The organism is Clostridium homopropionicum DSM 5847, assembly GCF_001263795.1.
Lineage (GTDB): Bacteria > Bacillota > Clostridia > Clostridiales > Clostridiaceae > Clostridium_H > Clostridium_H homopropionicum.
In genome coordinates, this window is the sequence record NZ_LHUR01000020.1 from 1 (window position 1) to 48,553 (window position 48,553).

The window sequence follows — 48,553 nt, forward strand, 5'->3', positions numbered from 1 at the left end:
AGTAAGACCCCTGAAAGACCATCAGGTTGATAGGTTAGAGGTGTAAGTGCAGTAATGTACTCAGCTGACTAATACTAATAGGTCGAGGACTTGATCAATATTAATTCACTGTGCAATTTTGAGAGAACAAAGTTCTTTCAAAGGAAACTCACTGAGCAGAGCTGAGGAGTACTGATTAATGACACTCTTGAACAGAAGCTCATGAGTAGCCGACCATCACAAAATCGAAGATTTTGGATGTCTGGCTATCTGGTGGTTATGGCTTGAAGGTAACACCCGTTCCCATTCCGAACACGAAGGTTAAGCTTCAAAGCGCCGATGGTACTGCACTGGTGACGGTGTGGAAGAGTAGGTCACCGCCGGGTTATATGGCTCCTTGGTCAAGCGGTCAAGACACCACCCTTTCACGGTGGTAACAGGGGTTCGATTCCCCTAGGAGTCACCATTAAATTTAAATTAAAATGCAGGTGTGGCGGAATTGGCAGACGCACTAGACTTAGGATCTAGCGCCTTTGGCGTGGGGGTTCGACTCCCTTCACCTGCACCAAATTTAAATTATAATTTATAAATATGCGGGTATGGTTCAATGGTAGAACGTCAGCCTTCCAAGCTGAACACAAGGGTTCGATTCCCTTTACCCGCTCCATTTTGCGTCTTTAGCTCAGCTGGATAGAGCAACGCCCTTCTAAGGCGTGGGCCAGGAGTTCGAATCTCTTAAGACGCACCAAACATTGGGATGTCGCCAAGCGGTAAGGCATAGCACTTTGACTGCTACATGCGTAGGTTCAAATCCTGCCATCCCAGCCATATTTTAAGAGTTATTTATTAAAAATAACTCTTAAAAAACTTTAAAAAATTATTAATATGGCTCCTTGGTCAAGTGGTTAAGACATCGCCCTCTCAAGGCGGGGTCAGGGGTTCAATTCCCCTAGGAGCTGCCAAAAGCATTTCGTTTTATAGCGAAATGCTTTTTTATTTTGTTAAAAATAAACATTGTGTATAAAACTATAATAATGTTATGATTAAAGACAAAATAATACACAGTGTTAATAAAAACTGTCCACATATGTGGAAAACATAAGGGATAATCTAATAGGAAGATTAATATAGAAACTTTTATACTTAAGAATCGGGGGAAAGATATGATATACAATAATAATATTATAACAGCAGAATTTATAAAAAGACCAAATAGGTTTGTAGCTTACGTTAAAATAAATGATAAAGAAGAGATAGTTCACGTACCTAATACAGGAAGATGCAGAGAAATACTGACTGTAGGCTCCACCGTAGTATTATCTGAAGGAAAAAATAAAGATAGAAAAACAAAGTACGATTTGATAGCGGGATACAAAGATAGTATGTTAATAAATATTGATTCACAGGTGCCTAATGCAGTAGTAGAAGAAGCTTTAAAAAATAGAAAGATTAGAACATTAATGAAATATCCAATAATACAAAGGGAAAAGTTTTTTGGAAATAGCAGATTCGATTTTAAGCTTTCCAATGGTGCAGGTGAAGAATATTATCTTGAGGTAAAAGGAGTAACTCTTGAAAATGAAGGTCATTGTATGTTTCCGGATGCTCCAACAGATAGGGGAAGGAAACACTTATTAGAATTAGTAGAGGTATGTAAAACTGGCAGGGGAGCAGGAGTATTATTTTTAATTCAGCTTAAAAGTGCAAAGACTTTTTCACCCCATAGAGATATGGATAAGGATTTTGCGGAGGCTCTTAGATTTGCAAAAGAGAATGGTGTAGATGTTTGGGCTTATGATTGTAATGTTGGGGAAAATTTCATAGAGTTAAATAAGAAAGTAAAGGTTATATTTTAAAGGTAGCATAAGAATTTAAAAATATATACTAAAAAATATATTTAGAATATAATATTATTATACTGTTGAGTTTGGGGGTAAGCTAATGAAATATAAGTTTTGTCCAAAATGCGGCGCTAAACTAAAAATGAGAAATAGCTTTGATGAAGGGGAAGTTCCTTATTGTGAAGTTGATAATATTATGTATTTTGATTTGCCTAAACCTTGTGTAGTAGTAGCAGTTATAAGAGATCATGAAATTCTTTTAATGAAGCAAAGTTATATTTATAAAGATTCTAAGGTCTTAGTATCAGGATATGTGACAGTAGGAGAGAATGTAGAAGAAACTGTTATAAGAGAAGTTAAAGAAGAGACAGGGATCACAATAAGTAATTTAAAGTATCTAGGAAGCGATGTTATTCCACCAGCAGAATTATTAATGCTTACTTTTATGGCAGAGTACGTTGAGGGAGAATTAGCTAAATCAGATGAAGTAGAATGGGTAGATTGGAGTAACCTAGAAGATGCACTAGATGAAATGAAAGAGGATGAAGTGGGTAAAAGAGTTGTTAGAAAAGTCCTAAAAGAAATAGGATATATTGGAGATAAATAATATAGTTGCGAATTAGAATTTAAAGATAAGTAATCTTGGAGGAATAAGAGTGTTAGATATTAAGAGTAATTGTAGTAAATGTATCGAGTTTAAAAATAATGAATGCGATGGTAAGGCAGAAGATTGTATTTGCAGAAAGTGTCCTAGAAATTTAGGACAATGTCTTACTGTAAAATATTGCAGAGAAACAGAATCTATAATTTATTAGTAGTAGAGCTATAAGTGAATGATAAAGCGTAGGATTAACAGTCTTACGTTTTTTTATTTAATAATGTTATTTAGTGGATTATATTATGATAACTTTGGGCAGAATATATTATAAAATATTATAAGGTCGGTGTAAAATAATGTTTTCTAATATGGATAATATGCTAGTAGCTCAAAATTGTATAGAATACAATCCAATGCATATAATAAGTTTGCTCAGTGTTTCTGCGCCATTAGAGAGTTGTACAAATTGTAAAAATTTCATAAAAGGAAAATGTTCTAAGGAATTACATAATGAAATTAAGGAAATGATAAATAGGAACTAGTTATTAAAAGGAGGAGATTTAATATGAAAAAAGAAAAAACTGATTTAAATCGCGTCGAAGCTAGTATGAATGGTACTAGTATATATAATCCTAAGGTGAGCAGCAGTATTTCTCAATGTCCTGAAGCTACTAGCCAGGTAAATATGACAATTGCAGTAAATTGTCCAGGATATGAACCATTTTTAAAAGATGGCATGGTAAATGGAGTTTGTTCAGTTAGCTGTGATAGTTGTAGAAACTTTCAAGATAATAAATGCGTAGTAAATTTATATGATAAGGTATTAGCAAGAATAGATGATAGTAAATAATATAATAACTTAACTGTGAAATAATTTTCACAGTTTTTTATTTTAATTGTAATAATTATATTTTAAAGGTCAGTTATAGTGTATAATATTTTGGATGAAGCTAAATAATTATTTAAGAATAATTCTTATACGATTAAAATATATAAAAGTTGAGGAGAAAAGAAATGGCACATTTTTTAGATAGAACTAAAAGAATAATAGGAGAAGATAATATAAAAAAATTAGAAAAAAGCAAGGTTGTAATTTTAGGAGTAGGTGGAGTAGGTGGATTTGCCGCTGAAGCTATTGCTAGAAGTGGAATAGGAAAAATAATAATAGTAGATAAAGACGAAATTGATGTAACAAATATTAATAGACAAATAATAGCCACTAATAGCACTATTGGAAGAGCAAAAGTTGAAGTAATGAGGGATAGAATTTTAGACATTAATCCTAATTGTGAGGTTATAGTACATAAAGTTTTTATTGATGAAAATAATATAGAAGAAATTATTCATAAGGATATAGATTATGTAATTGATGCAATAGATACTATATCATCAAAAATTTCTGTAGCAGTATGGTGTGAAAAAAATGATATGAAACTAATTAGCAGTATGGGAATGGGAAACAAACTAGACCCAACTAAGATTAAGGTATCAGAAATATACAAGACAAATGTATGTCCACTAGCTAAGGTTATGAGACAAGAGCTTAAAAAGAGAAATGTTAAAAAGTTAAAGGTAATATATTCTGAGGAACAGCCAATAAAGCCTATAATTAAAGAAGAAGAGATTAACATGAGAAAGAAGGCTCCAGGAAGCACTGCTTTTGTTCCATCTGTAGGAGGATTAATTATAGCTAGCCAAGTGATAAGAGATATAATTAATGAATAATATTATAGATTTCAAAGAGGAGCTAAGCTTATGGTTAAGATCAAAAACAAAATAGTTATTATATATATTTTTTTTATGATGATTTTATCAGCTATGTGCGATAATGTAAGAGGACCTTTTGTACCCATAATAAAACAGGAGTTCTCTGTAAATAATACGGGAATTGCTACTGCCATTATGGTGTGCTCTCTAGGTTATATGCTATTTACTTTTATTGGAGGAATTCTTTGCGAGAAGGTAGGGCAAAAGAGAGTATTTGATTATGGATTTATATTTATAATATTTGCATCAACAGTATTGTATTTTTCTAAATCCTTTGTTGTATACTTAATAGCTTTATTTTTACTGAATTCAGGACAAGCACTAGTATGCATAGGTACTAATACTTTAATTCCAATAATATCAATAGGCTTCCAGGCAATACTTATGAATTTGACGCATTTTTCATATGGCATTGGTGCAACCTTTACTCAAAGATTTACAGGAATATTGTTATACAATGGTGTAACCTGGAGACAAATTTATCTCCTTATAGCTATAATATCCGTTATTATTTTTATAGGATTTCTATTTGTTAAAATTCCTGAAGCTCATATATCAAAGAAAAATAGTATTAATCATAAAGAAGTATTTAAGAATAAATTAGTATATATGTACATGCTTGCAATGGGGTTCTATGTAGCTGCAGAAATGAATACAGGTAGTTGGTTTGTAAATTTTATGCATGACGTATATAAATATGATGAAAGAATGAGTTCTGCATATGCAGCCCTATTTTTTGGAGCCTTTACCCTAGGGAGATTGCTAGGAGGATTAGTTGTAGAAAAGATAGGACTCATAAAAAGTGTACTATACTCTGTAACATTGGGCACAATCCTTCAATTTATAGGGGTAATTTTTGGAGAAAGTTCAATGATAATAGTTTCTATTTCAGGGTTGTTCTTTTCAATAACTTTTCCAACTTTAGTTTTAAGCATAAGTAAGGTATTTAAACAAAATATATCCTATATTACAGGAATAGTAATAACCGCTGGTTCCTTAATGAGTATGTTAGTTAATCTGCTTATAGGAGTTATGAATGATTTAATAGGTGTTTATAAAACTTATTACGTAATACCTATATGCTTAGGATTATGTACTATATTTGTTTGTGTAATATATAAAAATACTACTGGAAATGGTATGTTAAATTTTAGGAGGAAGCAATGCTTAGAGAGATAAATGAAAAAGTAAAGTTTACTAATGTTAAAGGCAAAGAATATTTAATTCAGGATAAGTTCGGAATTAGCTTAGGAAGAATATACATAGTTGAACTAAACGAAGAAAATAAATATTGCCTTCTAAGAATAAGGTTTTATAAAAACAGCGATGAATACAAATTAGAATTAAAAAGTTCCTTAGATGCTATAATTAAATCATTAATATTAAATAAAAGATTACACAAGTTAAATATAATTGTAGATGAAGATGTGTTATCAAGTCCTTTTATTGAAATGGGATTTGCACTAGAAGGTGTATTATGGGATAGCTGTATTCACAATAATACCTTAAAAAACGAGTTTATATTTGGAATTGATTCTGATAAACTTAATCAAGCAAATAATATTAATATCTTAAGATTAACAGGAAAGAACCTAGATCTAAAAGTTTTAACACCAGAAGATGCTGTTAGCCTACTAGATTATTACAATAGAAATAAAAAATATCTAGAACCATATGAACCAAGCAGAAATAAAGATTTTTATACATTAGAAATACAAACAAAGGGACTAGAGGAATCTTATAAGCAGTACTTAAATGGAAGCAGTGCAAATTTTGGAATATATAAGGACAAAGCTTTAATTGGAAAAATCCAATTAAGTAATATTGTAAGAGGGGTATTTAAAAATGCCTTTGTAGGATATTCTATAGATGAAAAAGAACAAAATAAAGGATATATGAAAGAAGCCTTAGATCTAGTTTTGGATTACGCGTTTAATGATTTAGAGTTGCATAGAATAGAAGCAACTACCTTAGTAGATAATGAAAAATCTCAAAATGTGTTATTGGGTTGTGGTTTTAGGGAAATAGGTATTAGTAAAGAATATCTTTTTATAAACAATAAATGGAGAGATCACAAAATCTTTTACAGACTAAATCAGTAGAAGGAAACTTTTGTAAAATTTCCTTCTACTGATTTAAATGATATTAAGGGTTTATGAAAAAATACTCTGGATTATTTCAGGTCTGGCTGTTCGAAGCATCATATAGCCTATACCTGAAATTCCTTGAAAAAAGGAAGGATTCCAAAGCATAGTTTTATTTTTACCAAGGATTTCATAGTAGCCTTTTTCATTCTTACTATTAATTATATTTTGTAGAATTTCAAGGGCCTTATCCGAAATAGATGGATTGCAGGTAGCAAAAGAGGCTTGTAATAAAAATTCAACTCTACCTAATTTTCCGCAGCATAGGTGATCTTCTAATTCTAAACTCTTATTAGAAAGAGTGCTTAGAACTAATTTTATAGTTTCTAAGGAACTTTCTCTTTCCTTATAATCAGGTAGCCCAAGAAGAAGTGCCTGTACTATACCCATACCAGAAAGACCACCGCAAAGGCTTGTTGCTACTGAATTATTTTGATCAGCCACTGCATGAATCAACTCTATCTCACTATTAAGTCCATCCTTAAGTATAGTTTCTATTTCATTGTTACTACTTAACTCTAGCCATTTTGCAAGTGGATAGAGTATTCCGCTTTGGTCTGCGAGGCCAGTAGTTTTTTCAAAGCTTTTATCTATAGAAACGTGTTTAACCATATGGCCATGATGGAGAAGCTTTGTTGCTTTTCGGTTAATTAATTCTTTGCCGCACAAATCTGCAATTCTCAATGCAGTAGAATTCTTTGTTCTTTTGTAAATATTCACAGAGGCGTGTAGTAATCCAGCAATACCATTGAACCAATCCACCTTATCCTCATTTTTTATGATTTCCGGCGTAAGCTTTTCCAATAGAAAAAGAGCATCTTGAAGCAACTCGGGTTCTTCTAAATAATCTTCCATTAATGAAAGCACTTGTACTATGCCTGCCACACCATGACCCATACCAAGGGGAAGTCTTCCCACTGGAAGAGGATATTCTTTATTTTTCAAGCTTTCTCTCAATAAAAAGACTCCTTTAAGGGCAGACTCCTTTATCTCTTGCTTTTTAGTGATTTTATAAAGTGCAGAAAAGAAAAGAGAAATACCTAGGAATCCATCATAGAAATATAAATTCAAAGGTGCAATATTTATAACTTGGTTTCTTAAATTATGATGATAGCTTAATCCAATGTTATTTTCAAGGTTCTCACTGATAGCCTTTAGTAGAAAATCATTGTATAGTGCTTCTGCTTCTTCTATAAGATTTTCTTTTGAAATAGATGAAGCAGTTAAAGGATTGAAAGTTTCCTCCTTGCTATATGAATCTTCCAATCTGTGAGTTGTTCTATAGCGTATATACAAACTCTCCTCTATTAATTCTGTCTGAAGTAGCATATCCTTTTCGCTGAGGGAGGTTATTCTATCAAGAACGCGTTCAATAGCACTTGATTCAAAAAACTCCTCTGCAAGGAGACCATCATTATGATCCCAAATACCTGTTTCTTGAACATTTCCGAAAAACATAGGAATGTCTCTTTCCTCCATGGCTTTTCTTTCGGATAAAAATATAGGCCAAAGGTATTTTGATTTTTCTTCTTTAACGCCTAAAAAGTATGGGGCAGCAAAACGTTCGATTTCTGTGGAGTATAAAAATCCATCCTTTAAAAATCTTGGACTTGTAAGCTTATGTAGCATAAGTGCATAGACACGAGTTCCACGCATAAGGAACCTTACCTGAGCCTTATTAATAAATATTGTTTCCAGCCATTCTTTTGAAAACTGTTCTCTATTTTTTAGAAAGAATTTATAGGTATTTTTAAAACCTTCTAGCAGCTCACAGCTGTATTCCTTGGCTGGTACTTTTTTACCATCCATTACGGGAACACTCTGATGATGTTCACCTGTTAATGCACCAAGGTCAAGCCATACATCCTTCGATACAGGATACCAAACTGGGAGAATTCCTTGGGACAAAACTGAGCCTATAACCTTTCCGTTTGTTTTAAGTGATTGTGCAAGTTCACGAATTTCTTCATTAAAAAGTGTAACTTGATAAGAGAAGATAGTTTCTAAGTCTATTAAAATAGGATCCGCTCCTGAGGTTATAAGATTTTCTGCATGAAAGTCATTTCCACCAAGAACATATACCAAAGCAAACGATGCTCCTATATTTTTATAATATTCTCTTGCTTCTTCAAGGCTGTTTAAAGGTATATGAGTAATAAATTCTGACCAACCATGGTCATCAAAGCTTATTGTATTAGGGGCTTTTAATTTATATGGAAAGCCTTCTTCATAAAGTTTTTTAATCAATCGAATAAATAGTACATCTACTTCAAGTGATCTTGGCTTATATACAAGAGAAAGACCAGAGGAAAAGCCTATTAGAATTACACTTCTTCCCTTGTTATGAGCATCTCCCATATTTCCTTTTAAGCTTTGAATTTTTCCTGTTTCTACACCATTATTAAAAGAGGCCGCTATTTGTTCCTTATCTTGATAAAAATGCATGATAAGGGCATTCATATTTTCTAACCAATAATTAAGGTAAACAGTCATCAATCTTCCAAGCAGTGGATATTCCGTAAATACTTCAAGCCATCCACCACCAAGGAGATGATCTGCAAAAATGCCACGATAACGGCTGGCATTTTCAGCATTCATAGCCATGAGAAAACTCATGGATTCTTGTCGAAGAACAAAGAGCCTAAATCGCTCTTCCCAAACCTGTGAGAAAATCTGTATAAGAACATTTTCCAGTATTGAAGTCATATTTGCCAATGCTTCTTCAGTAAATAAAGCTGCATTATCACCTAGTTTTTCTAGTAAATGCTTCTCTGCATACTTAAGAAAGGGCATTAAGGAAACAAGCACTTCATTTTCTATAACCTTATCTCCAACTATGTTATTTCGAACACATGGAAAGCTTTCAAGCATTTCATCAAGGGTTGAAATATAGTATGGCAATTTTCCAAGGTATCTTCCATCAGAATCGCTTGCAGCTATTAGTGCCTGTTCCATAGAGATCTCCTCCATTTTTAAGCGCTGTAGAAAGCTCTTCTCTCCGCCCCGACCACTAGCATTTTTTTGCCACTGTAAAAGACGCTGTTCCTGCTTTTTTGAGATTTCCTTTTGAAAGTATTCTACCTTTCCGGCAAGTCTTTCATCTAAAAATGCAGCCTGAAATGCAATTTTATTCTTTTGTTCCTCTGTAAGTCTCATAAATCATCATCCTTTACAAATTAAATTTTGTATTTCAACCTCTCTCTATTTTTTTCTTATCTATCAACTCTTGAAAGCTATTACATTTGAAGTATGCATTATCTACCCAGAAATCATATTCTCCAGGCTTATGGATACGATTTGAGTAAATCATTTTCTTCATTTGCTGAAAGGTTTCCTCAAGATTGATATTGGATTTCAAATTTTTTCTGCCAGAAATATAGTCAGAAAGTGTTTGGGCTGCTTTTTCAACTCTTCTATTTAATTCATCCTCATTTAAAAACTTTCCCTGCATAAAGACATGTGTACTATAAGCTCCAACAGGTTTAAGACCCAAGGGATACATTATTTTAATAAGGAAATTTAAAACCTCCATCTCCCCTGTAGATGCAGTGGTAGTAAGAGCTATTCCAGGTTTCCCTGCAAGAGGCATCAAGTGCAGCCAATAACTTAACCTGTCTATAACTGTTTTCATTTGTCCTGAAACCTGATGAGCATATACAGGGCTGCCTAATATTATAAAATCTGCATCCAATAGTTTTTGCTTTAATGTTGGCATTTCATCTAATTTATCTGTAGGACAAATGCATTTGCGAAAACAGAGACAACAACCTTGGCAGTAGTCTAGTTTGATGTTATTAGAGGTAAGGATTTCATATTCAAAAGGTACATCACTCAATTCACTGGCTTTTTCAAATATTTTATGAGCAAACTGAGCTGTACAGGAAATTTTCCCTTGATTACTGCCGATAAAGGCAAATGCTTTTTTCATAAGCTCCTCCTTGTGGAAAATTTTACAACAGTTAAGCAGGATTATTGGTAATAAATCCTGCTTAACCAGCTTTTATATACTATTTAAATAATTTTTCAAGATAATGATCTATTACTAAAATATTTTACATAAGATTTAATTTAAATCAGTTTATTTGATAATTTGAGGGTCATTTAAGGTTAGTGTTATCGGTTGAGGAAATTGTGGTGACATTATTGGTGGGTTAAAGGTTGTAATATATGGTGGTGGTGCAGTTATGGTAATTGTTATAGTGATTGGCAATTGTAGTGATATTGCTGAACTGAGGAATAAATTACCACCTGCAACCTGCTCTAAGTCTTCTTCAGAAAGCTCTACGGAGCTGTTCTGTGATGGTGACTTACCTTTCATAGCTTTATTAATTTCATTTAAGTCTTCAGATGTTATGGCAATGCCTGCTTCTCCTGCAATACGAATTATTTCTTCTACATCAGTTTGTGACATAACAAGCTCAGCAAAAGACTTGTTCTCAATTAATTTGCTGATGAACTGACCAACAGGGGTATCTTTAGGAATATTCTTAAGGCTTTCTTCTCTAAGGGCTTCATTTACAGCATCAATATCCTCAACAGTTAATTGAATACCTTCAGCCTTTGCAGCTTCAACAACTTCCTCACGAGTTTTCATAGCTGAAATTTTTTGTATAAAAGATCCATCCTCTTTAGCTTTAAGTAAAAATTGTTCTACTTGACTATTCATTATTGTACCCTCCTTGTATAGTTTATTTTTTTATTTGATCTAGTGAGTAAGCAATTGAAATTAGTATTTTAGCTATTAACTTGGGATATTACATTATCTATTGACTTGGCTACTGAGGCAATAGCTGTAGCAAGTGTAGCTCCTACTGAGGCTGCAGTTGCCGCTGTTATTGCTGCAGAAGATACAGTTGCAGCTGACATTATAGAGAATGTAACTGCAGATGTTACAATTTCAGTAATGCTAGTGCCTAAAAAGCCACCTGCAACTTGTTCTAAGTCTTCTTCTGAAAGTTCACCATAGCTTGGTTGAACTGGTGCAGCACCTGACATGGTACCTATGATCTTGTTAATTTCACTTAGGTCTTCAGCTGTAATGTCAATGCCTGATTTTTTTGAAACGCGAAGAACTTCCTCTACATCAGTTTGTGACATAACAAGTTCTGCAAAAGACTTGTCTTCAATCAATTTACTTATGAACTTACCAACAGGGGTATCTTTAGGAATATTCTTAAGCCTTTCTTCTCTTAAGGCTTCATTTACTGTATCAATATCCTCAACAGATAATTCTATACCTTCAGCCTTTGCAGCCTCAACGATTTCTTTACGGGTTTTTAAAGCAGCAATCTTTTGTATAAAAGCAGGATTTTCTTTTGACTTAAGTATAAATTGTTCTACTGGATTACTCATAGTAACTTCCTCCTCGTAATATATAAATAAATTATCAGGAATAGGGTTGCTAGATAATTTATTATTGATTTTAATCAATTTGTTTAGTTATTTGCTATTATATGATACTAAGGTTGAGGTTAAGGTTGAAGCAGCACTAAAATCTACTGAAGCAGTTATTGACAATGAAGACAAAGCTGTAACTGATGTGATAGAGAAAGTAGCAGAAGGAACTATAGATTCTGTTATACTATAATTTAAAAAACCACCTGCAACTTGTTCAAGGTCTTCTTCTGAAAGCTGACCGTAGCTTGGGTGTGTTGGTGAAGCTACGGACAATGCAGCAATGGTTTTATTGACTTCGAAAAGGTCTTCTACTGTAATGGAAATTCCTACTTCATTTGCGATACGCAATACTTCCTCTATTTCAGTTTGTAGCATTACTAGCTCAGCAAAATTTTTATTCTCAATCATTTTGCTTATAAATTTAATAGCTGGTGTCATCTTAGTAACAGTATTAAGGTTTTCTTTCCTAAGGGCTTCATTTATAGCATCAATATCTTCAACAGTCAATTGTATTCCCTCAGTTTTTGCAGCACAAATAACTTCTTCGCGAGTTTTCATCCTTGAAACTTTCTCAAGGAAGGCAGGATCCTCTTTTGATTTAGTTACAAATTGTTCTACTGGATCACTCATGGTAATTTCCATGCTATTTTAGATTGTCTTCTAAAGTATTAACTACAAAGTTAGTGATTGGATTTACAATTGGATCTACTACATGTTGAACAGACACCATGGTAACGGCTGATAATGATAGCATAGATACAGTTGCTGATGTTATTGTATATGCCACAGACTTAGTTATAACGTTTGATATAGTACCACCTGCAACTTGTTCTAAGTCTTCTTCTGAAAGCTCACCGTAGTTTTGTTGTGCTGGAGCAACACCTGCTAGAGCAGCGATGGTTTTATTGGCCTCAGCTAGGTCTTCAGCTGTTAGTGAAATGCCTGATTCCTTAGCAATGCGGATTACCTCTTCTGATTCAGTTTGTGCCATGATTTTTTCAGCAAAAGACTTGTCTTCAATCATCTTATTGATGAACTGACCAGCTGGTGTATCCTTTAGAATACTCTTAAGGGTTTCCTGTTTAAGAGTTTCATTTACAGCATCTATATCCTCAACAGTCAATTGAATGTCTTCAGTCTTTGCTGCCTCAATAATCTCCTCACGAGTTTTCATAGCTGCAATCTTCTGCATAAAAGCTGCGTCCTCTTTACATTTAAGTACAAATTTTTCTACAGGATTACTCATAATAATTTCCCCCTTATAACTTATATTTATATTATTTAAATTTTAAACATAACTAATTATTTTTAGGATTATTGCAAACCATCAATATGCCATCGTATCCCTTATAACTGCAAAAACAGCAGTATTTGGATCTAGTCATTTCACCATCGAGACCATCTTTTGCAGTGAATTCATGACAGGTAGAGTAAGCAGAGATAACCCATTTACCACTCCAAGTTGCAACTCCACCCAGGATATTATCCAGTATATCCTCAGATAGAGGACTATTTTCTTCCAGATGCAGTATTTTTTTTGGGGATTCCTCTGACATTTTAAATCCTCCTGATACTTTTAATTATTACTAATTCATTATTTAATAAAACAATAACATGATAATATTACAAATCTAAGGAGTTTTGTTACGGCAGTGTAAAAATATAAAAAACAAAAAATGATGTAAAAATACAAGTTTTTCTTTGTTAAGACTTAATTTCTTGAAAATTCTTTAATTATAAAATATAATTGTCATATAAAGTAAGTTTTTGAAAGGGGAGGTGTCCCATTGGGAAAAACAATAATGATAGTTGATGATGATTCATCTGTAAGCAGATTGATAAAAGCTGCGTTAGAGGGTAATGGGTATAAGACCATGGCTTTTGCTTCAGGAGAGGATGCTCTTGAGGAGCTTTCATTAAAACAGGTGGATGGTATCATATTAGACATTATCCTTCCAGGAATAGATGGACTTGAGGTTTTAAAAAAGATAAGAGCAAATTCTTGTTATAAAAAAATTCCTGTTATCATGTTGACAACTAAGAGTGGAGAAATTGAAACCGTATTGGGGCTTGAATTAGGAGCAGATGATTATTTAAGCAAACCGGTAAGGTATCATGAATTGTTGACAAGAATGAAAAAGATATTTATGAAAATGGACATGCAACCTAAGACAGAGGAAAATTTCGTTGAAATTCATGGCATCAAAATTGATTTAGACTCTAGAGAAGCTTATTGTAACAATATATTTGTTCCAATGACATATATGGAATATGAGCTCTTGCAGCTTCTTGTTAGAAACCCAGGTAAAGTTTTTACTCGGGAACAGCTACTGGATTTATTATGGTCTGATAGCTTCTGCATAGAAACTCGTACGGTGGATGTGCATATTAGAAGAATTAGACAAAAGCTGGAGGAAAGCGGAATAAACCCACATATAATTGAATCCGTTAGAAGTGTGGGATACCGCCTTTCTTCCAAAGCAATATAAGATTACTAATATAATTTTTTAGACAATTGATTTTTAATGTTTTCAAGTTCATGGGAGAGAGGAACTATATTTTCAACTACTAAAGCATAAGATGAAATCAGATTTTCTAAGTTCTGATTTCTGGCGTAAGTTTCCATTTGCCTAAGTGTATCAACGAAGCTTTTGCATTGAAATATAGATACTGTACTTGCAAACCTATGAATTTCTTTTTCAGCATCCGAGAAATTGGAATTCTCTATATGATTTTTTATTCTTTGAAGAGTTAGAGCATATCCTTGCAAGAATTCATCAAGAATTTCACTCATTATATCTTCACCATAGAGGGATGCTTCCTCTAAAAATATATCTTTTTCAATCCATTGGCTTGTTGATGGATTCTTTATTGCTTTTTTTGTTTTTTTCAAAACAAAACTTTTTTTTGCTGACTTTAGGGTATAAATCAACTCTTTTTCATTCACTGGTTTTGAAAGATAATAGTCCATTCCAGATGAGAGCAGTTTTTCACGTTCACCAACAATGGCAGAAGCGGTAAGAGCTATAATAGGTATATGTGCTCCAGTTATATATTCATCTCTTCGAATTATTCTAGTAGTTTCTATACCGTCTAAATTTGGCATATTTTTATCCATCAGGATACAGTCAAATTTATGTAGCTTTAACTCTTCTAGAACTCCAATTCCATCTGAAACTATGGTAACTTCGCAGCTAAGATATTTTAAAATTGAATTGATATATTTGCGGCTAATTTCATCATCTTCAGCTACAAGGATACGATAACCTGTAAGTTTTTCAATTGACTGATATTCTTCTTCCCCTGAGCTTGTATCATGAACTACAATAGCTTCTGGTAATTTTAGATATACCTTGCAGGTAAAGGTGCTTCCTATATCAAGTTTACTTTTTACTTTAATAGTGCCATTCATCATCTCTACAAGTTTCTTTGTAATTGAAAGCCCTAATCCTGTGCCACCAAATCTTCTGGCTGTACTGCTATCTGCTTGAGTAAAATCTTGAAAAATATAGTCCAATTTTTCTTCTGATATTCCAATTCCAGTGTCTCTTACAGTAATCTCTAAAACTCCAGTAGTATCTTCAATTTTTTCAGAAGACACCTCCATTTCTACTTTACCTTTTTCTGTAAATTTAATTGCGTTGCTGAGAAGGTTTATAATAATTTCCTTTATTCTTAGAGGATCTCCCTTTAAGAACTCAAGTGATCCCTCTTTCACAGAACAGGAAAGATTGATTCTCTTTTCCTTAGCTTTAAGAGCAAAGGCAGGCAGCAGCTCTTGAATCATATGGACTAAATTGAAATTCTGTTCTTCTAGATCAATTTTATTAGCTTGTATTTTTGAAAAATCAAGTATATCATTTATAATTGCAAGAAGAGATTGGGCAGAATGAATAATTGCATCTACACTCTCTTTTTGTTCACCGTCAAGTCTGCTCTTTTGAAGCATACTAGCCATACCAATTACTCCATTAAGAGGAGTACGCATCTCATGACTCATGTTAGCTAGAAAACTGTTTTTTGCACGGTCTGCATTTTCAAGTTTTTTATTTGCATTTTCTAGTTCATTATTTTTTAATTTAAGCTCCAGTGTTCTTTCATCTACCATTTTTTCAAGATTTTGATACAGCTTAGCGTTTTCTATGGAAATAGCTAACTGTGAAGCAAAAATTTTTAGTATCTTCATATGTTGCCTAGTAAAAACACCATTGATTAAATCATTCTCCAAGTAAAGGATTCCTACTAGATTACGTTTAGATTCTATAGGCATACATAACAGTGAAAGAGACTCTTTTTCATTAGAAAGATTATCATCAGTAAAGTGCCTTATTTCTTCAGTATTGTTTAATATAATAGTTTCTCGCGTGTTAACCACATAGTTTATAAGTTTTTCTAAAATTTCGCTATTTTCTTTTAAAGGAACGGCTTTTTTTAATTCTATACTGCTATCCATAACAGTTCCCTGAGCTTCAACAAATAATTCTCCATTGGTTTCCATTATGAAAAATGCTTTCCTAGCTCCTGAGTTTTGTAAGACTATGCTTAGCATTTTTTTTAGAAGCTCTGACAGCACAATTTCCTCAGATATAGCTTGGCTACCTCTTATTATTGTTTCTAGATCAAGGAACTGATGGGAATCAAAATTTTCGGTAGCTTTAAATTTATCTACATTTGTGTGTTGCTCCATGCCCATGAAGCTTCTTTTCAAGGTATATTGCAACTGTTTTGCCTTGGATGGACATCCCCATTTTGTATAACAAGCAATTCCAGCTTGTGCGTATTTTGAGGCATCATGGCTTCTTCCAAGGGAATACAGCATTTTTGCAGCAAGTTCATTTCCAAGTGCTTCCTCTTGAAGAAAACCATTTTTCCCTGCTGATTTAATGGACATATTAAAATACTGTATTGCCAGTTCGTAATTTCCATAAATGCGGGCTTCTTCAGCTTTTATAAGATAATACTTGTTTTCATTATTTTCAGGTGCATCTTTATAGAAGCTTTTTACTTTCTTAAGAAAATATTTAGCTTTACCACTGTATAAACGTTTTTTTGTTTTTTCAGAAGATATGGACATAAATTTAAGGTTAATAAGAGCACTATAGAAATTTAGTACAGGAATACAGAAGGTACCTATGGCTCCCTTAAGATTTACCTCAGCATTTTTCAAATTATTTATTGCTTCTTCATATTGTCCGAATAGATAAGCAATTACCATTTTATTAAAATATATATTAAAGGTAACGGCCTTATCGTTTACCTCCTCATAAGCAAGCAATTCAGCCTTCTCATCATAGTAATGCCCTTGTATTTCCCATGGAACCTTTGAGCCTTCCATTAAATTTTCAATTCCTTGTAGGTACATGAAGCATATAGAAATAGGTATTCTATTCCCGGTTATAAGCAAGTCTTCTTTATATTCTAGTGTGACTTTATAGATGGTGCTTAGCTCTAATCCGGCTAGGTACATATAGACAAGATGCTGCATAATTACATAACCTGCTGAATTAAGATCTCCTGTATGAAGTCCCTTTTGATGGTTTTCAGGAAAACTATTTAGTGTATTTCTTAGAGGTTCTTTATTATGCCTAAGTAATATTTCAAAAATTAGATTAACTTTGCATTCATAAGCTTTTGACTTCATGGTATTTTGAAGATCAATGGCAAGTCTTCCAAATTGGTATCCCGTTTCTCTTTTATTTAAATAGGAACAGAGAAAATGGCCATATGCAGTATAGGAGGCTGGGCTTAAAGGAGAGTTTCCATATTTTATTGAAATTTCTACTATATTCAATGTTATTATAAGAAAAACCATTTCTGAGTCAGTGTAGGCTGCAAGACCTGCACTGGCCAAAATTCTCATAATTGCGAGCATAGTTCCATCTCTCATTGGAGGCATGCTCTTTAAGTCTTCAAAAGTACGTCCTATTAGTGCAAATTTAATCTTAAAATATCTTATAGATATGTCTAAAGTGGTAGGATTTACAGGTAAATTGACATTGAAAAGACTTAAAACATATCTTGCCTCATCTACTGCTTCCTTTAGCTTGTTTTCAACTGTTAAATGTTCAATTCTAATCTCATAGATTTTACATTTATCAAGAAGGGTTCTGCCATTTTCAAGAACCTCATTGCCATACTTTTTCATAAGTTCAACTTGTCCAGAGGCGTAAGCTGCAGTGGTTGCTTCTGTAAGAAGGCTCAGGGTCAATTCATAATGTTTTAACCATCCTTCTGAACCTAAGGTTTCTATTCCTCTCTTAAAATATTCCAGTGCCCTATCGTAGGCATAGAAACTAGCAGCTCTTTTACCAGATGCTAAATTAAGTTTAGTAAGAAAAAGAATCTCCATTTTCTCTTTAAAAATATCTTCTGCTTGATTTAAGTGCTCTGTTATTTCAAATAAATTTTCATTCTCATCTATATTGTTACCGCTTTTTTCTAGTAGGTACATTCCAATTCCATAATGAATTTCAGATCTCTGAATTATATTTATCAAGGAGTAAACTGCTTGTTTAACCCTGTCGTGTGAAAAACAAAAGGTATCAGTAGTATTTCCTATATCCTTTGAATAAATATCAGATTGACTCAAACGGATGAAACCTTCATATGAGGAATTTTGCAGAGCATTTGAAACTTCTTCATAAGGTAGATCTAAAATATTTGAAATGGTGACTGCTTCGAAGTTATTATGCATACATGCAGCAACCTTAAGTGCCTCTATAGCTTCTATATTTAGTTTTTTAAGTTTTCTGATCAGTATATCGGAAAGAGCATTACCAAAGCTGGTGATGCCCAATTGATCCAAATTGATAGTCCATTTTTTTTCCTTTCCTGCATAAATGAGAATTCCTTCATCTTTATAAGATTTTATAAGCTGCTGGAGGAAAAAAGGATTTCCACCAGATTTTTCAAAGCACAGACTTGAAAAACTCTCAATATCCTGATTCCAATGCTGGAATAATGATCCTACTAATTGACTAACCTCTTGTAAAGTTAAAGGCTTCAGGGTAATTATTTGCTCACTAGTCATGCTTTTAGAGAGTTGAGTTAAAATAGACCAGAGGGGATGATTGGAATCTACTTCATTGTTTCTGTAAGTTCCAACAAAAAGAATAGGGAAATTTTCTTTGTTATTTAATAAGTACTGAAGCAGCTTGATACTATTTATATCAGCCCACTGTAAATCATCCAGAAATAAGAGTATAGGTCTATCTTTTGAAACAGCATGAAAAAAACGAATGAAAGCACTATGGAGTATGCTTTGGGCCTCGTTAAACATAAATAATTCAGAGTGTTTCTGTGGTCCTATAATAAGTTCTAGTTTTGGGAAAATTTTCGTAATCATACTGGCATTTGAGTCAAGAGCTTGGATAAATTTATCTTTCCACAGAGCAACCTGTTCCTTGCCTTGAACCAATATTTCATTAAAATAATTATCAAATGCCTGAACAAAAGATGAGTAGGGAGTGTTATTATTGTATTGGTCATACTTACCGTGAATAAAAATATATCCAGAGCTTTTGATTAAAGTACCTATGGTATTAACTAAGGTAGTCTTCCCAACTCCTGAATAACCAGAAACCATAATAATTTTTGAAGTATTGTCCATTTTAACCGATTCAAAAGTATCCATTAAAATTTTAATTTGAGTTTCTCGTCCAAAAATTTTTTCATCAGGGAATAATTCTCCACAAACATTTCTTTTGCATGGAATAAATTCTTTTATCTTATATTTTTCATCTTTAAATTCGAGTCTATTTAAGCATTCTTTCAAATCGCATTTTAACTCATGTGAGGTTTCATATCGTTTTTCTAATTTTTTTTCAAGCAGTATTCCTATAATATCAGACAAAATCTTAGGAATCTCTGGGTTTAAAAGACAAACAGGAACTGGCTCCTTTGCAATATGGAAGTGTATTATCTCTATGGGATCTTCAGATTCAAAAGGCCGCTTTCCAGTTAGCATCTCATAAAGAATAATCCCAAGAGAGTACAAGTCAGATCTACAATCTATTTTACAGTTTATTCTTCCGGTTTGTTCCGGCGAAATATATGCCACTTCATAACTGCTTTGCATTTCTCCCAAAGATTTTTTGTTGTCAAAGGTGGTCATAGAAGTAGCCAAATTTCCTTTAAAACCAGTAAGTTTGATAATTTCTGCATCCCAATTTACAAAGATATTATCTGGTTTTATATGTAAGTGTAAAATATTTGCATTATGTAAATATTCTACAGATTCTGCTAATTTTATGGCAAGTTTTAGAAATTTTTTAACTGAAAAGCTTTTATTCTTTAATATATTGTAAAGTATATCACTACCGAAATCCTCTAAAATCAGTATTGGATCCACTTTGTAGCTTATGATATTCAAAAGTTTTACAATTCCATCATGATTAAGTTTTTTGCTAGCATCTAATTCATTCATAAAAAAAGAAAATTTGTCTTCCTTAGTATTTTTGTTGGTAAACTGTTTTAAGATAACAGGAATTTGATCTTCTTCACTGAAGGACTTATAAAAAATGAAATCTTGATTTTCAAATATTTTAGTGGGGGCTTTAAACCCTGTAAAACTTTCCAACTTAAATCACCTCCATATCTAGATTATAATATACTTCTCTTATATTTCAATGAAAGGTTGAGTTCTAGAAGTGATTCTATAATCCATTAATTAATTTGTTTACACTGCTGTAACAAATCTACGAGGATTTGTAATATTCCCATGTTACTCTTTTAGTTATAGAAGAATATTGATGACGATTATTAGGATAAGATTGTCATATTTATGAAATATATAAATCAGGAGGTAACAATATGGATAACAACATATTTAGAAAGTCATCACTTGAAAGAATATCTTCACCAGAACAGCTAAATGAGTATATTAAAATTACTAATCCTAGCGTTTGGGGAGTTGTATTCGCATGTATGGCTATATTAGTTGCACTGGCCTTTTGGTCAGTTTTTGGAAGCATACCTGAATCTGTACAAACAAGGGGAGTCATTTTCCCTGAAAATGGTGTTACTAAGGTAATATCTCAGGCCAGCGGAAGAGTAACAGATGTGAGGGTAAAGACCGGAGATTTTGTACAAAGTGGTCAGATAATTGCAGTTGTTCCTCAGGATGCCATATTGAACGAAATAAAACAACTGAAGGCTCAAAATAATGTGAATACAGAAATGCTTTTAGCATTAATGTCTGAATATGAAAGAACATCTGTAATAGTAGCTCCAGTTTCTGGTGTTGTTCTTGATGTAATAGGATCACAGGAGATGGTTTCAGCAAATCAGGCTGTTGCAAATATAGTAAAAAGTGAAAAGTACTCTAATGATAAGCAAGTTATATGTTATATACCAACAGGAACTGCAAAGAAGCTCAGAGAAGGAATGGAGGTTCAAGTTTCACCGGACTTTGCATCTAGAGAAGAGTATGGATATATGTACGGTCGTATTGCAAGTATAGGGTCTTATTCTGTGACAGAAGCAAATATTCTATCTACCCTTGGAAGCAAACAGTATGCAGTAGGCATAGTGCCTCAGGATAACTCAGTTGAGGTAAGAATTAATCTTACTGTAGATCCAAATTCAGCGGAAAAGATAAAATGGTCTAATGAAAAGGGGGAAAGCATAAGGCTTGATATTGGAACAAAGTGTAATATGCTTATTATTGTAAATAATATGCCCCCATACAAGCTTATATTTAATTAAAGAGGCGGTGATTTAATGGCAAGGATAGCAAAAGTACCTGTTGTAATGCAGATGGAGGCTTTGGAGTGTGGAGCTGCTTCACTGTGTATGATTCTCGCCTATCACGGCAAGTGGATACCTTTAGAACAGGTTAGAGCTGACTGTGGTGTTTCTAGAGATGGAAGTAGTGCTAAAAATATTCTAAGAGCTGCTAGATCTTACGGACTTAAGGCCCAGGGCTTTAGAATGGAGCCTTCAACCCTTAAGGAGATAGAGCTGCCAGTAATTATTCATTGGAACTTTAATCATTTTTTAGTGTTAAACGGCTTTAAAAAAGGGAAAGCTGTTCTTAATGACCCAGCCAGAGGTAATGTAGAGGTTTCCATGGAGGAATTTGATAAGTCCTTCACTGGAGTAGTGCTTAGATTTGAAAAGACAGAGGAATTTGTTGCAGAAGGTAAACCGAAGAGTGTTTGGCAGTTTGCAAGAAAGAGGCTTAAGGGAACTCTAGTGCCATTCATGTTCGTTGTAATAACAGGAATACTTACTGCAGGGGTAGGCATAATTACACCAGCCTTTTCAAGAATATTCATAGATAATATACTTTCTGGAAAAAATCCTGACTGGCTTGGACCATTTATAATTTTCATATTAGGTACACTTTTATTTCAGTTTGTTGTGAGAGTTGTGGAAGCCGTATACTTGCTAAAAATACAGGGGATGCTTTCAGTATCAGCAAACGCCATGTTTATGTGGCATGTATTAAGATTACCTGTTGAATTTTTTTTACAACGTTATATTGGTGATGTTGCAGCAAGACAGTCTAGCAACGAAACAATTGCATATACTCTTATAGGTAAACTAGCACCAGTATTTTTGAACATTTGTATGTTGTTCTTTTACTTTATAATTATGCTGAATTATAGTCCCTTGCTCACAGCAGTAGGAATTGTTACTACATTTTTAAATATTGTAACTTTTAAATGGATTTCACAAAAGAGAGTTAATATGAGCAGAATACTTCAGAGAGATGCTGGAAAGCTTTCAGGTGTTACTGTTTCGGGTATCGAGATGATAGAAACTATTAAAGCAAGCGGTGCTGAAAATGGATTTTTTGAACGTTGGGCAGGCTATCAGGCAAAACAAAATAATGCTCAAGTAAATTTTACAAAAACAAATCAATATTTAGGAGCCATACCTTCACTGCTTCAGCAGCTTGCAAATATCGCAATACTTATGATAGGTGTTTATCTTATACTGGATGGTAAATTTACAATAGGAACACTTATGGCTTTTCAAGGTTTTCTTTCAGCATTTTTAAAGCCAGTAAATGAACTTATTGAAGTGGGACAATCCTTTCAAGAAATGCGGTCATCCATGGAAAGAGTTGAAGATGTTATGAATTACAAGCCTGATGTAGAGATTGAAGATTTTCAAGATGAAAAAGAGAAGGATAAGAGTTACGAGAAACTTAATGGGAACATCACTATAAAAAATATTACTTTTGGGTATAATCGACTTAGTCTACCTCTTATAGAAAATTTCAGCATGAACCTTAAACCCGGCTCACGTGTTGCCTTTGTAGGGGGATCAGGAAGCGGAAAGTCTACACTTGCTAAGCTCATATCAGGATTATACAAGCCTTGGTCTGGTGATATTTTACTTGATGGAGATTCCATAGATAAAGTAAATAGAAGTGTTTTAACAGGTTCTTTAGCAGTGGTTGATCAAGAAGTTATACTCTTTGAGGATACCATTCTAAACAATTTAACATTATGGGATACCTCTATTGAACAAACAACAATAGTTGCGGCATCAAAGGATGCTCAGATACATGAGGATATCATGCAGCGTGAGGGTGGTTATGAACATATAATTAAAGAGGGTGGCAAAAACTTCTCCGGAGGGCAGAGACAGCGTTTTGAAATAGCAAGAGCTTTGGCACAGGAGCCGACAATAATTATATTGGATGAAGCCACTTCAGCATTAGATGCAAAAACAGAGCTTGATATAATGAATGCCATAAAGGCAAGGGGTATTACATGTATAATTGTTGCTCACAGACTATCAACCATTAGAGACAGTGATGAAATAATAGTATTAGATAAGGGCAAGGTAGCTGAGAGAGGCACCCATGAAGATCTAATGAAGCTAGACGGTGTATATACTAGACTTATAACTACAGAATAGGGGGTGTAGGAATGTCAGATGGCTTTAATCAACAGTTGAAAGACAGAATGAAAAATGATAATTTTTCCATGAAGGAGGCTTTTTATAATTTTTCATCCATAGTTAAGGGGGAAAGAAAAGGACCAAAATTTAAAGATACAATAGGAAATAAATCAGGAAGTGCCATTGAACAAGTTTTGACCAATTTAGGAGTTAAGATTCCTTCACTTCCCAAGGGCATTACGGATTTAAACGAACAGCTTGAATATATGCTAAGGGCATCTGGAGTTATGAGAAGAAGGGTAGAACTTAAGGGAAGTTGGTGGAAGGATGGAGGAGGCCCACTGCTTGGAAGTACTACTAAGGGTGAGGTTATTGCAATACTACCTGGACTTTTACAGGGATATATATATTATGACCCTGATACGGGAAATAAGATTCCAATGAATAAAAAAACTGCTAAGAATATAAGTATTGATGCTTTCTGCTTTTATAAACCTTTTCCGGCAAGAAAACTAACTATTAGGGATTTATTGTTATATATAGCTAAATGTATTACTTATGCAGATATAGCAATGGTTATAGTTGCAAGCTTATTAGTAAGCCTTCTTGGTATGTTTACTCCATATATGAATAAACAGATATTTGATTCTGTTATTCCTTCAGGAACAAAGGAAGATATAGTTCCAGTTGGAGGACTTTTAGTAGGAGCTGCCATAGGAACTCTGCTTTTTGGTATTACTAGAAGCATAATATTAAATCGGTTTAGAGATAAAATAAATACAACTGTACAAGGAGCAACAATGGCAAGGATATTCTCTCTTCCTGCTACGTTTTTCAAGGAATATTCATCAGGAGAGTTGTCTAGCAGGTCAATGAGTATAAATCATATTTGCAGCATGTTATCGGATACTGTTTTAACCTCTGGACTATCTGCTATTTTTTCAATTGTATATATATTTCAAATGGTTAGATATGCTCCAAGTCTTGTGAAGCCAGGCTTGATTATAATACTGTCTATGTTGATATTTACAATATTAACAGTTTTACTTCAGCAGAAAATAACAAAGAAGAAAACTATAGTTAGTGCAAAAATAAGTGGATTAGTTTACGGGCTTTTTAGCGGCATACAGAAATTCAAGCTTGCCGGTGCAGAAAAAAGAGCTTTTTCAAAATGGGCAGATGCATACAAAGAGGAGGGAAGACTCACATACTCTCCACCTCTGTTTTTAAAACTTAGTACACCAATATCAGCTGCTATGACACTTGGAGGAGGACTCATCATTTACTATTTTGCAGGAAAGTCTCAGGTATCTCCTTCTGATTATATAGCGTTTAATACAGCTTATGGTTCTGTAAGTAGTGCAATAATGCAGCTTTCAGGAATAGTTACAACACTTGCAAATATTAAACCTCATCTTGATATGGTAAAGCCTATACTTAATGCAGTTCCAGAAATAGATGAAAATAAAAAGGTTGTAACTCAGCTTAGTGGGGAAATTGAACTTAATAACATAACCTTCCGTTATGTAGAGAATGGACCTGCTATTTTAGATAATGTAAGCTTTAAAGTTAAGAAGGGAGAATATGTAGCCTTAGTAGGTAAGACAGGTTGTGGTAAGTCAACGCTTATGAGGCTTATGCTCGGTTTTGAAAAGCCTGAAGCAGGGGCTATTTACTATGATGGGAACGATCTTGAAAGCCTTGATGTACCTTCTGTAAGAAAGAATATTGGTGTAGTGCTTCAAAACGGAAAGCTTTTTTCAGGAGATATTTTTTCAAACATAATTATAACAGCTCCATGGCTTAAGCTTGAGGATGCATGGAAGGCAGCACGTTTGGCAGGACTTGATAATGATATAAAGGCAATGCCTATGGGAATGCACACTATGATTTCTGAGGGGAGCGGAGGAATATCAGGGGGACAGAAGCAGCGAATAATGATTGCAAGAGCAATTGTATCAAAGCCAAATATACTCTTCTTTGATGAAGCTACCTCTGCTCTTGATAATATAACTCAAAAGATTGTTTCAGAATCAGTTTCTACATTAAATTGTACACGAATAGTTATAGCACACAGACTTTCAACAATAAAAATGTGTGACAGAATTCTAGTACTTGATAAAGGGAAAATCGTTGAAGAGGGCAATTTTGAAGAGTTAATGGCTAAGGAGGGGCTTTTTTATGAATTTGCAAGTAGACAAATGGCATAGGAAAATAATTAAAAGAGATATATCAAATAAAAGATGGTTTTCATTGCTTTTATGTATATTGTTAACTTTGGGGATTTATGGATGTAGAAGTACCCAAAAGAGCAATGAAAAGGAAATTAATATTGCGGTACTAGGAGATAGTGCATGGTTAACCTCAGACAAAACCTTTTTAAATGGAGTTCAGCTTGCACTAGAGGAAGTAAACAGTAAGTATGGTGCTCAAGGCTTCACTATAAAGACAAAACTTGTTGATGATAAGGATGTATATGAAAATGGCGTTGAAGAGGCCATAAAGTTGGCTAAAGACAGTAAAGTTACTGCAATTCTTAACACTCAAAATTTTGATGTGTCTAAGACAACTGCCGATATCTTATCTGAAAGTAAAAAGATAGTTTTATTTCCTTATGGGGCATATGACAGTATATTTTTAAAGTCTAATCCTTATTTATTTTGCACTGTTCCTGCTTTTTCTGATTTGGGAAAGGTAATGGCAGATTATGCAGTTAATAAGGGGTACAAGCGAATAGCCATATATTATAATGGAAAGCAGTCTCAGGAGGAGCTTGTAACAGCTTTAGAACTTCAACTTTCTAATAAAGGTTCAAAGGTTATGGACTATGTGCCAGCAATTACTTCAGAAAGTGAATTTGATTTAATATACAGCAGATGGAAGACTATAGGTGTTGACTGTGTTGTTATTTCTCAGTACGGAGCTGATAGAGCTTTTGAAATACTAAAAATGCTTAGAAGCAGGGATAGCAATATAGCAGTTATGGGTGAACCGATTTTCAATGGAGCAAAGGCACTTAAAGATAATATTTCAATTGCTGAGGGAATGGTTGTACCATCTACAGTAGATATAGAAAATTCTAAAGGCTATAATGAATTTATGCAAAAGTACAAGGCTAGATTCAAGGAAGATGGTGATATTTGGGCAATTCAGGGCTATGATATGGTGAAACTAATAGTCGATAAAGCTGCAGAACTTGGTACAAATGATCCAGTTAAGATAGCAAATTCTATGCATGATAAAAAGGGCTATGATGGTACAGTGAGAAAGATATCCTTTGAAAGCGGAGGAGCCATGATTTTAGATACTAACAAACTTCCAATGCTTAAGTGTGTAAATGGACAATTTGTAGCTATTAATTGATAAATTAAAAATACCTTATTTAAAATAAATGAAAATGGACATTACTTTGATGTCCAATTTTCATAACTTAAAAACATCGGTAGTTAAAGCAAAAGGAGAAGAAAGATGAAAAAGTATTTTAAGGTAATAATAATTTTTATTTTATTATGCTTAATACCGGTAAGCTATAGTTTATTAAATTATGATGAGGCATCTAATAATAAAGAAATAAAGTATACAATGTATGTAGGGCTTAATGACAAGGATACTTACAAACAGATAATTTCTACAGGTGATGCTGAAAAAAAAGTTGAGGAGATAATACTAAAATATCTAGATGGCTTTACAAGGATTTATGGAAGAGGAGCTTATATGGATGAAAGGAAAAACATTACCAGAGAAAATAGCCTCATATATATCTTTTATTCTGCTGATGATGAAGATGTAAAATCAATAATGAACGAGATAATAAAAGAACTTAACCAAAATTCTGTACTCATTGAGAAGGAGAAAGTTCAATATGAATTTTATGAGGAGGTTAAGCAATGACGAGAATTGAGTCTAATATTGTATTATTTTCAATAACACTTTGCTGGGCATCTTCTTATATTTTTATTAAGAATATACCTGAATCATTGTCAACCTTTGCCTATATTACACTTACAACTGGAATTGCATCTATAATTATGCTAATAGTATTTTTTAAAAGAATAAAGGAAATGGATAAGAAAACATTATTAAGAAGCTTTATACTGGCTGCAATAATCTGCCTAAACCTTGTTTTTGAGAGAATGGGAATATCCAGAATACCTGCCTCAACAGCTAGTTTCATAGCTTCTCTTAATATTGTATTTGTTCCTCTGCTTATGCTTTTATTTAGGAAAAAGCTTAATGCTAACAACCTTTTAGGTATGGTATTTATACTAACAGGACTTTTTTTTACCAGCGGAATAAAATCTGGGCAGGAAATTAATTCGGGGGTTCTTATAATGACTGCTGCTTGTTTTGTAATGGCAATTTATATTGTGGTAGTAGACAACTTTACAAAGAAAAGCGATCCACTTCTTCTTGGAATAGGACAGATGATTTTTACATCTGTAATTGGTTTTATGCTTTGGGCAATTGAAGAACCAAAAACCTTCCTAACAGTAAATTATACAAATGAAATACTGGCTAATATTTTTCTCCTAGCTTTTTTTGCTAAGGCCTATGCCTATATTATGCTTATGTATTCACAAAAATATGCTTCACCTATAACAGTAACTATCATTGCTTCAACGGAGCCAGTAGTGACCATGGTGCTTGCACTGCTTATACCAAGCACCTTTGGGAAAACAGAGCTATTTACATTTTCAAATGCAGTAGGTGCCTTATTTATAGTTTCAGGAGCTATATTTGCTGGAACAAACTTTCTAAGTAAAAAGAAGGATTTGCACAATAATGCGTTGGAGGGTTAAAGATGAGAGAAATATTATCACCCTTTAAGACAAGGGAGAAGTTTAAGCAAGTAATTATATGTATCCTGATATTTTTGGGGATGGCTGTGCCCTTTAAGGTTATGGTTTTAATTCCTGGACTTACTGAGGTTCGACCTGTGAATGCAGTGCCTGTTGTTGTAGGACTATTGCTGGGACCAGCAGGAGCATGGGGCTGTGCATTTGGGAATTTGATTGCAGATGTCTTTGGAACCTTTTCTAATGCATCTATTCTTGGCTTTTTTGGCAACTTCACTGCAGCATATGTTCCATATAAGCTTTGGCATCTTATATCAGGTGGAACGGAGCCAAATGTAAAGAGTGGAATAAACTTAATAAAATACATTATTATATCTTTTATTTCAGCACTTTCAACAGCAATAATTTTAGCTTGTGGATTAGATATATTTTTTAGAAAATGGATTCCTGGATTATTCTGGATAATACTCTTTAATGATTTTTGCTTTCCATTATTCTTGGGACTTCCTGTATTTATAATTATTATTTCAGATGACATTAATTTTAAAATTACTATGCCAGAAGAAATATCTATTGATAAAGATATTGATAAGGATAACAAAAGATACTTATATCTAAAGTATTTTTTACCTACATTAATGTTAACAAGCGAACTAATAATATTGATAATGATAGTTATAGGAAAACAGATGTCTTCCTATATACCTATGTATATAACAGGTGCAGTATTTATTATTGCGCTTCTTAGCTTTATAGTATTTAGGTATGAAAATAAGTTATTAGTTAAAAAAAGTAGTAATTGATTGTATTATCTTATTATATTAATAATAGATGGACAGGTCATAAAATTTTTTATAAGTTAAACAAGTAGAAAGTGAGAATAATATTCTTACTTTTTTTATTTTAGGTATTGTTTTATTGAGAATAGTGATTTAACATATTATTAATAAAGTGTCGAATTTAATAATAAATTATCAATAATAACGCATTATAATAATAAATTGTTAAAAATTAACCTATTAAGTAATATTAAAACAAAAGAGGTGGTTTTTAAATGGTGGTTAGTTGCAAAGAGATATTAAACCTTCCAGAGCTAAGTAAAGTTAAAGTTGTTGGAGGTAAAGATGGATTAAATAGAATTATATCTTGGGTTCATATTGTGGAGCTACCTAATGTAGGAGAATGGTCCTCAGCTGGGGATTTGGTATTTTTAACAGGGGTTGGACTTAAGAGTTATAAAGAAGATCTTGTAGATATAATTAGACAAGCTAGTGAAAAAAATTTATCTGGTATAGTAGTTGGAGTTGGGCCGTATATTAATAAAATTCCAAAAGAAGCTATAGAAATTGCTGACATCTTAAATGTTCCGTTACTTCAAGTTCCTTTTGAAGTTAAAGTAACATTTATAACTCAAAGTATAATAAAAATGATATTTAATAATCAAATTAAGCTGAAATCTATGAACGACCTTATGGAGGAAGTAATTTTTGGAACTTATAAAGAAGATATGATTGATAGAGCAACCTTTTATGGATATAAACCTAAAGAGGAATATGTAGCTATTGTGATAGATATTGATAAATTTTCAGAGTTTATTAAAAAAGAAAATATAAAAGATGAGTATATAATTTTAAAAATGAAAACTAATATACAAAATATTATTAATTCTATTTTTAGAAAATATGATAAAAATATCCTGTATGTAAATAAAAGTGATTCGTTTAATATAATGTCACCAGTAAAAACTATGGAAGAAATTTTAAAAATAGCTGAAGAGATAAAACTTGAAATTAAAAATAAAGTAAAAGGCTTAACTGTAAGTATAGGCATAGGAAGTATGTGCAAGGAATTAAGAAAATTTAAAAACAGTGTATATGAAGCTAATAAAGCTTTAACAATCTTAAAGGCTTGTAATAGAGAAGATACTATAAGGAGTTATAGTGAACTCGGAATTTACAGACTTTTTTTTAAAGTAGATGATATAGACGAACTAAATAAGATTTACATGGAGAATTTAGGCAAGCTGTTAGAGTATGATAATAAAAATGGCACAGATTTATTGGATACCTTGGAAATATATCTTACTGAAGATAGGAATCTAAGAAAAACTTCTGAAGAACTATATATTCACAGAAATACTCTAAAATACAGAATTTCAAGGATAGAAGAAATATTAGAGCTAAGCCTAGAAGGAGTAAATGAATGTTTTAATTTAAGGTTGGCTTTTAAAATAAGAAGATTTATAAAGATGCTACAGTGAACAAATAAAGATCTAAATAATTGTATGAAGTGGACATATGAATTCTGATGACAATATGATAAATTATATACAAGATTATTAATAAATTAATAATAATATATGCAGTTATTTATTAATTTGTTAATAAATATAATTTACCATAGTAGGTGAAACATATGTCCATTTACTTTTTTAGATTTCCTAGAGCATAATATATAGTTTAAACTGCAGAAGGAAACATAACAATATTCATTACAATTTTAGAGAAAGGGAAGGAAATAATAAAGGGGGAGTTAATATGAAAAACAAAAAGTTAATCGCTATAGTTACTGCTATTATGATGGCTGGTGCAGTTTTCACAGGATGCGGTAAAAATTCTAGCAGTGAAAAAACAATTAAGATTGGGGTACTCTATTCAACTACGGGTGCGTTCTCAATTTCAGAAAAACCAATGGTCAATGCAGCTAAAATGGCCATAGATGAAATTAATGCCAAGGGTGGTATTAAGGGAAAGATGATCGAGCCTATTTATTCAGATTATAACTCAGATCCAGCAAAAGCTAGTGAAAAAATTAAGAAATTAATATTAGAAGATGAAGTAGTTGCAACAGTAGGTACTAACTCTTCAGCCACAAGACTTGCTGTTATACCGGTAGTTCAAAATAATAATTCGGTTTTAGTTTATAACACTTTTTATGAAGGTGAAAAACCATCACCAAACGTAATTTACACAAATACAGTTCCAAGTCAACAAATAAGTGCATTCATTCCTTGGATTACTAAAAACTTAGGTAAAAAAGTATTTTTCGTAGGATCAGATTATGTATTCCCTAAGAAGAGCATAGCTTTTGCTAAAAACCTATTAGAGGCATCAGGTGGACAAATTGTCGGTGAAGAGTATTTACCATTAGGACATACAGAGTTTTCTTCTTTAATAAATAAAATTAAACAAGCAAAACCAGATGTAGTATTCTCAGCAATTGCTGGAGATAGTGTAGTACCATTTTATAAACAATATAAGCAATATGGTATTTCATCTTCTGATATTCCAATTTGTTCAATTGCAACTCATGAAGGTTCAGTTAAAGGTATAGGTGTAGATGCAGCTGCAGGTCACTATAGTTCATTTGACTATTTTAATACAGTAGATACTAAAGAAAGCAAAGCATTTGTTGAAAAGTATAAATCTACCTTTAATGATAATACAACTGTAACAAATCAAGTAGAAGGTGCATACCACGGTGTTTACTTATTAGCAGCAGCACTTGAAAAGGCTGATAAGCTAGATACAGAATCTATAATAAAAGCTTTTTCAGGATTAGAAATTGATACTCCACAAGGAAAAATTAAAATGGACAAAGAGAACCATCATGCTTGGTTAAATTCATATATAGGAAAAGTTAATTCAAAGGGTACATTTGACATTATATATCATGCAGACGGATTAGTAGAACCAGTAATTCAATAAGTTTTAAGAAGTTAAATATTTATAGTGTAATGTTAAAATTCTAAATAGATTTTTGACTTGCACTATAAATTTTAAAAAATTAAAGGAGGAAGACTTATGGACATATTTACATCACAGTTAATAAATGGGTTAAGTGTTTCGTCAACATTATTTATATCAGCCATAGGATTAGTAATTATATTTGGACTGTTAGATGTAGTTAACATGGCCCATGGTGAATTTATAATGATTGGTGCTTATTTTGCATATTTCACATCAACAGTTTTAAAGCTTCCTTTTGCAGTCTCAATAATAGCATCTTTTATATTCACAGCTATTTTAGGAATAATAATAGAAACCCTATTGATAAAAAGATTGTATGGTAAGGTTCCAGAAACACTTTTAGCAACATTTGCACTCTCATATATTTTTCAACAAATCATTAAAATGATATTTGGACCAGAAGATAAATTTGTAGGGAATCCATTAGAAGGAAGTTTAAAGTTCGGTGATGTAGTAATTCCCTACTATAATATATTTTTAGTTGCAATAGCAGTAATAATATTACTTGTAACTTTAGCTTTATTTTTTAAGACCACATTTGGAATGCAAATTAGAGCAATTACTAGAAATAGAAGTATGTCTCAATGTTTAGGACTTAATACAGCTCGTATCGATACTTTGACTTTTGCTTATGGATCTGGACTTGCAGGAGTGGCAGGAGCTTTGCTTGCACCAGTTAAAAGTGTAATGCCATCAATGGGTATTGGATATCAGGTAGATGGATTTTTAACAGTAACTTTAGGTGGCCTAAATTCTATAATAGGAGCATTTACAAGTTCCTTTGTAATAAGTGAGTCTGTAACATTAATGTCAGGATATATAAGTGAAATTACAGCTAAGATACTAGTATTTATGCTAATTATAATATTAATTAGATTTAAACCAGAAGGCTTATTTGCTTTAAAAGAAAGGAGATGATGGAATGTTAATGGAGAAGTTTAAAAATATTGGGGCAAAAAAATATATTGATATAGTGTTATTTTTAATACTATTTTTAGTTCCATTTTTCACATCCAACTTTAAGACAGAATTAGTTGGAAGATTCATAGTTTATATGATATTTGCTATTTCATTAGATATTCTATGGGGAAGTGCTGGGCTGATGAATTTAGGACATGCTATATTCTTCGGTATTGGAGGATATATAATGGCAATTTCTCTCGCATCTCAAGAGGGTGTACCAGTATTTATGCAGTCTTTTGGATTAACTAGGTTACCTGGAGTATTAAGAATTTTAGAAAGCCCCATTATTGCCTTTTTTATGGGATTAATAGTACCAATGATAGTTGCCTTATTATTAGGATATTTTATTTTTACTAGCAAAGTAAAAGGAGTATTCTTTAATATTATTACATTAGCTTTTGCAGCTTTGTTTGAATTATTTGTGAATAATCAACAAAAGTATACTGGAGGAGCAAACGGTATTAGTGGGATTACAAATATAAAGATAGGCGGAGAGCCTTTGTCTATAACTCAACTATATTACTTAGTATTTGGGATTTTAATTTTAGTATACTTGTTCTGTATTTGGTTAACGAAAAGTAGGTTTGGGTTAATAATTAAATCTGTAAGAGAAAATGAGGCAAGATTGCAGTTTTTAGGTTTTAATCCAGCTGCATTTAAAATGGTTATATTTGCGATTTCAGGAATGATTGCAGGACTCGCAGGAATGTTATATATACCTATGAATTCATTTATATCTCCAGATAAGGTAGGTGTCATGTTGTCTACCTCTGTACTTGTATGGCTAGCAGTTGGAGGAAAAGGAAATATAACAGGTGCCATGGTAGGGGCGCTAATAATAAACATATTGGAAAGTTCATTATCAGATAGTTTTGGAGAACTATGGCAATTAGTACTTGGAGTAATTATGTTAGTGGTAGTTGTATTTTTCCCTAAAGGAATTATAGGAACTCTAATTGATTTTGATATAAAGTTAAAGGCTAGAAAAAATGTATTAAAGGCAGGTGAAGGTTATGGAATTTTTAGAACTACAAGATTTAACCGTTAGCTTTAATGGATTTTTAGCAGTTGACAAAGTTAATTTGAAAATAAGAAAAGGGGAAACTCGTGTTGTTATTGGCCCTAATGGTGCTGGTAAAACAACAATTATTGATATGATTACAGGTAAAACTAAACCAACCTCAGGGAAGATAATAATAGATGGTATAGATATTACAGGGAAAGATCCTGAGGTAATAGCTAGTAAACACAAAGTGGGTAGAAAATTTCAAGGACCAAATGTATTTGACTATATGACCGTGGAAGAGAATATTGAAGTAGCCTTAGCTGGTAATAGTACTGTAGCTAAAACCTTTTTATATAAAAAAACAAAGAAGATACAAGAGGAAATTGAATCGATTTTAAAAGATATAAATCTTTTTGAAAAGAGAGATATGTTAACAACATCTTTGTCACATGGTGAAAGACAGTGGCTTGAAATAGGTATGGTAATAGCTCAAAACCCTCAAATTATTACTCTTGATGAACCAACTGCAGGAATGACTGCAGACGAAACCTATAAAACTGGTGAGTTAATTAAGACTTTAATGAAGGATCAAACAGTTATAGTTGTTGAGCATGATATAGATTTTGTTAAACAAATTGCTGAGAATGTAACGGTATTACATCAAGGCAAGTTACTTGCAGAAGGGACATATGAAGAGGTAACTAAGAATCCAGAGGTTATTAAAGTATATTTGAAGAATGATGAGGAGGCGGATGAGGCATGCTGATGGTGAAAGATGTATCCGTAAATTACGGGGAAAGTAGAGTAGTACACGATGTCTCATTTAATGTTCTCCCAACAGAAAAGATGGTTATTTTAGGGCGAAATGGTGTTGGAAAAACAACATTATTAAAGAGTATGGTGGGCTTATTGCCAATGCAAAAAGGTTCAATAGAACTGAACCACAATAATTTAACAAAATTAAAAACCTATGAACGATCATGTAATGGACTTGCTTATGTTCCTCAAGGAAGAGAGATTATTCCTAATTTAACAGTAAAGGAAAATTTAGAGCTAGGGGCCCTTGCACACACTAAAGAGATTAAAGAGAGAATGGAAGAAATATTTGATTACTTTCCTATTTTACCAGAGCACTTAAATAGGAAAGGAGGAGTTTTATCAGGTGGACAACAACAACAATTAGCCCTAGCAAGAGCATTAATGAGTAAGCCTAAAGCATTAATATTAGATGAGCCTACTGAAGGAATTCAGCCTAATGTTGTAGATGAAATAGCAAATATTTTAATAAGGCTTCATAAAAAAATGTGTATACCAATGATTATTGTAGAGCAAAACTTGAAGTTTGCTAAAAAGCTCTCAGACACATTTATGGTAATGCAAAAGGGTACAGTTGTAGCTAGTGGAAAGACAAGTCAATTAACAGATGACATAATTGAAAAATACCTGACAATTTAATTTGTTAAAGGAAAGTTATATGTTTTTATGCAGAATAAGAGGAAAGGCCCACAGCAAATATTTAAATATTATGCTGAAAGGCTTTTTTCATTTTTGTCTTAAATAACTTTTATGTTAGAGTGAACAAATATCAATATAAATAATTGTGCCAAATGGACATATGAAACTATATGATAATATGATAAATTATATACAATATATTTGATAAATTAATAATATATACTATAATTATTTGATAATTTATCAATGAATATAATTAAACATAAGAAGGTGAAACATATGTCTATTTTCGTTTTTAAAGCTCCAAATAAAATAATTTATGGGCTAGGAAGCATAAAGAATGTTGGAGAGGAAACGGCTAAGTATGGTAAAAAAGCTTTAATAGTAACAGGGAGAAGTTCTACAAAAAAAAGCGGTGCCTTAGATAAGGTTTTAAATAGCTTAAAGGAAAACAAGGTAGAAACAATTGTATTTGATCAGGTTGAATCGGATCCAAGTGTAGATACAGTTGAAGCTGGAACAAAGGTAGCTAAAGAGCAAGCGATAGATGTAATTATAGCTTTAGGAGGAGGAAGTCCTCTTGATGCAGCAAAAGCTATAAGCATAATGCTTACAAATCCAGGAAAGCTTATTGATTATGAAAATAAAGCCCCTGAAATTGAGGGAATTCCTGTAATAGCTGTACCAACTACAGCAGGTACAGGCAGTGAAGTAACCAGGTTTTCAGTAATAACTGATACAAAAAGGAAGATAAAAATGCTATTAGCAGGGGATACTTTAATTCCTAAAGTAGCAATTTTAGATGCAGAGCTGACTATTACTATGCCTAAAGATGTAACTGCTGCTACTGGAATGGATGCACTTACCCATGCAATTGAGGCATACATATCTAAAGTCTCTCAGCCAGCTTCAAATTTGTATGCTCTTTCAGCTATAAAAATAATAAGCTCAAATATTATAAAAGCAGTTAATAATGGAGATAACCTTGAAGCTAGAGAAAATATGTTATTTGGGCAGATGCAAGCAGGACTTGCTTTTAGCAATGCTTCTGTAGCATTAGTGCATGCTATGTCAAGGCCACTTGGTGCATTCTTTAAGATACCTCATGGAATGGCAAATGCAATACTTCTTCCAAAGGTGATGGAATATAATAGAGCATCTGTGCCAGAGAAGTTTAAAGATATAGCAGAAGCTATGGGAGAAAATACAAGTAATTTATCTCTAAGAGAAGCAAGTAAGTTAGCAGTTAAAGCTATTAAGAATATATATGATGAAACGGGTTTACCTAAAACCTTAGGAGAAGTTGGCGTCACGGAGGATAGTATTGAAACTTTGGCAAAGGATGCTTTTAAGAGTGGAAGCACCTTATTAAATCCTACAAAAGCTTCAATTCACGATATTATCAAAATTTATAAAGATATATATTAAAACACTTGTATAGATTTTAAGTACATTAAAGAGGGGGAAGAAATAATGAAAGCTTATTCTTTAACAGAGGAAAACATAAAAGATTATGATAAAAAATACAATTTACATTCTTGGTCTAGCCAAGGGAATTTAAATCCATTAGTAGTTACAAAGGCAGAAGGTATATATTTTTGGGATTTTCAAGGAAATAAATATTTCGATATGTCTTCTCAATTAGTAAATTCTAATATTGGACATGGAAACAAGAAAGTAATTGAGGCAATTAAACAGCAAGCGGATAGATTAACTTATACAGCTCCAAGTTACGCAGTGGATGTAAGGTCAGAGCTTGCTAAAAGAATAATAGAGTTAGCACCTGATAATATGGGAAAAGTATTTTTTACCTTAGGAGGTGCAGATGCTAATGAAAATGCCATTAAGATGGCTAGGATGTATACTGGAAGGCAAAAGATTTTTTCAAGATATCGTTCTTATCATGGTTCAACCATGGGAGCTGGGAACTTAACTGGTGAGCCAAGAAGATATGCTAGTGAACCAGGGATTCCGGGCTTTATCAAGTTCTTTGATCCTTACATATATAGAGCTGGAATTGAGTTTGAAAGTGAAGAAGCAGCTTCTAAGTTCTATGTAGACAAGCTAAGAGAGCAAGTTATTTATGAAGGACCAGAAAATGTAGCTGCAATAGTTATGGAAAGTATAACAGGAAGTAATGGAGTAATTATTCCACCTAAGGGATATATGAAAGGTGTTAGGGCAATTTGTGATGAGTTTGGAATAATTATGATTTGTGATGAAGTTATGGCTGGCTTTGGCAGAACAGGAGAATACTTTGCTATAAATAATTTTGGAGTAAAGCCAGATATTATATCCTTTGCAAAAGGTATTACCTGTGGTTACATTCCACTAGGAGGAGTCATTGTTGATAAGAAGATTGCTGATTATTTTGATGATAAAACTCTTATGTGCGGTTTAACCTATAGTGGTCACCCAATGGCATGTGCAGCAGGTTGTGCAACCTTAGATGTTTACGAAGAAGAAGGTCTTCTAGAAAATGCAAAAGCTATGGGAAAGATTTTGGGTGAAGAACTAGAAAAATTAAAAGCTAAGCATCCATCTGTAGGAGATGTAAGATATATTGGGTTATTTTCAGCTATAGAACTTGTAAAAGATAAAGAAACAAGAGAACCATTGGTATCATATGGAAAAGATCCAGGTAAAGTGATGGGTACAATAATAGGTTTACTTAAAAATAAAGGCTTTTCAACTTATTCACATGAAAACATGATAATTGTAGCTCCACCACTTATCATAAAGGAAGAAGAGCTAAAGGAAGCTTTAGGAATTATGGATGAAGTATTAGATTATGTAGATAAATTAATTGCATAGATCAAAACTTTAAGGAAAGAAGATGATTATATTGGTTGAGAATATTGAAAACATTGAAAAGATAGTTAAATATATAAAACCGAAAATGATTGAATTTGCAAGAAAATTAATACAATGCCCTTCCTTATCAGGAGAAGAAAAGGATGTAGCAGATATTTATATGGCCGAAATGAAGGAACTTGGATATGACGAAGTTTTTAGGGATGAGTGGGGCAATGTAATTGGAATAGTAAATGGTACAGAACCAGGACCTACAATCATGTACAACGCCCATTTAGATCATGTTGATCCAGGGGATTATAGTGAGTGGGAAGGCTATGATCCCTATGGAGCAGCTATTGATATAGTGGAAATGGAGAATCAAGACAGAACAGGCCTTGAAATGGCAGAGGTTATTCACGGAAGAGCCGCAGCAGATGTCAAAGGAGGGGGAGCCTGCCAAGTATATTCAGGGTTTATACTTTTAAAGCTTAGAGATATGGGATATAAGATGAAGGGTAAATTCATGTTCACAGGAGTAGTTCTTGAGGAACCAGCTGAACAGCTAGGAATGATAAAGCTTATTGACGAGACCTTACCTAGTCGTGGAATAGACTACGATGGAGTTGTATCCTGTGAAGCCACAAGTCTTAAATTATATTTAGGACATAGGGGAAGAGTTGAACTTAAAGTAACTATTTCAGGAGTTACCTCTCATGGAAGTGCTCCTTGGCTTGGAATAAATGCAGTAAATAAAGCCACTAAATTTATTGATAAAGTAGAAAAATATCTTGCAGAAAATTATTCAGAGGATAGGGATTTAGGCAAATCAAGTATCGCTCTTACAATAATAAACTGTACGCCAGGAGCCTTATGCATTGTGCCAGATAGATGCAATATAACTTATGATAGGAGATTTGTTCCTGGGGAAACAGCAGAAAGTTGCCTCTTAGAAATTCAAAATATTATAGATGAAATTTCAAAGGAAGACAAAGACTTTAGAGCTACAGTAGAAATTGCCGCAGTACCTAGAATCTCATATACAGGAAAAACAGCTACAATTCCTAATGTAAAAGAGGCTTGGAAAATAGATAAGGAGCATGAATTTGTAAAAGCAGCAGCTAAAGCTATAGATAAATCAGGACAACCTGTTAAATATGGTTATTGGGATTTTGGTACAGACCTTTCAGTTATTTGTGGAAGAGATAAAAAGCCAGCTATAGGATATTCACCAATGCAGGAGTTTTACTGCCATAGGCCTGTAGACAAAGTTAGAACAGACTATATGGAAAAAGCCGTTCTTGGTAATACTTGCATTTACTTAGAATTAAGCAAATTGCCAAAAGAAGCTTTTAAACTTTAATAATTGAAAGAAGGTTTTATTATGAAGAATATTTTTGAAGAATTAAAAGAGATAAAGGAAGAATTTAAAACACAAGTTATTGAATTTGCTCAAAAGCTAATTCAAACTCCAAGTATAAGCGGAACTGAAAAGGAAATTGCAGATATTTACTTAAGCGAAATGGAAAAACTAGGTTATGATGAAGTATTTAGAGATGATATGGGTAACGTAGTTGGAATAATCAATGGAACTGAGGAAGGACCTGCAATAATGTATAACTCTCATATGGATCATGTTAGCCCAGGAGATGTGAATAATTGGGAAGGTTATGATCCTTATGGCGGAAAAATCGATATATGCTTAGTGGACAATCAAGATAAAACGGTTAAAGAGTTAGCAGAATGCATACATGGAAGGGCTGCTTCAGATGTTAAAGGAGGAGCAGCAGCTCAAATATATGCAGGGGCTGCACTTGTAAAGCTTAGAGAAAAAGGCTTTAAGTTTAAAGGAAGATTTATATTTACAGGTGTTGTTCAAGAGGAACCGGCTGAAATGGTAGGAATGCTTCATTTAGTGGATAAGACTTTTAAAGAAAAAGGTATAACCTATGATGCAATGGTTTCTTCAGAAGCCTCTTCCTTAAAGCTGTACTGTGGACATAGAGGAAGGGTAGAGTTTTTAGCCACAGTTTATGGAAGAACCTCTCATGGAAGTGCTCCTTGGCTTGGAATAAATGCTATATATAAATCTATTCCTCTTATTAATAAAATTAAGGATGAACTTTATCCTTCTCTTCAAAAAGACAATGAATTAGGACAAGCATCTATTTCCTTAAATATAATCGAATGTTCTCCAGGAGCTTTATCAATAGTACCTGACAAGTGTATGCTTTCCATTGATAGACGTACAATTCCAGGGGAAAATGCAGAAATTGCAAAGGAACAAATTGAAAAAATTATTAAGGAGCTTTCAGAGAAAGATCCAGAGTTTAAAGCAGATATAAAGGTTAAGAGTGCTCTTGAAAAATCATATACAGGAATAGAGTACAAGGTTCCGAAGGATATGGCTCCATGGAAAATAGGTGTTGAACATTCATTTGTAAAGGCAGCAGCAGAAGCATTGGAGACAGTAGGTCAGCCTGTAAAATACGGCTACTGGGATTTTGGAACAGATGCTAGTAAGACAGCTGGAATAGATAGAAAGCCAAGTATAGGATATTCTCCTATGCAAGAGCAATATGCACATACACCTTATGATAAAGTCAGAACAGATTATATAGTTAAAGCAGTAGAAGGAAATGCTGCCATATTCCTTAAGGTGGTAGAGGGAAATGATAAAACCTTTGAATTATTAGAATGGTAAAAGCTAAGAGGTAGGTAAATTTTGGGAGGTAATTATATGGATTTAATAATTAAGAACGGTACGATAATTTCTCCAGTGGCAACATATAGAGCTGATATTGCGGTAACTGACGGAAAAATAACTGCCATTGGTAGAAATTTTCCGGAAGAAGGAGCTATTGTAATAGATGCTGGAAATAAATTAGTTTTACCGGGAGCTATTGATGCTCATACTCACTTGGCAATGCCCTTTGGAGGTACTATATCAGCAGATAGCTATATGTCAGGAACAAGAGCTGCGGCATGTGGTGGTGTAACAACAGTTTTTGACTATCCCTTACAGAAAAAAGGTATGAAAATTCTTGATTTAATTAATGATAAAAAAGCCATCTGCGAAAAAGAGGCCTGCATAGATTATGCATTTCACTGCTGCATCACAGATTTAAACGGTGGTGAAATATTAGATGAGATGGAAAAAGCAGTAGAGGAAGGTATTACTAGCTTCAAATGTTTTTTCGTTTATAAAAAAGAAGGCATGATGGTGGATGATGGTACTTTTGCAAAACTATTAATAAAGGCAAAAGAAATTGGAGCAATGATTAATATTCATGCTGAAAATCCAGATTTAATCGATTTGAACATTGAAAAATTTATGAAAGAAGGAAAGACCTCTCCTTGGTATCACTATTTAAGTCGTCCGGAATTTGTAGAAGCAGAGGCAGATAAAAGAGCTGTACACTGGGCGAAAAACCTTCAATCACCTCTTTATATAGTACACATGGCAGATAAGGAAGGTTTGGAAGCCGCAATAGATGCAAAAAAAGAAGGTCATGAAATTTATATAGAAACTTGCCCTCAATATTTGGAGTTTACCTGTGATGTGTATAAACGAGAAGATGGCAGAAATTTTGTATGTTCCCCACCTATGAAGGGACAAGAAAGTCAAGATGCTTTATGGAATGCAATTAAAACTGGCGGGATTGATACTATAGCTACAGATCACTGTCCATTCCAAAGCTATGAAAAGGATTGGGGAAAAGATGATTTTACAAAGATACCAAATGGCTGTGCAGGTATCGAAAACATGTATCCATACATGTTGTCAGCAGCTAATGAAGGAAAGATTACTTTTAATAAAGTTGTAGAGCTTTGTTGTACTAATTCAGCAAAAATCTTTGGTTGTACAGAAAAAGGATCTCTAACTGTTGGTAAGGATGCAGACATTGTAATTTATGATCCTAATAAGGAGTTTACAATTTCCGTAGATAACATGCACTCAGATTATGATCATACTATTTGGGAAGGAAAGAAGTTATCTGGCTACCCTGTTATGACCTTTTCAAGAGGCAAATTAGTGTATAAAGATGGAAAATTCCTTGGTGAACCAGGCTGGGGAAAGTTCGTAAAACGAGTTGGGAGAAATTAAAAATAACCCAAAATTAAATATATAGTCAGGAGGATGCGGCATGTTGGAAAGAGCATTAAATAAAATTTCAGCTAAAAGTGAATCAGATGGTTGCCTGCTTTGTTACAATGCCCCTTGCACAGAAACATGTCCAAATGGATTAGATCCTGCTAAAGTAATTCGCTCTATCCGTTTTGAGAATATTAGTGGGGCAGAGAATTATGCAAAAGGTAGTGAACTATGTAAGATCTGTAAAGAGAAAAGCTGTATAAAAGCATGCTTAAAAGATAAAATAGATAAACCTGTTGAAATTTCAAAGCTTATGGAATATGCAGGTAATTTAAATAAAGAAAATAGAAGTAAAAAGAAGATAGGCTTAAATACTACATTTTGTGGGTTACCTTGCGAGAATCCGTTCTTCCTATCATCTTCTGTAGTAGCCAGCAATTATGACATGGTTGCAAAAGCCTTTGAAATGGGCTGGGCTGGGGTAGCATTTAAGACTATAGGCACTTTTGTTCCAGAAGAAGTTTCACCAAGGTTTGCAACTATTCGTAAAGAAGGGAATTCCTTTATTGGTTTTAAAAATATTGAACAAATTTCGGATCATACATTAGAAGAAAATTTAGAGTATTTAAGACGATTAAAGAGGGATTATCCAACAAAAATTATAATAGCTTCTATCCTAGGACAGAATGAAGAAGAATGGACTTATTTAGCAGAGAAAATGACAGAGGCAGGTGCTGATATAATTGAGTGCAATTTTTCTTGTCCTCACATGACAGGTGAAGGCTTAGGCTCTGATGTAGGACAAAATCCTGAATTAGTTGCACTATATACAGCAGCCACAAGAAAAGGGACACATCTTCCTATTTTAGCTAAGATGACACCTAACATAGGGAATATGGAGGTTCCTGCTATAGCAGCAATGAAGTCAGGTGCTACTGGTATAGCTGCAATCAATACTATAAAGAGTATCATGAATATAAATTTAGATGATTTTACTTCAGAACCTCAGGTAGATGGAAAATCCTGTGTTGGAGGGTACTCTGGTAAAACAGTAAAACCAATAGCATTACGTTTTATCCATGACATGAAAAAACACCCTTACTTGAAGGAGACACCAATCAGTGGAATGGGGGGAATAGAAACCTGGCGTGATGCTGCAGAATTTTTAGCTTTAGGGTGTACAAATCTACAGGTAACAACATCAATAATGCAATATGGCTATCGTATTATTGAAGATTTGATAGATGGACTTTCTTCATATCTAGGGGAAAGAGGTTTCAGTTCAGTTGAAGAAATGGTGGGAATGGCACTACCAAATTTAGTGCCAGCAGATCATCTAAATAGGCATTCAATATCTTACCCTAATATAAATAGAGATGAATGTGTTGGATGCGGTAGATGTTACCTATCCTGTTATGATGGTGGTCATCAAGCAATAGAAATGGACGAAGCAAGTGGCAAACCAAAACTTTTAGCAAAAAAATGTGTAGGGTGTCACCTTTGTATGGTTGTATGTCCAGTAGGTGCAATTTCTGCTAGTAAAAGAGTAGATATTTCTCAAATAAATAAAAATTAATAACTTGTAATAATTTAATCTGCAAGATTGTGGGGGACACTTAATACTGCATCTTGCGTTAGGAGGTTTGTTTATGAATACACCTGAAATACAAATTAAAGATGTAAGCATGGTATATACAAATAATATTGGAGAAGAAATAGTAGCTTTAAATAATGTAAGCTTAGATATTCGTAAAGGGGAGTTTATTTCATTACTAGGTCCTTCAGGTTGTGGGAAAAGTACACTAATTCGTCTAATTGCAGACTTGCTTCAACCAACTTCAGGTAATGTATCAATAAGTGGCAAATCTCCCCGGGAAATTAGATTACAGCAAAAATACGGTATTGTATTTCAAAGTCCAGTTCTATATGATTGGAGAACTATTAGAAGAAATATATGTCTTCCAATGGAGATCATGGGTATTCCAAAGAAAGAGAGAACAGCTCGAATTGACAAGATGCTAAATTTAGTTGAATTAGAAGAGTTTGGATATAAGTATCCATTTCAGTTAAGTGGCGGTATGCAGCAGAGGGTCGGTATTGCAAGAGCTTTAGCCCTTGAACCTGAGATCCTATTGATGGACGAGCCTTTCTCTGCACTGGATGAGTTTACCCGTGAAAAATTAAATGAAGACTTACTAAATATTTGGGGAAAGACAAAGAATACAGTTATTTTCGTTACTCATAACATTCCAGAATCTGTTTTCCTATCAGATCGAGTTGTTGTATTATCCCCACACCCAGGTAGACTTTCAGCTATTGTAGATATAGATTTACCAAGACCACGTGAAAATTCACTTCGAGAAACTCCAGAGTTTTATGAGTATGTAGCTAAGATAAGAAGAAGCTTTGAGGGGGTGTGAGTATGGTTGTAGATAAAAAAGAAAGAAGGATTGTCGCCATAGTTTGGGTTATTGGGATAATCTTAGTATGGTCATTCTTTGCATTTGCTCTACAAAATATATTTCACGATAAAATGGCTTCCACAAAACTTCCTTACCCCCATTCTGTATTTATGACAATTATAAAAAATTGGAAAATGTTATTAGAAGCAAGTGCAGTGACTTTTTCTAGAGCAACTATTGGTTTTGTTGTGGGTGCTGGAGTTGGAATAGTTCTAGCAGTTGTAATGAGTTTATCTAAAACTATAGAAAGAATAGCATTTCCATATTTAATAATTTCTCAGATGATACCTGTATTAGGGCTTGCTCCTATTATCTTCAATATTGTTAGAGATATGAATACTTCAAGAATAGTCATAGCAGCATATATTACTTTTTTCCCTGTCTCTGTTAATATGCTCAGTGGTTTAAAGAGTGTAGAACAAGAAAAGAAGGATTTACTCTATTCAATAGCTGCAAATAAATTAAATGTATATTATAAACTAATGTTTCCATTCTCCATGTCTTACTTATTTACAGGATTGAAAATTGCTGCGCCTATGGCTGTAACAGCATCAATTCTAGTAGATATGTTGGGTTCTAGCAGCGGAATTGGTGTAAAAATTCTCTATTCTTTATACTCTAGTTCCAACGGAATATTTTGGGCATCAGTGATAACTAGTGCCTTCATGGGAGTAATCAGCTTCTATATTGTAGTTTTTGCTGAAAGAATTTTCTTACCTTGGCAAAAGGATATTGTAAAGAAAGAAGGTGAAGCTGCATGAAAATTGAAGTGAAAAATATACTATGGCCATTGATTTTTGGAGCTATTCTAATTTTACTTTGGCAATTTGGTTTTTTGCATAAAATTTTAAACTTAAAGCCATTTCAATTGCCGGTTCCATCTGAAATTGTTGCTACCTTATCAAATAATATAGGAAAAGCATTAAAGGATTGCGGTACAACTATTTCCGGTGCTTTAATCGGAATGATACTAGGCTCATTTATGGGATTTATGATTGCGGTAATAGCCACAACTTTTCCAAAGTGGGGATACGGTGGTATGATTGTGGTCTCAGCATTAAATGCAGTACCAATTGTAGCGTTATCTCCAATTATGAATCGTTGGTTTTCAGTAGGTATGCAACAGAAAATAGGCGTTGTTACGGTAGTTTGCATGGCAGCGATGGCAATTAATGCTTATAGCGGATTGAATAATTTGAAACCATTCTCCATAGATTTAATGCACTCAGTTGCGGCAAGTAAATGGACAACCTTTAGGAAATTGCGTTTGCCAAATTGCTTACCAAATGTGTTTACTGCCTTCAAAATAAATATAGCTTCATCTATTATTGCTGCCATCATTAGTGAATACTTTGCAACATCTACCTCAGGTTTAGGATTTGGAATAAAAGACAGCCTAAGAAAAGCTGAAATGGCTATGGGGTGGTCCTATATAGTTGTAGCTTCACTGGCAGGTGTGATTTTATATTGCATTATTTTATTGGTTGAGCGTGATGCCATAAAATGGCACGCATCACATAGATAAAAAAATATTAGGAGTGATGAAAATGAGAAAAAGAAAAAACTTAGCTTGGTTATTCTTAGCAATTATGTTAATTTCAATTGTAGCAACTGCTTGTAGCTCTAATAGTTCAAAAGACACAAGCACAAACACGGAAACAAAAGCTGCAGATGGCAAACTTGACAAGGTTAGACTTCAGCTTAAGTGGTTACCTCAATCACAATTCATGGGATACTATGTAGCTAAAGCAAAGGGCTATTATAAGGATGAAGGAATTGATATAGAGATTCTTCCAGGTGGAAGTGATATTATCCCTGAACAACAAGTAAATAACGGTGTTGCAGATATAGGTGTAACTTGGGTTTCTAGTTTGTTAAAGTATCAATCTCAAGGTTGGGGATTAACTGAAGTAGCACAGATTTTCCAAAAGAGTGCTATGTTACTTGTTTCAAAAGCTTCTTCAGGAATTAAAAGTCCTGCAGATTTAAAAGGAAAGAAAGTAGGTTCTTGGTTTGGTGGTAATGAATATGAGATTTATGCACTTCTTCAAGCTAATAAGCTAAACAAAGATAAAGATCTACAATTGGTACAACAAGATTTTACAATGAATCAGCTTTTAAATGATCAAATTGCCGCTGCTTCAGCTATGACTTATAATGAATATGGACTTCTTCTTGAAGCAGGACTTAAGGAAAGTGAACTTAATAAAATTGATATGAATGACGCTGGTGTTGCAATGCTTGAAGATTGCTTATTTGTAAATTCAGATTGGATTTCAAAAAATGAAGATCTTTTTGTAAGATTTTTAAGAGCTTCTATCAAAGGATGGGCAGATGCTTGTGCTGATCCAGCTGCAGCAGGAAAAATTGTATATGATACTGACCAAAGTGTATCTCTTGAACACCAAGTTTATATGGCAAAAGAAGTTGCTAAATTAGTTGCTCCTCAAGGATTTGATTCTGCTAAGATAGGTTATATTGATATGAAGGCAATTCAACAAACTGCAGATCTTGCACATAAATACGGATTACTTTCAAAACCAGCTGACTTATCAGAAAAGACAATTACAAGTAAGTATTGGGAAAAAGCAACAGCAAAATAACTGTTCCACAAAGGGTGATTTCAATTGAAAAAAATATTAGTAAGCGGTTGTTTGTACGGATGGCATGTTCGATATGATGATGGTGATATTCCATGTTTAGATAAGCGATTTTTAAAATGGAAAGAAGAAGGAAGACTAATTCCAGTTTGTCCAGAAGTCTTTGGAGGATTGACTATTCCACGCCCAGATTCTCAACGGGTAGGAAGTAAAGTAATTGCCTGTACTGGAGTTGATGTAACAAAAGAGTATGAATTAGGTGCAATAGAAGCAGTTCGTCTTGCAAAAGAGAATGACGTTGTAGTATGTATTATGAAGCAAGACAGCCCCTCTTGCGGAAGTAAATATATTTATGACGGTACTTTCACTGATACCAAGATTGAAGGTCAAGGTAGGGCAGTTCAGCTTCTAAGAGAATCCGGGTTTGTTGTATTAGATGAAAATGATTTGGATAAAATTGAAAAGTTGATTGAAGAAAATTAATTTGAAGTAAAAAAGGCTATGAGAAAAGCTAGATTAGCATAAAATTCATAGTCTTTTTTATTATAGTCTTTTCTTTAAAAGCTTAATATACTATTCCGTGCGTATCACTGATAGATTAATAGAGTAATTTTTAAAAAAATGTAGATATTTAAAGCTAACTTAATGTAAAGAGATATAAATATTAAATTACATTAATTTTTTGTGATAAGATACTTCTTGTCGCTGTCGCAGTACGACAACGAAATTCAAATATAATATTTACAGGTTTACTGATTTCGGGTTTATCTGATAAATTAATAAGTATTGACAAACTAAAAAATTAGTGATATAATGAATAAGCTGTCTAACGATGGCGAAAACAAATGGTCTTTGAAAATTAAACAGAATTAAGGTAAATAAATGCCAGTCAATAAATTTGAGAACAGATTAAACTTTTAATTCGAGAGTTTGATCCTGGCTCAGGACGAACGCTGGCGGCGTGCCTAACACATGCAAGTCGAGCGAGGGGAGTTCTTCGGAACAAACCTAGCGGCGGACGGGTGAGTAACACGTGGGCAACCTGCCTCAA

40 protein-coding genes, 6 tRNA genes and 3 rRNA genes are annotated in these 48,553 nt (G+C 33.4%); 41 read left to right on the forward strand and 8 right to left on the reverse strand.

Features of this window, described 5'->3' with window-relative positions; translation table 11 throughout:
* From CLHOM_RS07305 to CLHOM_RS07380, 15 genes are all read left to right on the forward strand, one after another.
* A 23S ribosomal RNA gene (locus tag CLHOM_RS07305) occupies positions 1 to 98 on the forward strand; the annotation flags it as partial.
* Between the two features lie 150 nt (positions 99 to 248).
* Positions 249 to 365 (forward strand): 5S ribosomal RNA (rrf, locus tag CLHOM_RS07310).
* Between the two features lie 5 nt (positions 366 to 370).
* Positions 371 to 445 (forward strand) — tRNA-Glu (locus tag CLHOM_RS07315).
* An 18-nt stretch (positions 446 to 463) separates the two neighbouring features.
* A tRNA-Leu gene (locus CLHOM_RS07320) sits at positions 464 to 547 on the forward strand.
* A 25-nt stretch (positions 548 to 572) separates the two neighbouring features.
* Positions 573 to 646: transfer RNA gene (locus tag CLHOM_RS07325), tRNA-Gly, on the forward strand.
* Between the two features lie 4 nt (positions 647 to 650).
* Positions 651 to 727, forward strand: a tRNA-Arg gene (locus CLHOM_RS07330).
* A 5-nt stretch (positions 728 to 732) separates the two neighbouring features.
* Positions 733 to 807 (forward strand) — tRNA-Gln (locus tag CLHOM_RS07335).
* Between the two features lie 59 nt (positions 808 to 866).
* Positions 867 to 941, forward strand: a tRNA-Glu gene (locus CLHOM_RS07340).
* A 201-nt stretch (positions 942 to 1,142) separates the two neighbouring features.
* Positions 1,143 to 1,835, forward strand: a complete 693-nt coding sequence (sfsA, locus tag CLHOM_RS07345) for a DNA/RNA nuclease SfsA (protein WP_052221053.1) — start codon at positions 1,143 to 1,145, stop codon at positions 1,833 to 1,835.
* A gap of 85 nt (positions 1,836 to 1,920) precedes the next feature.
* Positions 1,921 to 2,427 (forward strand): NAD(+) diphosphatase, encoded by a 507-nt coding sequence (locus CLHOM_RS07350; RefSeq protein ID WP_052221054.1) that lies wholly within the window; start codon positions 1,921 to 1,923, stop codon positions 2,425 to 2,427.
* A gap of 49 nt (positions 2,428 to 2,476) precedes the next feature.
* Positions 2,477 to 2,635, forward strand: a complete 159-nt coding sequence (locus tag CLHOM_RS18485; RefSeq protein WP_052221055.1) for a hypothetical protein — start codon at positions 2,477 to 2,479, stop codon at positions 2,633 to 2,635.
* Positions 2,636 to 2,983: 348 nt separating this feature from the next.
* Entirely contained in the window at positions 2,984 to 3,268 is a 285-nt protein-coding gene (locus tag CLHOM_RS07365; protein WP_052221057.1) for a hypothetical protein, read from the forward strand.
* A 164-nt stretch (positions 3,269 to 3,432) separates the two neighbouring features.
* A complete protein-coding gene (locus CLHOM_RS07370) occupies positions 3,433 to 4,143 on the forward strand; it encodes a tRNA threonylcarbamoyladenosine dehydratase (protein WP_052221058.1) in 711 nt (236 codons plus the stop codon).
* Positions 4,144 to 4,173: 30 nt separating this feature from the next.
* The gene (locus tag CLHOM_RS07375) at positions 4,174 to 5,364 is read left to right on the forward strand and encodes an MFS transporter (RefSeq protein ID WP_052221059.1); all 1,191 of its coding nucleotides are present in this window, start codon (positions 4,174 to 4,176) and stop codon (positions 5,362 to 5,364) included.
* Positions 5,349 to 6,287: a GNAT family N-acetyltransferase gene (locus tag CLHOM_RS07380; RefSeq protein ID WP_052221060.1), complete on the forward strand. Its 939-nt coding sequence runs from the start codon at positions 5,349 to 5,351 to the stop codon at positions 6,285 to 6,287. The genes CLHOM_RS07375 and CLHOM_RS07380 overlap by 16 nt, the downstream gene beginning before the upstream one ends.
* Before the next feature lie 51 nt (positions 6,288 to 6,338).
* Here CLHOM_RS07380 and lanM read toward each other — a convergent pair whose 3' ends face one another.
* The 7 genes from lanM to CLHOM_RS07415 form a co-directional block, all read right to left on the reverse strand.
* Positions 6,339 to 9,485, reverse strand: a complete 3,147-nt coding sequence (lanM, locus tag CLHOM_RS07385; RefSeq protein ID WP_052221061.1) for a type 2 lanthipeptide synthetase LanM — start codon at positions 9,483 to 9,485, stop codon at positions 6,339 to 6,341.
* Between the two features lie 34 nt (positions 9,486 to 9,519).
* Positions 9,520 to 10,257: a flavodoxin family protein gene (locus CLHOM_RS07390; protein WP_052221062.1), complete on the reverse strand. Its 738-nt coding sequence runs from the start codon at positions 10,255 to 10,257 to the stop codon at positions 9,520 to 9,522.
* Positions 10,258 to 10,407: 150 nt separating this feature from the next.
* Positions 10,408 to 10,995, reverse strand: coding sequence for a Nif11-like leader peptide family RiPP precursor (locus tag CLHOM_RS07395; RefSeq protein WP_052221063.1), 588 nt, complete (start codon positions 10,993 to 10,995; stop codon positions 10,408 to 10,410).
* 68 nt (positions 10,996 to 11,063) lie between these two features.
* Positions 11,064 to 11,681, reverse strand: a complete 618-nt coding sequence (locus CLHOM_RS07400; RefSeq protein ID WP_052221064.1) for a Nif11-like leader peptide family RiPP precursor — start codon at positions 11,679 to 11,681, stop codon at positions 11,064 to 11,066.
* A gap of 87 nt (positions 11,682 to 11,768) precedes the next feature.
* Entirely contained in the window at positions 11,769 to 12,368 is a 600-nt protein-coding gene (locus CLHOM_RS07405; protein WP_052221065.1) for a Nif11-like leader peptide family RiPP precursor, read from the reverse strand.
* Position 12,369: 1 nt separating this feature from the next.
* Positions 12,370 to 12,972 carry a Nif11-like leader peptide family RiPP precursor gene (locus CLHOM_RS07410; RefSeq protein WP_052221066.1) on the reverse strand — a complete coding sequence of 201 codons (603 nt, stop codon included), beginning with the start codon at positions 12,970 to 12,972 and terminating at the stop codon, positions 12,370 to 12,372.
* A 52-nt stretch (positions 12,973 to 13,024) separates the two neighbouring features.
* Positions 13,025 to 13,282: a hypothetical protein gene (locus tag CLHOM_RS07415; RefSeq protein WP_052221067.1), complete on the reverse strand. Its 258-nt coding sequence runs from the start codon at positions 13,280 to 13,282 to the stop codon at positions 13,025 to 13,027.
* Positions 13,283 to 13,513: 231 nt separating this feature from the next.
* Between CLHOM_RS07415 and CLHOM_RS07420 the strand changes: the two genes are divergently transcribed.
* Positions 13,514 to 14,215, forward strand: coding sequence for a response regulator transcription factor (locus CLHOM_RS07420; protein ID WP_074782984.1), 702 nt, complete (start codon positions 13,514 to 13,516; stop codon positions 14,213 to 14,215).
* 5 nt (positions 14,216 to 14,220) lie between these two features.
* On the opposite strand, the gene CLHOM_RS07425 is transcribed toward CLHOM_RS07420, so the two are convergent.
* Entirely contained in the window at positions 14,221 to 20,304 is a 6,084-nt protein-coding gene (locus CLHOM_RS07425) for an ATP-binding hybrid sensor histidine kinase/response regulator (protein WP_052221068.1), read from the reverse strand.
* 233 nt (positions 20,305 to 20,537) lie between these two features.
* Between CLHOM_RS07425 and CLHOM_RS07430 the strand changes: the two genes are divergently transcribed.
* The 25 genes from CLHOM_RS07430 to CLHOM_RS07550 all read left to right on the forward strand — a co-directional run.
* Positions 20,538 to 21,431, forward strand: coding sequence for an HlyD family efflux transporter periplasmic adaptor subunit (locus CLHOM_RS07430; RefSeq protein ID WP_052221069.1), 894 nt, complete (start codon positions 20,538 to 20,540; stop codon positions 21,429 to 21,431).
* Between the two features lie 15 nt (positions 21,432 to 21,446).
* Positions 21,447 to 23,600 (forward strand): NHLP family bacteriocin export ABC transporter peptidase/permease/ATPase subunit, encoded by a 2,154-nt coding sequence (locus CLHOM_RS07435; protein ID WP_052221070.1) that lies wholly within the window; start codon positions 21,447 to 21,449, stop codon positions 23,598 to 23,600.
* 11 nt (positions 23,601 to 23,611) lie between these two features.
* Positions 23,612 to 25,792, forward strand: coding sequence for an NHLP bacteriocin export ABC transporter permease/ATPase subunit (locus CLHOM_RS07440; RefSeq protein WP_052221071.1), 2,181 nt, complete (start codon positions 23,612 to 23,614; stop codon positions 25,790 to 25,792).
* Positions 25,764 to 26,945, forward strand: coding sequence for an ABC transporter substrate-binding protein (locus CLHOM_RS07445; RefSeq protein ID WP_052221072.1), 1,182 nt, complete (start codon positions 25,764 to 25,766; stop codon positions 26,943 to 26,945). Before CLHOM_RS07440 ends, CLHOM_RS07445 begins: the two co-directional genes overlap by 29 nt.
* A 105-nt stretch (positions 26,946 to 27,050) precedes the next feature.
* On the forward strand, positions 27,051 to 27,473 hold the full coding sequence (locus tag CLHOM_RS07450; RefSeq protein ID WP_052221073.1) for a DUF3574 domain-containing protein: 423 nt from the start codon (positions 27,051 to 27,053) through the stop codon (positions 27,471 to 27,473).
* Complete coding sequence (locus tag CLHOM_RS07455; protein ID WP_052221074.1) at positions 27,470 to 28,381, forward strand: DMT family transporter; 912 nt, start codon at positions 27,470 to 27,472, stop codon at positions 28,379 to 28,381. The genes CLHOM_RS07450 and CLHOM_RS07455 overlap by 4 nt, the downstream gene beginning before the upstream one ends.
* Positions 28,382 to 28,383: 2 nt before the next feature.
* On the forward strand, positions 28,384 to 29,181 hold the full coding sequence (locus CLHOM_RS07460; RefSeq protein ID WP_052221075.1) for a QueT transporter family protein: 798 nt from the start codon (positions 28,384 to 28,386) through the stop codon (positions 29,179 to 29,181).
* A 251-nt stretch (positions 29,182 to 29,432) separates the two neighbouring features.
* Positions 29,433 to 30,638 (forward strand): PucR family transcriptional regulator, encoded by a 1,206-nt coding sequence (locus CLHOM_RS07465; RefSeq protein WP_052221076.1) that lies wholly within the window; start codon positions 29,433 to 29,435, stop codon positions 30,636 to 30,638.
* A gap of 277 nt (positions 30,639 to 30,915) precedes the next feature.
* Complete coding sequence (locus CLHOM_RS07470; RefSeq protein WP_052221077.1) at positions 30,916 to 32,085, forward strand: transporter substrate-binding domain-containing protein; 1,170 nt, start codon at positions 30,916 to 30,918, stop codon at positions 32,083 to 32,085.
* A gap of 96 nt (positions 32,086 to 32,181) precedes the next feature.
* Positions 32,182 to 33,045 (forward strand): urea ABC transporter permease subunit UrtB, encoded by an 864-nt coding sequence (gene urtB, locus CLHOM_RS07475; RefSeq protein ID WP_052221078.1) that lies wholly within the window; start codon positions 32,182 to 32,184, stop codon positions 33,043 to 33,045.
* A gap of 4 nt (positions 33,046 to 33,049) precedes the next feature.
* Complete coding sequence (urtC, locus tag CLHOM_RS07480) at positions 33,050 to 34,138, forward strand: urea ABC transporter permease subunit UrtC (protein ID WP_052221079.1); 1,089 nt, start codon at positions 33,050 to 33,052, stop codon at positions 34,136 to 34,138.
* Entirely contained in the window at positions 34,104 to 34,862 is a 759-nt protein-coding gene (gene urtD / locus CLHOM_RS07485; protein WP_052221080.1) for an urea ABC transporter ATP-binding protein UrtD, read from the forward strand. The genes urtC and urtD overlap by 35 nt, the downstream gene beginning before the upstream one ends.
* On the forward strand, positions 34,856 to 35,551 hold the full coding sequence (gene urtE, locus CLHOM_RS07490) for an urea ABC transporter ATP-binding subunit UrtE (protein WP_052221081.1): 696 nt from the start codon (positions 34,856 to 34,858) through the stop codon (positions 35,549 to 35,551). The genes urtD and urtE overlap by 7 nt, the downstream gene beginning before the upstream one ends.
* Before the next feature lie 279 nt (positions 35,552 to 35,830).
* Positions 35,831 to 36,979 (forward strand): iron-containing alcohol dehydrogenase family protein, encoded by a 1,149-nt coding sequence (locus CLHOM_RS07495; RefSeq protein WP_052221082.1) that lies wholly within the window; start codon positions 35,831 to 35,833, stop codon positions 36,977 to 36,979.
* A 45-nt stretch (positions 36,980 to 37,024) separates the two neighbouring features.
* Positions 37,025 to 38,365: an aminotransferase class III-fold pyridoxal phosphate-dependent enzyme gene (locus tag CLHOM_RS07500; RefSeq protein ID WP_052221083.1), complete on the forward strand. Its 1,341-nt coding sequence runs from the start codon at positions 37,025 to 37,027 to the stop codon at positions 38,363 to 38,365.
* 22 nt (positions 38,366 to 38,387) lie between these two features.
* Entirely contained in the window at positions 38,388 to 39,707 is a 1,320-nt protein-coding gene (locus CLHOM_RS07505; protein WP_052221084.1) for a M20/M25/M40 family metallo-hydrolase, read from the forward strand.
* Positions 39,708 to 39,728: 21 nt separating this feature from the next.
* The gene (locus tag CLHOM_RS07510) at positions 39,729 to 41,048 is read left to right on the forward strand and encodes a M20/M25/M40 family metallo-hydrolase (protein WP_052221085.1); all 1,320 of its coding nucleotides are present in this window, start codon (positions 39,729 to 39,731) and stop codon (positions 41,046 to 41,048) included.
* Between the two features lie 36 nt (positions 41,049 to 41,084).
* Complete coding sequence (hydA, locus tag CLHOM_RS07515; RefSeq protein WP_052221086.1) at positions 41,085 to 42,452, forward strand: dihydropyrimidinase; 1,368 nt, start codon at positions 41,085 to 41,087, stop codon at positions 42,450 to 42,452.
* Positions 42,453 to 42,492: 40 nt separating this feature from the next.
* Positions 42,493 to 44,016, forward strand: a complete 1,524-nt coding sequence (gene preA, locus CLHOM_RS07520; protein ID WP_052221087.1) for an NAD-dependent dihydropyrimidine dehydrogenase subunit PreA — start codon at positions 42,493 to 42,495, stop codon at positions 44,014 to 44,016.
* A gap of 73 nt (positions 44,017 to 44,089) precedes the next feature.
* Positions 44,090 to 44,860, forward strand: a complete 771-nt coding sequence (locus CLHOM_RS07525) for an ABC transporter ATP-binding protein (RefSeq protein ID WP_052221088.1) — start codon at positions 44,090 to 44,092, stop codon at positions 44,858 to 44,860.
* 2 nt (positions 44,861 to 44,862) lie between these two features.
* Positions 44,863 to 45,663, forward strand: a complete 801-nt coding sequence (locus tag CLHOM_RS07530) for an ABC transporter permease (RefSeq protein WP_052221089.1) — start codon at positions 44,863 to 44,865, stop codon at positions 45,661 to 45,663.
* A complete protein-coding gene (locus tag CLHOM_RS07535; RefSeq protein ID WP_052221090.1) occupies positions 45,660 to 46,427 on the forward strand; it encodes an ABC transporter permease in 768 nt (255 codons plus the stop codon). Before CLHOM_RS07530 ends, CLHOM_RS07535 begins: the two co-directional genes overlap by 4 nt.
* Positions 46,428 to 46,443: 16 nt before the next feature.
* Positions 46,444 to 47,505, forward strand: coding sequence for an ABC transporter substrate-binding protein (locus tag CLHOM_RS07540; RefSeq protein ID WP_423230632.1), 1,062 nt, complete (start codon positions 46,444 to 46,446; stop codon positions 47,503 to 47,505).
* A 24-nt stretch (positions 47,506 to 47,529) separates the two neighbouring features.
* Positions 47,530 to 47,985 carry a 2-thiouracil desulfurase family protein gene (locus CLHOM_RS07545; protein WP_052221092.1) on the forward strand — a complete coding sequence of 152 codons (456 nt, stop codon included), beginning with the start codon at positions 47,530 to 47,532 and terminating at the stop codon, positions 47,983 to 47,985.
* A 435-nt stretch (positions 47,986 to 48,420) separates the two neighbouring features.
* Positions 48,421 to 48,553: ribosomal RNA gene (locus tag CLHOM_RS07550) — 16S ribosomal RNA — on the forward strand; the annotation flags it as partial.

Bases quoted from the DNA above. Each gene is read 5' to 3' on its own strand.
- sfsA (WP_052221053.1), top strand. From the start codon at position 1,143: ATGATATACAATAATAATATTATAACAGCAGAATTTATAAAAAGACCA.
- CLHOM_RS07350 (WP_052221054.1), top strand. From the start codon at position 1,921: ATGAAATATAAGTTTTGTCCAAAATGCGGCGCTAAACTAAAAATGAGA.
- CLHOM_RS07365 (WP_052221057.1), top strand. From the start codon at position 2,984: ATGAAAAAAGAAAAAACTGATTTAAATCGCGTCGAAGCTAGTATGAAT.
- CLHOM_RS07370 (WP_052221058.1), top strand. From the start codon at position 3,433: ATGGCACATTTTTTAGATAGAACTAAAAGAATAATAGGAGAAGATAAT.
- CLHOM_RS07375 (WP_052221059.1), top strand. From the start codon at position 4,174: ATGGTTAAGATCAAAAACAAAATAGTTATTATATATATTTTTTTTATG.
- CLHOM_RS07380 (WP_052221060.1), top strand. From the start codon at position 5,349: ATGCTTAGAGAGATAAATGAAAAAGTAAAGTTTACTAATGTTAAAGGC.
- lanM (WP_052221061.1), bottom strand. From the start codon at position 9,485: ATGAGACTTACAGAGGAACAAAAGAATAAAATTGCATTTCAGGCTGCA.
- CLHOM_RS07390 (WP_052221062.1), bottom strand. From the start codon at position 10,257: ATGAAAAAAGCATTTGCCTTTATCGGCAGTAATCAAGGGAAAATTTCC.
- CLHOM_RS07395 (WP_052221063.1), bottom strand. From the start codon at position 10,995: ATGAATAGTCAAGTAGAACAATTTTTACTTAAAGCTAAAGAGGATGGA.
- CLHOM_RS07400 (WP_052221064.1), bottom strand. From the start codon at position 11,681: ATGAGTAATCCAGTAGAACAATTTATACTTAAGTCAAAAGAAAATCCT.
- CLHOM_RS07405 (WP_052221065.1), bottom strand. From the start codon at position 12,368: ATGGAAATTACCATGAGTGATCCAGTAGAACAATTTGTAACTAAATCA.
- CLHOM_RS07410 (WP_052221066.1), bottom strand. From the start codon at position 12,972: ATGAGTAATCCTGTAGAAAAATTTGTACTTAAATGTAAAGAGGACGCA.
- CLHOM_RS07415 (WP_052221067.1), bottom strand. From the start codon at position 13,282: ATGTCAGAGGAATCCCCAAAAAAAATACTGCATCTGGAAGAAAATAGT.
- CLHOM_RS07430 (WP_052221069.1), top strand. From the start codon at position 20,538: ATGGATAACAACATATTTAGAAAGTCATCACTTGAAAGAATATCTTCA.
- CLHOM_RS07435 (WP_052221070.1), top strand. From the start codon at position 21,447: ATGGCAAGGATAGCAAAAGTACCTGTTGTAATGCAGATGGAGGCTTTG.
- CLHOM_RS07440 (WP_052221071.1), top strand. From the start codon at position 23,612: ATGTCAGATGGCTTTAATCAACAGTTGAAAGACAGAATGAAAAATGAT.
- CLHOM_RS07445 (WP_052221072.1), top strand. From the start codon at position 25,764: ATGAATTTGCAAGTAGACAAATGGCATAGGAAAATAATTAAAAGAGAT.
- CLHOM_RS07450 (WP_052221073.1), top strand. From the start codon at position 27,051: ATGAAAAAGTATTTTAAGGTAATAATAATTTTTATTTTATTATGCTTA.
- CLHOM_RS07455 (WP_052221074.1), top strand. From the start codon at position 27,470: ATGACGAGAATTGAGTCTAATATTGTATTATTTTCAATAACACTTTGC.
- CLHOM_RS07460 (WP_052221075.1), top strand. From the start codon at position 28,384: ATGAGAGAAATATTATCACCCTTTAAGACAAGGGAGAAGTTTAAGCAA.
- CLHOM_RS07465 (WP_052221076.1), top strand. From the start codon at position 29,433: ATGGTGGTTAGTTGCAAAGAGATATTAAACCTTCCAGAGCTAAGTAAA.
- CLHOM_RS07470 (WP_052221077.1), top strand. From the start codon at position 30,916: ATGAAAAACAAAAAGTTAATCGCTATAGTTACTGCTATTATGATGGCT.
- urtB (WP_052221078.1), top strand. From the start codon at position 32,182: ATGGACATATTTACATCACAGTTAATAAATGGGTTAAGTGTTTCGTCA.
- urtC (WP_052221079.1), top strand. From the start codon at position 33,050: ATGTTAATGGAGAAGTTTAAAAATATTGGGGCAAAAAAATATATTGAT.
- urtD (WP_052221080.1), top strand. From the start codon at position 34,104: ATGGAATTTTTAGAACTACAAGATTTAACCGTTAGCTTTAATGGATTT.
- urtE (WP_052221081.1), top strand. From the start codon at position 34,856: ATGCTGATGGTGAAAGATGTATCCGTAAATTACGGGGAAAGTAGAGTA.
- CLHOM_RS07495 (WP_052221082.1), top strand. From the start codon at position 35,831: ATGTCTATTTTCGTTTTTAAAGCTCCAAATAAAATAATTTATGGGCTA.
- CLHOM_RS07500 (WP_052221083.1), top strand. From the start codon at position 37,025: ATGAAAGCTTATTCTTTAACAGAGGAAAACATAAAAGATTATGATAAA.
- CLHOM_RS07505 (WP_052221084.1), top strand. From the start codon at position 38,388: ATGATTATATTGGTTGAGAATATTGAAAACATTGAAAAGATAGTTAAA.
- CLHOM_RS07510 (WP_052221085.1), top strand. From the start codon at position 39,729: ATGAAGAATATTTTTGAAGAATTAAAAGAGATAAAGGAAGAATTTAAA.
- hydA (WP_052221086.1), top strand. From the start codon at position 41,085: ATGGATTTAATAATTAAGAACGGTACGATAATTTCTCCAGTGGCAACA.
- preA (WP_052221087.1), top strand. From the start codon at position 42,493: ATGTTGGAAAGAGCATTAAATAAAATTTCAGCTAAAAGTGAATCAGAT.
- CLHOM_RS07525 (WP_052221088.1), top strand. From the start codon at position 44,090: ATGAATACACCTGAAATACAAATTAAAGATGTAAGCATGGTATATACA.
- CLHOM_RS07530 (WP_052221089.1), top strand. From the start codon at position 44,863: ATGGTTGTAGATAAAAAAGAAAGAAGGATTGTCGCCATAGTTTGGGTT.
- CLHOM_RS07535 (WP_052221090.1), top strand. From the start codon at position 45,660: ATGAAAATTGAAGTGAAAAATATACTATGGCCATTGATTTTTGGAGCT.
- CLHOM_RS07540 (WP_423230632.1), top strand. From the start codon at position 46,444: ATGAAAATGAGAAAAAGAAAAAACTTAGCTTGGTTATTCTTAGCAATT.